This window comes from Campylobacter concisus UNSWCS, from assembly GCF_000466685.1.
Lineage (GTDB): Bacteria > Campylobacterota > Campylobacteria > Campylobacterales > Campylobacteraceae > Campylobacter_A > Campylobacter_A concisus_A.
On record NZ_ANNG01000007.1, the window covers coordinates 1 to 53,686 of the forward strand.

Below are 53,686 nucleotides of genomic sequence, written 5' to 3' on the forward strand. Positions count from 1 at the left end.
CCCTAAACTGCAACGCTCTAATAAATCCGCCAATTCCACATCGGCTACGGCGTCTATACTTATTCTCATTTTTTTATCCTTTTAAATCACGCTATATTTTCGTAAAATTTCCACGCTGGCAAGCTCAAAGTTTGCACTGCCTCTATCTTGTCGCCATCTTTTTTTGCATAGCCCCACCACTCGTCATGTTCTTTGCAATATTTGTAAAGCTCTAGTAGTTCAAGATATGCTTTGCGACCTTGCTCTATTGCTGCTGCATCAAGTTCGTAAAAACCTACAAAATAAGGGGCTTTTGTTTCAACGGCGATAAATAAGAAATAATTTACTTCTTTGCCTAGGCTCCTTAAAATATCGCTGTAAAACGCTGCTTGTATGTGGTAATTAAAACTAGCTACCGATCTAGCAAAGCCGACAGCCGAAGCGTCAGAAGTTGTTTTTAGATCAATTACTGCACCCAGTTTCTCATTATAAAAATCAGGGCGACATTTAACCGCAACGCCATTTATCTCACTAAAATAGCTTTGCTCTGCTAGTCCGTCTTTTAAAAATATAGCTGTTTCACGCATAGAATTAACCGAGTTTGCTATTTCTACGGCTGAGCCAAAAGTATCAATATCAAGCGAGGTTTTATCGCCTAAATTTTCTAAAAAATCGTTGTAGATCGCTTTGCCCTCTTTGGTGCGTTTGTCAACGTCAGGCTCCACGCAAAACTCATTTGAAAAATCTTTTGGCTCTAACACTAGCTTATGCACCGCAGAGCCTAGAAGCAAAGCTTTTGTAGGCTCACTCCTAAGCTCGTTTTTTATTTTTAGGTGCAATGGGCTACGTGCTAGTAGGTCGAGGTCGCTCTTTGATATTTCAGGGCGTGCGTGGTATTCTTTATTTGTTAGCATTGTTAAGTCCTTTTATAATTTCTAAAAACTCGCCTATTGTCATATTTGGCTTGCCGTAGAACTCAACAAGCCTCATCAGAATATAAGAGCGCATCTTTTTCAGCCTCCTCTCGTAGTTTTTTAAGCGTTTGTTTGTAGGTAGTTGTATAGCTTAAGACTGCCTCGTTACTCATTTCAGCTTCAACGCATAGCATATAGACAAGCGCTGCATAGGCGAAAAAGTCTTTTTTGCAATGCTCGATTAAAAGATCAACTATTTCACCGCTGTTTTCGCCAAGGGCGTTTTTAAAGGTGTAGCGGTGGAGGTTATATACATATTTGATGTCGGTTATTAAATAGTCAAACTTTTGATTTAAATTTATGTGTGCCACGTCGCTTTCGGCACGTGCTAGGTCGTAGTTTAAACTCATTTTTAACTCCTTTTGATATTTAGATAGGCGATATTCTTTATCTCGCCACCATTGCTGAAAAGCACCCTAAAAAACTTAATTAGCGTTTTCATTTTTGTAGCTCCTTGTATCTCTTTGGCACTTTTGGCAGATATGCAGCGCGGTATATATGTCCTAAGCCTGCACTTTGCCCTAGCTCTCTTTGCTCGTAACGCTCTTTCATCTCGCAAAGTCCAGCATCAACTAAGTCAGCGTGAAGATTGTCAGTTTTGACTTTCACATCAAACGCAGCGTCACCTAAACGCTCATTTATCCTTGCTCTTTGTGAGCGAGTGACATCTTTAAAGCTTACGTTGGCGTATTTGGTGCTTAATTTCTCGTAGTCTTTTTTAGCTTTGATAAGTGCTTTTAAGCTCTCTAAAGCTTGCTCTAGGTCGTTAATATTTTGCATGACTGCTCCTTTTTCTAATAGAAACCTTGCTCGCCACCGCCGACTGAAAGACGTTAAAAATTAAATTAGATTGCAAAAGCAACTTTTAAAGAAAATTTTTTATATGAAAAATGTTAGCAGGCTTTCGCCTGCTCCAAGCAAGCAAGGCTTTTATTAGAAAAAGTGGTGTTTTTCGTTTTATTAATAACCCTGTGAAAAACTATCCTAAATCAGGGCTGGTGCTGAGTGATAGCTTTTCGCCCTATCACTGACGCTTCAGATTGAAACGTGATTAACCTGCAACTCGCAGGAGGCTCACTCTGTCAGCTTTCGCTTGAAGCCTATCTACTTTTTGTTTCGATGAAATAATATTACCAAAGGTTATATTAAAGATAACTTAATGTTATTTAAAATATTACTTAAAGTTATGTAATTTTAAAAATAGGCTGGGGTATAAAAACGATCATTAGCTAGCACGTGCTATTTAGTAAAATTTTTTATATCGTTTATGGTATGATCATGAGTAAAATAAGATAGAAGAAGAGCTAAGGACTACCAATGCAGACATTAACCATACGAGCAGATGAAGCACTAATAAGCCAAATAGTAGCAATAAGCAAGGCTCTAGCTAATACGACTAATCAAAAGCTAATTATCGATGATGGTTACGCAGACGAGCTAAACGCACGAGCCGATGAAGCACTACAAGGCAAAGGGCTAATAGATGAAGCCAGAGCACGCAAAAACCTAGAGGTTATCAAAGCCGAGATATTATCAGACGTTGAAGCTATCAGACGCGGGGAGTTTGAAACGATAAGCCACGACGAGCTAAAAGCGCGGATTATGCAATGGTAATAGAATACAAGCCTAAATTTGAGCGCGAGCTAAAGATAATATTTGACTTCATAGCCAAAGACAGCCTAAGCAGGGCGCGAGAATTTAGAAACGAACTTATCGCAAAGATAGAACGCACAGCACAGACGCCTTTTATTTGCCGCAAGTCCATTAATTTTAACGATGAGAGTATTCGCGACTTGATTTTTAAAAGTTATGTAATACCTTACTTGATAGATGATGAGGTTATTTATGTGCTAGGCATTTACAAGGCTAACGAGTGGCAAGCATCCTAAATGGTGTTGCCGTCAGATATTTTTATGACTTTGGCTGAAAAGGCAAAGAGGGATAGCGGTAAGCATAAAATAAGTGCTAAAATTTTTGTTCTCATTGTTTTAAGTGGTTGCTATGCAAGAAAAATTATAAAACGAAAGTTTCTTTTATGGAATAATTATTAAGAAGGTCTTTTTCTATTATATTTTTTTGTTCTAAAATGTTAATACCTTCTATTATTTCTTCTTTTTTAAAAATGCTAATATCTTCTTTTGGGTATTTAAAAAACAAATCTATAATATCTTTCTCGGACAAATACTGGGCTTTTTGTAGAATATGTGTTATTGTGGCAATAATTTCTATTTTTTTATTTGCATCTTTTTTACCATAGGCTTTTACAAGATAAATATATAAATGACACGATTTTTTTAAAAATGGGGCATAAAAATAACTCTGTTCTTCTATCTTTTTACTTAACATTTTCTTATATAAAAAATTAAGAGCAGAAGATGCCTCTTCTTTATCTTCGCTGCTAAAATTGTAAAAATTCAAAAATTCATTAACTTCTCTTAAAACTATTTCTATCGGATGAGAATATGGACCGTGTTTATATTCAATAAAATTAAAAAAATTACTTTTAGCAAAAACCATAGTGAAGAATAAAGCCTTTTGAATGGCAAGTGGGTGAGCCGTCCCTAAATTTTTAATACATGCCAATACCAACAAATGAGAAATAGTTGTTTTAGGTACAGATTTTACAGGTGGTAAAAACCCTTGTGCTGGTTCATATATTAATATATCTATTTTATCCTGTATGTCTTTTAATCTATTTTCTATTATGGGTTTAACAATACTCCAACTTAAACCACCATTGCCACAACCTAAGGGTGGAATAGCTATAGAAGCAATTTTGTGCTTTTGAATAATGTCTTTTAATGATGCAAGCCCACTCTCTATGTATTCTATTTTTGTTTTTTCTCGCCATTTGTCTTTTGTAGGAAAGTTAATTATGATTTTTTCATCTTCTTTAAATGGGAAAAGTTTGCCTATGCTAATTTCCTTGTTTTTACACGCCTTAATATAGGCTTCATTGTTTTTAGGAAATTGTCTTTTGAATTGATATGCAATCCCTTTGCCCATAAAGCCATCAAGATTAACAGTATTTACAAGAGCCTCTTTATCAGAAGCTAGCAAATTACCAGTCGTGTAATTAATCATTTTAAATAAACCATTTCTCGTTTTGATTTAAATGACATTTTAGCGAAAATTGTTTAATAAGTTGGTCAATAAGGTTATAATCCTCTTTTGTTTTTACTACTATGCTGTTAAAATTTTCACTTGGGACCACCCCTTTATGCAATGCTTCGCACATACAAGCTCTTTTGCATTCTTGGTCAAGATAATCTCGTTTTGCCACAAGGTCCCAATCTATTGCATCAAAGCCATGAGAATATGGCATAGTTTCTAAAGTATGATTTGCTTCACTTAGTGGGTGTTTTGGGATTATAACCCCATTGTTGGTTTTTAAAAATTCTCTTGTTATGGTAATGTAAACAAATTTAATATCTGGGTGATCCCTAAACTGCCTGCCATCATAAGGATTTTTTACAAAAAAATGAAAAGGAACATATTCGTCTAAAGATTGCTCCTTTCTCCTAGAAAGAATTTCGCTATTAGCGGTATCTTTAAATGTTTCACTCCTCTTTGTTAATTCGCTTCTTGGCAACAGACCTTTTTCGATAATGTTTTTAATATTGTCCATTGTAGTTAAATGATACAATAATTTGCCTTCTTTTGGGTTGCTACGTGTTTCCACTATTGTCTCCTAATTATGTTATCTAAAACTATACGCCTATATAAAAACACCCTTACTTTATCCCATAATCCTCAAACGTTAGACCTTTATATACTTCGCAATGGACTTTACCGCAGACTTTACCAAGTATCTCACACTCGTAGCCCTCTTTATGTGGGTATATATCGCTATATTTTGGGTTTAGACTGATTAGCTTTATCTTATTCTGTGGCAAAAACTCAACTCTTTTTATATAAACGACATCGTCCATCCTAACGATATAAACGCCAGCTATACGCACGAAATTATCTCTGCCTGCTACCATATCAGCAATAGCCCAGTCGCCCTCGTAAAAATCAGGCTCCATGCTATCGCCTACTACTTCAAAGATACGTAAATTTTTAGTATCAAGCCCTTTTAGAAAAGCCCTATCAACTGCGATCTTTCGCTCGTCTTTTTGAAGCATTTCAAGATCATAAACGCCCTCGCTACCTGCACCTATACGCATTTCGGATTTTGGGATAAATAACATATTTTCTTGAGGTTTAGAAAAAAAGGTTTTGTTTTACAACTTCATTTACGTCTAATTTTAACACTTTAGCTACGCCTATCATATTTTTTAAGTCAGGCACAATAGGCTCTTTCATGAACCATTTTTTAACAGCCGATTCTGTGATAGGGTAGCCTGCATTTGTCATGTCTATTGCTAGATCGGCGTATCTAATCTTTTTTTCTTTCATTTTCTCTTTTAAAAAATCAGTGTTTAGCAGAAAATCCATGTTTAATCTTTAACACATACTTTATATCATATTCGCTTAGAATTTATTGCATAGCAACCAACAACACGCCCTAAAATTTCGACGTTTAACTCTTCCTCGATAATTATTGGCTCGTAGTCTTTATTGTCGCTTATTAGTGCTAGCATTGGACGTTTTTTTATTCTTTTTATAAAAATTTCGTTTTCATATTTGCAAACATAAATAGCGCCCTCTATTTGGTTTATATCATCACAAAAAACAACCAAGTCGCTTTCTTTAATAGTCGGCTCCATTGAGTTGCCAAAGCAAGGGACAATGCCTAACTTTGCGTGAGGGCTAACGTTAAACATAATTTTTAAATCGTTTGGGTTAAAAGGCAGCAATTCAGGTTCGCCAAAATCGTCATTTTCAGCGCCACGACCTGCAGAAACTACGCCATCTTTATAAAAAGGGATATACACAGTTTTGGCACTATTAGAAGAGATATTATCTGTATATTTATGAGCTTCTGTCGGTTTTTCTATGGTATCGTCTAGCCAATAAGCGATCGGATAGCCTGAAAATTTAGCTAATGGCAATAAATGTTTTTTTGTCCTCTTTTCTCCGGCTAACCACTGGCTAACTAAAGGCTGTGAAATGCCTAAAATATCGGCAAATTGTATAGTATTTATACCTTTTTCTTTTAGTAAATCTGACAATTTATCTTTAAATTCTTTCATTTTCTACCCCTTCGAAAGATATAACTTTGCGTAATATTTTATAACTAAAATCATTAAAAATCAAATAACCTTAAGTTATATTTTATATAACAGATAGTAATATAAGGTTATGAAACAGACAGAATATAGAAAAAAGATTAGAAAATGGCTTGGTAAATTTTACAAGTCGGCTGGGACTTGCAATACATACGCGTGTGGATCAAACAACAAAAACCTAATGGAGATGTGAGATACGCAGCTTTGCAAGAGTTGGGACACCCCTTTTATGCTTGGGGCGACAAGCTAAATGCATATATTTTAGAGGCAGAAAAGCAGGAGAAAAATAAAAATGGTAGCGAATAACAGCCTAGAGGCATACAAAAAACTAAAACCAGAGCTAAGCGGCAAACGTAGAGCCGTATATGAAATGTTTTGCCAGCACAAAGAGGGTGCGACAAGGCAAGAAATTTCACGCCGATATAACATAGCAATAAACAGCGTCTGCGGACGTGTCAATGAGCTAATAGCGCGTGGCTTTTTAGTTGAGATCGGATCAAAAAAAGACGTGATAAGTGGGTGCAGCACGTCAATACTAAAGCCCACCGAAAGGATAGCGTAATGAATATTCCATTATATCTTTTAGTGACTCTTTGTGTTATGGCGATACTTGACACATTTATTGAAATTTGGAAAGGGCTAAGATGAGTAAAGCGTATTATTGGCTAAAGCTAAAAAAAGATTTTTTCGACGATCCTAAAATTTTAAAAATAAGGAGCGTAGCTGGTGGAGATACTTACACCTGCATCTATCTTAAGCTTTTATTAAAAAGCCTAGATAATGACGGTGTTATATTTTTTGATGGTATAGAGCCGACGATAGAAGCCGAGATCGCACTAAAAATAAGGGAGCAAGAGATAAATGTCAAAGCCGCTATGGCCATTTTTGAGAGTTTGGGATTATTACAAAAAGGCGAAGGCGAAGATGTGAGACTTCCCGAAGCGGCAAGCCTAAGTGGCAAAGAATGCGACAGCGCAAAGAGAGTTAGGGAATTTAGAGCTAGACAAAAAGAGGTTAAAGCGTTACATTGTAACGGCGCAGTAACGAGCGGTAACGAAAACGTAACCCTAGAGTTAGAGAAAGAGTTAGAGACAGAGACAGAGACAGAAGAAGCTAACGCTTCTACGTGCGTGCGAGGGCGAGAAAAAACCAGCTAAACGTTTTCAAAAACCAACGCTAGATGAATTAATCACCTACAAGCAAAAAGCAAATTTAGCCCTAGTCGATTGTGAAGCCTTTTTTGACTTCTACGAAAGCAAAGGCTGGGTAGTTGGCAAAAATCCGATGAAAGACTGGCAAGCCGCTATGAGAAACTGGGATCGCACAGAAAGAGAACGAGGGGGCAAGTGTAAAAACACACCAGCTAATACCAGCATAGCCGTAAGAGAAACAATGGTGGCAGGCGAAATGGACGACGCATACTTTGAGAGAGTGGCGAATGAAATAATCAGCGGAGAAAGGAAAATGGCGCTATGAGTGAGAGAGAACAAATCATTTGCGAACTATATGGCGATAGCAAGGGATTTTTAACACCTGCGAGGCTAGCAAAATATTCTTTGCTTTTAAAAAACGTGGCTACGAACGAGCTAATTAATTTTTCAGTCTTTGCTGAAAAGTATCGCAAAGAATATCAAAACACAGACGCCTTACTTTTTCGTGCAACTATGGAGTGGAGCAAGATCGTGTTTTTAAAAATGCGAGAAAAGGGGCTTAGATTTTTTAACGATGTAGATACCTTGGCGGCGTTTTGCAAAGAAATTTACAGAGGCACAAGGCTTTGCAATGGTGGAACTGGTAGTGGCTTTTTAGAAAGCACAATAATTTCAGTTGATGCAAACGGCGTTTTAAGAAACGAGTGCGTATTAGAAAACGGCGTATTTCAACGCCTAACAAGCGACGAAGAAACACACTTGTTTGAATATCTACTAGAGCACCAAGAAAAAATAGGCGTAGTGCAAATCAAGACAAGAGAAAGTGAAGTAAAACAAGCCCAGCTAGCGGTGAATAACGTAAATTTGCTCCCAGCTGACCCAGATGCACCGATAGAAATGAGCGATGAGGCAAGAGCAAGGCTAAGACTTGGGTTATCTGCCCTTGCGGCAAATATGGCAAAGAGAGCGTGAGATGAAAATTTTAAACCTTTTCGCAGGACTTGGTGGTAACCGCAAGTATTGGGACGAAGTAGCAAGAGAAAAAGGCATAAACATAGAAGTAACAGCCGTTGAGTTTGACCCTGAAGTAGCGAAGGCTTATGCAAAACGCTATCCAAACGACAATGTGATAGTAGGCGACGCTTGGGACTACGCTGCTAAAAATTATTTAGATTTTGATTTTATATGGGCGTCTCCACCTTGTCAAAGTCACAGCAGGCTAAATTTTTGTAATAACTCACGCAATGAGACAACGAGAGTTTTGCCAGATTTTAGACTTTATGAGCTTATATCGTATCTTAAGACGTTTTGCAAAAAAGCTTTTGTGGTTGAAAATGTAGTGCCGTATTATGATCCACTCATAAAGCCGACCGCTGAGATAGGTAGGCATTATTTTTGGAGCAGTTTTGCGCTTGATGAGATAAATACTCCAGCTTTTAGAGTGATAAAACACGTAAAAAATGCGGATTTTAAAGATTTTAGCTTAGACGAGTTTAAGATAAAAAACAAACGCCAAGCCATAAGAAACGAAGTTGATTATGAGATAGGCAAAAAGATATTTGAGCGTTATTTGGAGAGCAGATGAAAGCCGTATATATCACGATAACCGAAAGCGGAGCGAGCATAATCGCAAAAGTAGCAGACGAGAACAAAAAGATACTTGATAGCTTTGAGATAAGCCGTAAGGACGCAAGCGGAGTGCTTGAAATAATGAGAAAGTGGAACGAGAAGCATAAGGGCGAGGAAACAAGGGCGCTGTTTTGATGATACCAAAATACGAAAACACCCTAGCGTATGCGAAAGCGACGGGGCAAGTACCGCTAGAGGATCACGAGATGATGTATTTTGCCGACTGGCTACGGGTAAATAAAATCCCCTTTACACACGTAGCAAACGAAAGAGTAGCCAGTGTGCAATACAAAAAGAAACTAAAAGCCATGGGTACAAGTGCAGGTTTCCCCGATATGCTCGTATTTTTGCCGAGCAAGATCGTATTTGTCGAGATGAAGCGCGCAAAAAAGAGCCTAAGCAGGGTATCGGACGAGCAAGAGGATTGGGTAGATACTATCAACTGCTACGGATATGCAAATGCGAAAGTTTGCTACGGCTCGGGCGAGGCGATAGATTTTATCAAGAGTGAGCTAGGGAGAACGCGCTGATTGAAATACGATACCGATAGATTTTATAAAATTTCGGCATTTTTCGATGATAACTTCTGTTTTATGTCACGTGTGATTGAGATTATAATAGGTATAGATAGGAAACGGGTGGATAAGGATTTGTCGTTTGGGCGGTATAAGCCCGAATATCTTGACGCATTAGAGGGTGTGCGTGCGGATTTTAAGGCCGATCCGATGAAACCATATAAAGAAGCTGTATTAACTACAATCCCTAAAACGGACGTTATCTTTAGCCGCGACGACTTTGCAAACATCGAAGCGTATAGCGTATTTGAGAGATCATACGATAAGACGGGCAAGGCGAAGCGAGAAAAGGTGAAAAGTAAAACTAAACGCCCGCGTAGGGTTAAAAAAGAACAACTAGAGTTTAAATTTTAAGGGGAGCAGGTGGCGTATAGTATAGAAAAGTGGGAGCGCGCTAAAGCATATTTTGAAAGCGGGCAATACACCCTATCGCAGATAAATCAAAAGACGGGCATAAGTATAAGCAAGATAAGCGAGCGAGCAAAAAAAGGAAAATGGGAAAAGGCAAGAACGCCGACTACATCGAAGCTAAAAAGACGATTGCAGAAAAAAAGGGAAAGAAAGGGAAAATATTATCTCTGTTTTAGATGAAATAGCCGACGAAAAAACAAAACACCTGCTCTATTTCCAAAACTCCGCCATTAAAAATCAGCAAAAGGCGAACGAGCTTTTAGAATTTGCCGAGGACTTATCCGACCTTGACGCCCACAGTAGAATAACGGCGCGCAATAAAGAAACCGTATTAGGCAAAGAGCCGACGGCGCAGATAACCAACACCAACGCACAACAAAACAATACGCAAATAATCATAAGCAAAGATGAGTAAACTAGAGGTCAAGCTACTACCGCATCAATACGAGCTACTAGCCGACACAAGCACGAAAATTATAGGTTTAGTGAGCGGTTACGGCGCGGGCAAAACCTACGCAGCGGTTAGAAAGGCCTTGCAGCTAGCGTTTTTAAACCCGGGTTGCGCGGGTGTGATAACCGAGCCTACGTATCCGCTCTTGCGCGATATACTATTCGGCGATCTTGAAAACGCGCTCGTCGAATGGCGCGTGCCGTATAAATTTAATAAATCAAGCGCGGTATTTACTCTGGACGTAAACGGTGCCAAAACGCCTATTTTATGCCGCAGTATGGAAAACTGGGAGCGACTTATCGGCATAAACGCCGCTTGGATAATATGCGACGAGTTTGATACGTCAAAAACCGAGATCGCACTAAAAGCTTACGAGAAGCTACTGGGGCGTTTAAGAGCCGGCAATACTAGGCAATTTATCATCACGACGACGCCTGAGGGTTTCCGCGCCACGTATCAAATTTTCATAGAAAAAGGCGGCGAGGCTAAACGGCTAATCAAAGCAAAAACCGTCGATAATAAATATCTGCCGCCCGATTTTATTGACACGTTAAAAGAGCAATACCCCGAGAATTTGCTTAAGGCGTATTTAGAGGGCGAATTCGTAAACCTAACTAGCGGCACGGTGTATAGCTATTTTAGCCGCGATACACACGCAAGCACGGAAACTATCAAAGAGGGCGAAACACTACACATAGGCGCGGATTTTAACGTAGGCGGCTGCATAAACATAGTCTGCGTAGAGCGAGCAGACAAAAAGGGCAATGTCACTACGCATGCTGTCGATGAGGTTATCAGCTACGACACCTACGCTATGGCGCAGACACTAAAAGATAGGTATAAAGGGCATAAAATCATCATTTATCCGGACGCGAGCGGGCAGAATAGAAAAACTAGCGCGAGCGAAACGGACGCGCAAATTTTAAGAGGTGCGGGGCATTTAGTATTCGTAAATCACTCAAATCCGAGTATTAAAGACCGCGTAAATTGCGTAAATAACCTATTTGACAAACGCTGCTTGCTCGTCAATGTCTCAAAATGCCCAAATTTGACAAAGGCGCTTGAACAGCAAGCGTGGGACAATAAGACGCAGTTGCCCGAAAAAAGCGACGCTCACCCTGCAAACGATGACTACAACGACGCGCTAGGGTATCTAATCGCGTATAAATACCCGATAGTTGCGCGAGATTACCAAATCAAGGTAGTCGGCATTTAGTAGTAGAATGCAAAGAAAAAAGGCTTCTTATGGCGGTAAATGCAAAACATCCCGAATATTCTAAGAATTTAACCAAATGGCAGCTAATGCGCGATGCCTTAGTGGGCGAGGTGGCAAAAGAAAAATACGTGCCTAAACTAAGTGATCAAGAAGCGGAGGAATACAGCGCCTACGTAGGGCGAGCGGAGTTTTACAATGCGACGGCTAGAACGCAGGTCGCGCTAACGGGGCTACTGTTTGCTAAGCCGCCTAAAGTGGAGTTGCCCGAAGCGTTAAAAACCATAGCCGAAAATGTGAGCTTAGATGACGATACGCTAGAAGCTCTTGCTAAAAATATCGCCGACGAGTGTTTAAGTGTTGGGCGTTGCGGCGTGCTTGTGGATCTGCCTAATGTAGAAAAGGCGGATTATTCTAAGCTTGAAGCCGAGCGGTTAAATTTAAGAGCTTACGCCACGCTTTATAAGGCCGAAAATATCATCAACTGGAAAACCACGAAAATAAACGGCTCAAACGTTACATCGCTCGTAGTGCTTACTGAAACCTACGCCGAGCCGACGCAGGACGAGTTTGTGGATAAGATAAAAACGCGCTACCGAGTGCTTGATTTACACGAGGGCTACTACCGTCAAAGAGTATTTAGCGAAACCAAGGCGGGGAATTTTGAAGTAGTGAGCGAGATTTATCCCAGCGCGAACGGGCAAAAGCTTGGATATTTGCCCTTTACGTTTTTTAATGTGAACGACTTAAAAACGTCGGTAGAAAAGCCGCCTTTGCTTGATTTGGCTAAAGTTAATATTAGTCATTTTAGAAGCGAGGTCGATTTAGAGCACGGCACGCACTTTACGGCGCTACCTACGCCTTACGTTACGGGCTATCAAGGCGAGAGCAGCGAAAAGCTAAAAATAGGCTCTACCGCCGTTTGGGTCATAAACGACCCGAGCGCAAAGGTTGGCTTTTTAGAATTTAGCGGTGCCGGCTTAAACACGCTTGAAAACCGTATCGCGGTCAAAGAAAAGCGGATGTCGATTTTAGACGCGCGGCTTTTGCTTGACGAGAAAAAGACGGCCGAGGCTACCGAAACCTTGCAAATGCGAAAGAGCGGCGAAAATGCGGTATTAACTAGCGTAGCTTCTACGATTAGTGAGGGCATAGTATCGTTTTTAAAAGATATTGCCTTTTTTGAAAATATCGTGGGCGAGAATTTAATATACGAAATCAATACCGACTATAACCTAACGATGATCGAACCGCAGCTATTAGCGCAAATCATAGCCGGCATCCAAAGCAGGGATATTCCTAACGAAGTGCTTTACGACGCGCTCTTAAAAGGCGAGCTAATGCCTAAAACTATACAAAGTTACGAGGACTATCAAGCCAAACTAGAACAAGCTGCGCCGCAGGTAACGCCGAGCGATGAAGCCGTTTAATCAACTTATAGCCGAGCTTGAAGTAGCGCGCTCTCTTTTGCACGAGCGCATAAAAAACGGGCTAAGTAAAAAAGTAGCTAAATTTTACGACGATATGATTGCGGATTTGCAAGCGCAAATTTTAAAAAAGAAAAACGTAACGAATAATTTAGCCCAAACGATAAGCGACCTCAAACAAAGCCTAAAAACGCCCGATTTGCGTAAAGATTTTTTAATGCTAGCGCAAAACGAGCAAGACCATCTACTAGACTACAACGAACTAGCGGGGTTTAATCTGTTTTCTAGCGTATTGCCAGAGAGCAGCATCGAGCGGCTAGTAGATAGCGCGCAATTAGAGGGCGCGACCGTCAAAGCGTGGAATAACGGCTTAAACGCCGATCAGAAAAAGCGATTAGAGCGCGAGCTGAAAATAGGCGTGAGCCTAGGCGAAACTACGCCGATGTTAGCCCAAAGGATAGCACAGGCTTTACAAAAAAGTAAACGCGACGCGACGTCGATAGCATTAACCGGAGCGGGCGCGATAGTAAGCGAAATTCGCCAAGCCTTTTTTGAAGCAAACGACGACGTCATAAAATGCTACAAATACCAAGCCACGCTAGATACTCGCACGTCAGAACTGTGCAGAGCCTACGATGGCCTAATGTGGGATAAAGACTACAAGCCTATCGGGCACGACTTCCCGTTTCGCAAACCGCGCGTAAATACTCATTTTAATTGCCGCAGCGTCATAATACCCGTAACTAAAAGCTGGGACGAGCTAGGCATCGAGGGTATGGATAGCGCAAGCGACCGCACGAGGTCGTCTATGAACGGCTACGTGCCGCAGGATATGACGTTTAACGACTGGCTAAAAACTCAAAGCCCCGAAACGATAGAAAAGACGCTAGGCAAGGGCAGAGCCGAGCTATTTATGCAGGGCAAGATCACTATGCGAGATTTGATAACGCAGCAGGGGCGGAGTGTAAATTTAAGCGACTTAAGCAGTTTAAGCGCTAGGACTAGAGCGAGCAATAAATTAAAAGCTATGTTTGCGGACGTAGACTTCACAAAAGCCGGGTACAGACAGCCGTTAAAAGAGCCTCTAACCCTAGCCACGCTAAGCCCGAGAACGATAAGCAAACTAAAGGCGCAAGGCATAGAAACAGACGGGAAACTCAAGGTAGCAACACAAAGAGAGCTACTGCACGGAATGAGGCTAAAAAAGATAAAGGACGGCAATGCGTTAAGCGCGGAGCAGTTTTTTGATATGCCGTTAAATTTGACCGAGGATAATTTATATTACGGCAAGGACGAAATGGGCAATGATACGATAAATTTCTTTTGGGAAAGCGATAACGAGTTGTGTTATGCGTATTTTAAGGATAAGGGGATATTGCAAACCTACGGAAAAACTAAAGTGCAGACGATAAAAAGATACAAAGCGATAAAAGGGAGTTGAACCCAATCATAACGAGGCTTACGCCTCCTCCTCTGACCCACTGAGGCATTATCGCTTTAGTATTGTCATTATACCATATTTTTTACCAAACCAACCCCATTTAAAATTTAAGTTACTATTCTATCAAAGGCCGTGCCTTAATTTAACTCTCGTGGAGGATAGGATGGATATTGAGGAGCTAAAAAAGCAAGTCGGTGATTTGCAAGCAGAAAAAGAAGCAATGAGCGCTAAAAACAAAGAGCTTTTAAGTGAGGTAAAAAAGCTAAAAGCTAAAAATAGCGACGCGGTGAAAGCTGAGAAATACGCCGAGCTTGAAGCTAAATACGACGAGCTAAAAGCAGAGAACGATAAGCTCGCTAAAAAATACGATACCGATACGAAAAAGCTAAACGCCGATCTAGCTAACGCTAACGGCTCGCTAAATAAGTATCTAATCGACGCGGGGCTGAGCGACAATCTCGCAAAAGCCGGCGTAAAAGCGGAGTTTCTGGAAGCGGCCAAAGCTCTTTTGCGCGGCAATGCTAGCTTAAAAGACGACAAGGGTGAACTAAAGGCGTATATTGCGGATAAGCCTATAAGCGAGTTTGTGAGCGAGTGGGCGCAAAAAGACGGTAAAGCTTTTATAGCGGCGCCTCAAGGTCAAGGTGGAGGAGCGAGCGGAGGCGGCGGTAACGTAAATATCGGCGCTAAATGGGGCGGCACTCGCGAGGAGCGAATAGCCGCGATAAAAGAGAAATTTAACCTAAAGGAATGAAAATATGGCACTAAGCGATATGAAGGTATTTTCCGAATACCTAGCGGGCACGACGATCGAGACGCTAAGTCAAGACATAGAGAAATTTAACGCGGCTAGCGGCGGCACGATAATTCTAAACGCACAGGGCATAGACGGCGATTTTATGCAAGAGAGCTTTTTTAGAGGCATCCACTCCGCACAGCGCAGGGTAGATAGATACGCGGCCAATGCCGCGGCTACGGCTACAACCTTAAGACAAGAGCAAGATAATGCCGTAAAAGTAGCAGGTGGATTTGGCCCGGTAGTGTTTGAGCCGGGGCAGCTAACGTGGATAAAAAAAGACCCGTCCGTAGCTCTTGAAGTGATTTCAAGAAATATGAGCGAGGCGATGATAAGCGATATGTTAAATACGGCCATCTCCGCACTCGTAGGCGCTATCGGTAATAACGCGGGCGTAGTAAATGATGTAAGCGCAAGCGGCGGCATAAACCAAGCCAACCTAAACAACGCCTACGCCAAATTCGGCGACAGAAGCGCAGCGATAGTAGCCAACATAATGAGGGGCGCGGTATTTCATAAGTTAATCGGGCAAAATTTAGCAAACGCCGCACAGCTCTTTAAGGCTGAAAACGTGCTTGTCGTTGAGATTTTAGGGCGCCGCGTAGTAGTAACAGACGCGCCGGCTCTGTATAAAGCGGGAACGCCGAATAAAGACTACGTTTTGGCGCTAACGACTGGCGCTGCGATAGTAAGCGACGCAGGCGATCTAATCACGAATATTCAGACCAATAACGGCAAAGAGCGCATAGAAACGACTTATCAGGCTGATTATACATTCGGGTTGTCGCTCAAAGGCTATTCTTGGGACACGGCAAACGGCGGCAAAAGCCCGGATAACGCAAAACTAGGCACGGGCACGAACTGGGATAAGATCGCGGCTAGCGATAAAGATACCGCAGGCGTGCTACTAATAGGCGACGCGGCTAAAAACTAGGAGGCGGTAAATGTCTAAAATTTGGTATGTAGAATTCCCGACGTTTCAGTATAACGAGGATGTTAAAGCCCTAGCCAAAGAGCGAGGGCTAACAATCATCGACGCTAAATTCGACGATGGCGACGGAGTGGAAGACCCGCCCGAGCTGACGCTAAAGGGTGCGACGCAAGAAGTCGATTACGACGAGCTGATTTCAAGGCTCGATACGTTAAAAGCGGGCGAATTGAAGTTGCTAGCGGCTCATTTGGGCGTTGAATATACTAACGCGGACGGCACGAAAGCCGCGATAAAAGAGAAGCTAGGGCAATGATACCCGAGAAGGGCACCGGGCTAGCTAATGCCGACGCTTACGTTTCGGTCGAGTTTGCCGATGAGTACTTTTCGGCACGCGGCAACCAAACGTGGGCAGGGCTGGGTAGCGCGGATAAAGAGGCGGCCATTATCAAGGCGACGGATTATTTAGAGGCGGTATATTTTGATAAATGGCAAGGCGAGAGATTAAAAGCCGATCAAGCTTTGAGTTTCCCGCGCTCGCCGTTTGGGATGCCTACTAAATTTAAATCCGCCGTGTGCGAGCTAGCTATAAGGGCAAACGCGGGCGAGCTGATGAGCGACATTGAGCGGCTAACTACAAAAGAAAAAGTAGGCAGTATCGAGGTGGAATACGCGCAAAACGCCGACCCCTCCACCAAATACGCTTACGTGGCTAGCCTTTTAAAGCCGTTTTTAAAGCCCTCAAACGCAATGGTAATGAGGCTAGAGCGATGCTAAATGAAAAAGCTAAAAATACGGCGTTTAAATTGCTCGATAAATTCGGCAAAGTAGGCACGTATAAGCGCAAAGGCGGTCAAATTTACGACCCAGAAACGGGCGGAATGACCGAACAGATAAGCGAATACAAAGTAAAGGCGTATATCGATAGCGCGAAAAGCTACTCAAATTTAATAGAAAAAAGATTATTAAACGAGGGTGATAACGTGATCTTGGTAGCCGCTAAATCTTTGCCTTTTATGCCGCAAAACAACGACGTAATAGAGTTTCCTCACTGCTCCTATACTATCAAATACAACGACGCGGTATGGGGCGGCGAGGACGTGGCGTTACATCAGCTAATAGGAGTTGCAAAATGATTGATAGGCAGATAGATAACTTTAGCGCAAAGGCTCAAGAAAAAGTGCTGAAAATCTTTAAAAAATCAGTCATTGATCTAACTTCAGACATCATCAGCGACACACCGGTAGATACGGGTAGGCTAAAAAATAATTGGTTTCCTAGCGTCGGTGCGGCTAGCGAGCAGACAACAGAAGCGACCGCAAACGAGGCAGGAGATAGGTCCAATAATCTCGTAAACAATCAGCTAGCGCTAGATAAAACCTTTTATTTTACAAACAATTTGCCTTATGCTTTTTGCATAGAGTTTGAGGGTTGGAGTAAGGTAAAGGCCCCGCAAGGTATGGTAAGGCGCAATGCTATCCGTTGGAAACAAATCGTAAAAAGGGCGGCTAATGCTACAAATTAGGCAGGCTTTAGAAAAAGCGGTTTTAGCGGTTACGCCGGCTATCGATACGGCGTTTGAAAATACGACGTTTAGCCCAAAAGCCGGTAAGCCTTATCAGCAACTTTATTTTTTGCCCGCCAAACCAAGCGCTGCTGTAATTGATGATAGTATTGCGGAAATTGACGGCGTGCTTCAGATAACCTTACGCTACCCCGCGGGTAAAGGCGTCAAAGACGTTTTAGAGCGCGCGAAGCTTTACGAAAAAGCTTTTAAAGTAGGTGTAAAGCTAGAAAATGAGGTTTTTATTACCGCTCCGACGAGCGTTAATATTTTAGGCATTGACGGCGATCGCTACGGCGTGGCCGTTTCTATTTATTTTAAATCTTATAAGGAGTGAAAATGGCGGAGCAGCTAAAAGTAACAGATAGTCAGCTTACTAAATTTTATATTTGCGACACTAGCGTCGATTTGGGCGATGCGGCTAAAATAAAAACGGCGCTAACATCGGCAAAACGTATAGCGTATTTAGAGGATTTGGGCGACTTTACCAAAACCCGTAAAACCAACGAATACGAGTGCATAGACGAGGACGCTACGGCAGTATCCCAGGGAGCTATAAGCTATAGCGAGACGGAATTAAAGCTATTTTATGCGGCGGGGCAAAATAACGGCGTAAAAGAGCTTACCGAAATGTTTAACAAGAAACTACGAAAGCAATTTATCATCGTGGGTAGCGACGAGCCTGCGACGGGAGCAAATAAAAACCCGACCTACATCACGGGAGAGTTTATAAACACCAAAACTGGCGTATCTATCGCAAAAGACGACGTCGTGCGCGTACCGATAACCATCAAAATAACACGCCTAGACGACATCATAGAGGCTAAGGGGGCGTAAGTTATGGATTTAAAGAATTTTGATATAAGCAACGGTGAAACGGGTGTCGAGCTAACCATCCTCGATCTTGACAACAAACCGACCGACATCAAAATCAAAGTGCTAAGTTTTCACGGCAAAAAAGGACGCGAGGTATTTATGAACGCCGTAAAAGAAAATAAAGGCGCTGAACAAAGCACGCTAGAGGTTATGGTGGGGCTTACGGTAGGTTGGAGCGGCATTAGCGAAAACGGCAAAGAACTAAAATTCAGCCACAATGAAGCTAAAAGAATTTACGAAACCTATCCGCTAATTGCTAATCAAGTCGAGCGTTTCGCGGAGAATGCGAGAAATTTTTTAAAAAAGTAAGCGACGAGCTCGCGCTATACGTTAGGCAGCTAGCCTACTACGCAAAAACCGACGTTAAAGAGCGCGAGTTCCCTCCGGTAACCCAAGAACGACATCTACTATACGCGCTTGACGAGCTAGGATATTGCAAAAATAGCGGCTTTGGCGCGGTAGCCTTGGATTTTAACGATATTAAAAATTATACCGAGCTAACAGGCGGCAAATTTAACTGGTGGGAAATATCTATTTTACGTAACTTAAGCCGTATCTACGCCGCCGAAATAAATAGCGACGACAAACAAGCCTACGCGCCGTATCAAGGCGAATTTAGCCCTAAATCTTTTTCATCTATCAAAGCAAAATTTGCGAAGTAGTCTTTTTTTAGGCTACTTTTTAGCGTTGCGTTAGTAATGTTGGCATTGCCAAAGTAGTATCGTTAAGCGCTTTGCCCGCCTTTTTAAAAATATTTGTAGTTTTTTCAAATATTGCGCCCACAATCAACATTATAATAGTAAACAATATAGCTGCAATTGCAAAAAGTATATACCAATGCGGCGCAGCAAGCATATTTATTTTGAGTGCAATAGAAAAACCTTTTTTATATGTTTCAAGTTCTTTTTGGCTCTTTTTTATTCTTACCACAACAGCGTCTCTTTTCTCATAAAAACCTTTTTTATCCGTTAGTAGTATTTTAATCGTAAACCATAAGGCCGAAGGAAATAAATTTTTATCGACGGAGTCTGTAAACATTGCGTAAAGCAGTTGCTTAAAATCTTCGCTGTAATCCTCGTCGGCTTCAACTTCTTTTATTAAGTTAACTAATTCCCATCTTTTTTCAAGAGAGAGTTTAGTCGTCGTTTGATGGTATCTGACTAAAAGCAATGTTATTCCGACGCATAAAACTAATGCCACAATTAAAGAACTAGTCATTTCTTCTTCCTCCCTTTTGAAAGTTCTTGGAATTGTCTTATTCTTGTTTCTTCGAGCTTCTTTGCGTGTTTATAGTTTAATTTAATAACAAGATAAGCAAAGGCGCAAGCAATAATAAAAATAAGAACATTGGATAAAAAGCACGGCTGATCTTTGAATAGTTCGGCTATTCTATCAAAAATATCTAAAGTTGATTGAGTATTCATACCGCCATACTTAATTTAATTTATTTAAGCTACTAAATATATCATAAAAATACAAAAAAGATACTAAAAAACTAAATCTTTAGTTTACCAAACCAACGCCCCCTTAAATTTCATATACAATGTGCCCTAGATTAAAAGAGGGGCAAATAATGACTGAAGTTGCTAGCTTGATCATCAGTGCTAAAGTTGAGGGGGCGGACAAGCTAAAAAGCGATTTAAATAGCATAGAAAACGAAGCAAAAAAGGCCGAGGACGCGGCGCACAGGCTGGCTAACTCGTTTACGGGATTAAAAGTAGCCGTAGCCGCCGTGGCAAGCTCTGTAATACTGCGCGAGTTCGTAAGGGTAGCCGACGATATGAGCTTAGTAAATTCTCGCCTAAAAATGGCCACTAGCTCGGCCGCCGAATACGCAAAACAACAAAAAGCCCTACACGCCATTGCTAGAGATACGCACGCCGACATCAAAGAAACTATAAATTTATACACAAAATTAGCCCCAGCCCTTAAAAATATCGGCAAAAGCACCGAAGATACTAATAACATGGTGTCAAACTTTACTAAAGCCTTACAACTGGGCGGAGCGAGCGCAGAGGAGGCCGCGGCCGCGATAAAGCAATTTGGTCAAGCCATGGGTAGCGGCGCGCTAAGGGGCGACGAGTTTAACTCTATCGCCGAGGCTAGCCCGACGTTACTACGGTATATGGCCGAGGGCTTGGGCGTAAACGTCGGCAAGTTGCGCGAATTAGGCAGCGAGGGCAAATTAACCGCCGAAGCCTTAAGTAACGCGTTTGAGAAGGTCAAGAGTAGGATAGATAGCGATTTTGCGCAAATGCCCGTAACCGTCGGCAAAGCATTTACCGATCTAAGAACCGAAATAAGTCTAATCGTAGGCGATATAAACGAGGCAACGGGCGCGACGCAAACGATAAGCGGTGCGATAACCGGCTTTGCAAACGCGTTGAAAGAAAACAAAGATACTATCGTAGGCGTAGTAAGCGGTATTGGCACGCTAATTAAGCATCTGGGTATATTGGGTGGCACGTATTTAGCCATTAAAGGCTCTATGGCAGCGTATGCGGCTATGACGACAACAGTAACGGCACAAACCGCGGCGGGCGTTATACAGCTTGGCTTTATGGACAGAGCGCTAATGAAAATCGGCGTCACCGCAGGCTCATTAAAGGCCGTATTTATGGGCTTTTTACCTACTTTAGCTATTTTTGCTGCGGTAGAGGCATTTTTTGCGCTCAAAGATAGTATGGACAAGGCAAAACCTAGCGCAGATAAGCTCAATGATGCGTTAAGCAAGACTAATGAGGAACTCCAAAAACTCACGCAAAATCAGCGCGACGCTATAAATCTTGATCTAAAAGCTAGTTTGGACGCAAATTTTAGAAAAATAGACGAAATAAATAGAAAATTAGAGGAACATAATAAATTCGGTGGTATCGTCGGAGCGTATAGACTAGAGGCTGACGAAATTGTAAAGCTAAAAGCCGAAAGAGACGATTATATCGCACAAAACAGCAAAATCATAGGGCAAAGAAAAGAAATTGCTAACATAAACTCGGAGATAGGAGCCGTCGAAACTCAGCAACAAAAAGACGCCGCATATATAAATTCTTTAGACAAAAAAGTCAAAGATTTGCACGTAACTACGCTGTCTAACCTCAAAAAAGAGGCATCTAAGCTCAAAAAAGAGATAGACGAGATTTTGAGTAAGCCCTCCGACAATATTAGAGTGTAAATAGCGCAAGAGGAAGCTGTCGAGGCCTTAAGATTAAAACTAGAAAAAACTAACGACCAGATAGCGAACTTCGGCAAAAAACATGGCGGCTCAAATAAATCTGACAACGTCGAATTAGAACATCAATTAAGAGCAAAAAGCGAAATTTATAAAGAGTATTATGAAAAAATAGGCGACCACGCCAATTTATGGCTCATAAAACAAAGTGAGATAAGCAAAAAATTAAAAGATGCCGGCATAAACGGCGGCGAATTTGAAAAGATAATGGCGCAGTATAAACAGGGCTTCGATAGCGACCTAGAAAAGAAACGCGCCGCAGAAGCCGAAGCCGCGCACAACGAAAATATCAAAAATATCAACGAGAAGCTAAAGCTGCAAGACCGTATATACAACCTACAAAAACGCCGCACGGAGCTAATAACCGACGAAATGGCTAGGCGTATCGAGCTTATAGAAATAGAGCGCGCGCACGCTTTAGAACAATACGACGCTATGCTAAAAAAAGGCGAGATAAATAAAGAATACTACCATAAGGCCGTAGCTTTAGAAAACGCCCTACATCAAAAACAAATATTCGACGCCTCGACGTGGGGGCAGATTATGCATAGTGGCTTAAATAGCTTAGAAAACGCGATGGGTAATTTTTTCGATTATTCTTCCGATCGCTTTATGAAATTCGGCGATTTGGCGCAGGATATTTTAGGGCAAATTTATAGGCAAATAGTAAAGATGATGATAATCCAGCCGTTAATCAATTCGGTTACGAGTATGTTACCAGGAATGTCTGGAGGGGCTACTCCAGCTCCTGCTGCTTTGCCAGCTGGAGGATTTGCAAGCGTATTAAATGCTACCCCAGCGGCACAAGGCGGTGTATTTAATAGCCCCGATCTGCATAGCTACGCAAACTCAATCGTAAGCAAGCCGACTTTCTTTAAATTCGCTAAAGGCGGCATTCCCGACATCGGCGTAATGGGCGAGAAAAACGGCGGTAGTCCAGAGGCTATTATGCCTTTAACAAGGACTTCTAACGGCGACTTAGGCGTAAAAGCGCAGGTCGGAGCGTCTTTAAATAACGTAAAAGTAGAAGTAATAAATCAAACCAGAGAGGACGTAAAGGTATCTAACGCCGCGGTAAGGCGAAACGACGGCGAATGGGTCATATCTTTAGTTTTAAACGGCGTGAGTAAAAACGTCTTAGGCTCGCGCGAAACTTTAAGGGGGTTATTAGCGTGAATACTTATCCTAGCTATCCGCCGATCGTCGTAGGTTCGTCGAGGACCTTACGCAATCCTACGCATAGAAGCTCAAGCGACGGCGGCTATACGATAACGCGTAAAAAATGGACTAAGCCTAAAAGCTCGTATAGTTTAAATTACCCAGCCCTAAACGCGGAGCAGTTCAAAATTTTAAGAGATTTTTTCGTAGAAAATCAAGGGCAGGCTTTTAAATTTCGTTATCCGCTGGAGGACGAAACTAAAATTTGCGTATTTTCTATGGACGATTTAAAAGCCGACGACAATATGCAAAACCACTGCGCGGTAAAAGTGGAGATAGTAGAGATATGAAGCTAACTACGATAAAGGATTTAAACGCCGCGGCTTCAGATAGCGCGCTTTTAGTAGGGCTTGAAATTTTTATCCCCAAAACGCCTACGGTACGCATAATAAACAATAGCGAGAATATAACCTTTAGAGGGGAAGAGTTCGTGGCGTTTCCTTTTAGTATAGGAGAAATCCAAACGGCTAAGGGCGAAATACCGCAATTTAATCTAAGTATCGATAACACTAGCCGAGCTATGCAAAATTATATAAACTCTTACGATAACTACGTAAAAACGCACGGCGCGGAAAACTCTACTATTAAAGCCAAAATTTACGTGATTAATACAAAAGATTTAAGCGAACCGGTGCTTGAGGAGTTTTTCGAGCTTACCGACTTTAGCTCCGATAGTAAGGCCGTAACCTTTAATTTGGGCGCGGGCAATCTCTTTAATATGAGCTATCCGCCGCGCAAGATGTATAAGGATTATTGCGTATTTAAATTTAAAGGCGAAGAGTGCGGTTATAACTGACCAGAAACTAGTTGCAACAAAACCTTGGCTAGCTGCAGGGCTAAAAATAATTCGGTGCGCTTTGGCGGGTTCTTGGGAATTGCGGGCGGGTATAAAAAATGACGATAAGGGATTTAATAGGCGCTCCGTTTGAGGAAATGGACTGCTTTGCTTTGGTGAGAAAGTGCTACGAGATAGAGCGCGGCGTAATCATACCGCCGGCGCGCGCTCCGCACGATAGAGCTAAACTCGTATTTAGCGAATTTCTAGACGAAATTTCGAAAAACTGGCATAGAGTAGAAAAGCGCAAAGGCGTCTGCGTAGCTTTGCGTTACGACATAAATCACCCTAAAATAGTAACGCATTTCGGATATTTAATCGACGAAGAGCATATTTTACATACCACGTCGCAAACGGGCGCTATCGTAGAACGGCTAGCTAATTACGAAAAGTTGATAGAGGGCTATTATGACCGAAAATAAAATAATAACCTACAATAACGTTTTAAATCCCTTAGATAGAACGATACTAGCTAGCGGAGAGTATAAAAATATCGACGAAATTCTAAAGGAATTAAAATACGATAACGAAATTTACGATCTCGTAATTTCTAAAAATAGCGTTATACAAAGCGGCTTTTTCGAGCTTGAAAACGGCGACGTAGTAAATATCGCTATCGTGCCTAAAGGCAGAGGCGGAGGTGGTAAAAAGATTCTAGGCATCGTGGCTTCTATCGCTATCGCTATCGCTATCGCTATCGCTATCGCTATCGCTGCACCTTATGCGGCTGCGGGCATGTTATGAACCGTCATAGGCGGAACGGGAGCTATGGCCGCTGGGCTTGGAACGTACGCGCTAGCCGCTGGTATCGCTGTGGCTGGCAATTTGCTATTAAGTGCTATTATGCCTAAACCATCTATGCCTGGCTTTGATAGAATGGATTTTAAAAATTCCAATACCTACGGCTGGAATAAGCCTACCAACCAAGCTATGCAGGCTCAAGTAGTGCCTAAGGTTTTTGGGACACATAAAATAACTCCGCCGTTAATCGCTTCGCATATAATTAGCGATGGCGATAAGCAATATTTTAATGGTCTTTATGCGTTAAACGACGGTGAGATTAAAGATATACGAGAGATTAAGATAAATGATGAGCCGATAGAGAATTTTAAAGGCGTAACTTATGAGATTAGAAACGGGCTTAATAACCAAAATATAATCTCTAATTTTAACGATACTAGCTACGATAAGAATATAGGCAAAAAGCTAAACCCCGATTTATCTTACTCTTTAGCGCAAACGGACGGTAATTTCGTAACGAGCCTATCCGTAACTCTAGTTTTCCCTCGCGGGCTTTATTACGCTAACGATAACGGCGGGCTTGACGGATACTCGGTAAACGTGAGGGTAGAATACTCCGCCGACGGCAAAAACTGGACGCCGATAACGGGGCAAACCATTTCAGCTGCGCAGACTTCTACTTTTAGGCGAGTCTTTAGGGTGGGTAACTTACCGCCCAATAAATATAACATTAGGGCTAAATTTGAAACCGCGCCCAATACCGGCAGCCGTTACGCAAGCGATTGTTATTTGGAATATGTAACCGAAACCGTAAGCGACGATTTTATTTATCCTAAAACCGCGCTTCTAGCTATTAGGGCGTTAGCGACCGATCAGTTAAACGGCGGAGCACCTAGGATTAGCGCGGTCGTAACGGCTAATAGCGATAATCCCTCTCATATCTGCCGTAAAATTTTAGAAGATAGCGGCGTGGAGAGTTTGCGCATAATGCCTAGTTTTAACGAATGGGCTAATTTTTGCGAAGAAAAGAGCTTAAAATGTAATATCGTATTCGATAGCGAATTAAGCGTTAGAAAGGCCTTAGATACGGTTAGCTTGCTAGGTCGCGCGTCCGTGCTTCAAGCGGGTTCTAAATTCGACGTAATAATAGAAAAAGCGGGGCTAATTCCCGCTCAAAGCTTTTTGTTCGGTATGGGGAATATCTTAAGCGATACGTTTAAGCAAAATTTCCTCCCTTTGGTAGATAGGGCGAATTTTATCGAGATAACTTATTACGATAAAAATAAAGATTACGAGCCTTCCGTCGTTTCGGCCGGACAAATAGCCGCCGATAATTCGCGCGTAAGCAATAAAAGCTCCGTTACGCTGGTAGGCTGCACGGACGAGGCGCAGGCTAGAGCTTACGGACGCTTTACTTTAAATTGCAACCGCTATTTAACCGAGATGATAGAATTTGAAGCCGACAAAGATAGTTTAGTTTGCAGATACGGCGATATTATCAAAGTTAGCCACGATACGCCTCAATACGGCTTTAGCGGTAGGTTGTTAGAAGATAGCGGCGCGGATTTCGTTATTTTAGATAGAGATTTAGATACCGTAGGCGGCGTAAAATACGCTATTCAAATCAAAAACGACGTAAACGAGATCAAAGAGTTTGAGATTTTAGAAATCCTAGCTCCGAATAAACTAAGGCTGAATTTAAACGGAATCGTCTTTAGAAAATACGACAACTACGCATTCGGCGAGATTAATAAGGCTTCTAAATTATACCGAATTTTAAAGATAGCTACTTCGGGCGAATTTACGTGCCATATTACGGCGATAGAATACAACGAGGATATTTACGACGATAGAGAAAATATAAGCGTTACGGACTATTCGTCGCTGGGCGTGCGGAATCTAAGAATAAGCGAATATTTAAAATACGATACGGCCAAAAATATAAAAACTATGCTAGCTCTAGCTTGGAGCGGCAATTCGCTGTTTTATTTCGTAACTTACAAAAGCGCTAGCGAAGAACGAACAATAAATGTCTTTAATAGCGCATTCGAGTTTGAAGCCAAAGAGGGCGAAACCTACGAAATAACGGTAAAAGACGGCGCGGGCAATAGCGCGGGTAAGATTTATAACGTTTTAGGCAAGCTTTACCCGCCGGGACCGGTAGAGAATCTAAAAGCGGCCGAGCTAAGGGACGTTTGGGCTTTAAGCTGGGATTATTTACCGCCGCTAGATTTTAAGGAATTCGAAATTTACGAAGACGGCGCGCCGGTAGCAAAAACGGCTTTAAATAGATTCGATATGCCTAAGACTAAATTAAACTCTAAATTAAGCGTGATCGCGGTCGATACTAGCGGCATAAGAAGCGATGCGGCAAATTTAGATTTAAACGTTACGCCGTTAGCGGACGTAGAGGGTTTTAATAGTATCTACGAAGATAATAAGAATTTGGCTTTTTGGCGCGATACGGGCGAAAATTACGAAATACGAAAAGGTTTAAAAGCGGTCACTACTCAAACATCAATGCAAATTTTGAAAACCTAAGCTCTCAAGCAAATGCAAGTGCAGAGGCTTTTACAAATGTAAGCGGTGGCGCAAGCGAGGAGGGCTTTAGTCTTGATACACTTGCGGCTGCGATAGATAATGCATATAACAATATATTGCCGCAGCCACTAGAAGTATCTGTTACGGCAGTGGATGATAACGTAGTGACTGGAAATACAGACGAATCAGTAAGTCGCCATATCGATGTTGGAGATAATATCTTAGAACACAATGTTTCTGAAAGAACAGGTCTGCATATCACAAACGATAACACTCCAACTTTAATAGGTAAAGCTACTGCAAACTCTACTATAAGCATATTTGATGGCGAAGGTGAAAATGCACCACTGCTTGGCACGACAACTACTGATAATGATGGCAACTGGTCATACACACCAACTTCACCTTTAGCTGATGGCGATCATAAATTTACAATTGAAGCCAGCAAAGTAGCTGCAAATGGCGAAGAGCTAAAAGCTACTAGCACACAAGAGATAACTGTTGATACAGTAAATAATCAACTAAGTATTGATAGCATCAAGGTTGATCACTTTGATGATTTAAGAGATTTTCACATGTTTAGATATCCTGATAGTATAACTAGTCATATAGATGATAGCACTCTTATCAATAGCCCAAATGATCTTGATTGGACGCCAACTATAACTGGTAAGGCTGAAGCCTTTGCTGACGTTAATCTTGAAATCTGGATGAAGCCAGCTCTTTGGGAACCACTTAATGCTCCAGACAAATTCCTTACATCAATATCAGTTAAAGCTGATGAAAATGGCAACTGGAAAGCTGAGAATATAGATTTTAAAGATAAGGCATATTTCGATCAAGGTTATGAAATAAAAGTTGCTTCTAGCGTTGATGAAGCAGGAAATGTTGCTGATTTAAGCACACCTACCACATTTTATTTTCCAGTTCCTACACCTCCAGAAGATCACCTATAATCATAAATTTAATGTGGAGAGCCTCTCTCCACACACTTAGCCTATTTCAAATACAATTTAATCCATTTAATAATCCATGCTAACATTTCAAAAATTTATTTAAGGAGAGTAGATGAAAAAAATTTTACTTTTAGGAGCCGTTTGTTGCATGTTGTCAGCTGATGTTAAAACTGTTAATATAAGTCCAGATGAGATCAAAAAATATGATCAGATCGTTGATATTAGAACTCCATCTGAATGGCAAGAGACTGGCATCATAGCTGGTGCGAAGACCATCACTTTTGATCCAAGTAACAAGAGTGCATTTTTAGATGAGCTTTCAAAAGCGGTTGATATCAAAAAGCCTATCGCTCTTGTTTGTAGAAGTGGCAGAAGAAGCACAGCAGCAGCTACAGCGATAGATAGCACAGATCTTAAGATTATAAATTTAGATGGTGGCATGAGTAGTTTGATCGAGCAAGGCTACAAAACTACACCTTATAAAAAATAGACAAATCTCTAAATTCTACATTTGGCTACAAGATAAATTTATTTTGTAGCCAAAATTTATACTAAATAATAAAATTTATTATTTGATTAACCAGTGATTAACTCTAAGTCAATATAATTTCATCACATTTAAACAATAAAGAAGGAGACAAAATGTCAAAAGTTATTTTACAGTTAAACACAATTCAGGCTGATGCAAATGCACTTTATATCAAATTTCACGATCTTCACTGGAATGTAAAAGGTATTCAATTTTTTAGCGTCCACGAGTATACTGAAAAAGCTTATGAGGATATGAGTGAGATTTTTGATGATGCAGCTGAGAGAGCTCTTATGCTTGGCGGCAGACCTATCGTCAAGGCTGAGGAGCTAGCAAAAGTCGCTCACATCAAACACGAGCCAAAAGAGAGCTACACACCAACTGAAGTTTTAGAGATCGTTTTGGCTGATTACAAGCACCTTTTGGGCGAGTTTAAAAAGCTTGATGAGCTTGCAGAGGGTGACACAACAACTCAGATGTACGCACAAGATCAAATAGCTAAATTTGAAAAAGCCATCTGGATGCTAAACGCAACACTTGGTAAATAATCATAGCGGGAGCTCTCCCGCTTTACCCTAAATAAATTCCACCTTTTGGCGATATAGTTTTTATAAACTTATAGGAGCCAAATATGCAAATCAGTCAAATCGTAAGCTCATACAACACTTCAAGCGTAAAAGAAAATGTAAAATCAGAAATTTCACTTCACAAAGATGAAAAAGAGGTTTCTAAAAAGCAGCCTGAGGTTTCAAATTTAAGCGCGAAAGAGATCTCAAATAGCTACTTTTTGCAGTATCAAAAAGATATTACTCAAAAAGCTAGTTCAAATTTACTAGCTCAAGGTGGTCTAAGCTTTAGTGTGCCTGAAAATTTATCAGACATTTTAGCTGGACTTGATCTAGCAGGTATCGGCTATAACGGCAAAGCTCTAGGAGAGCTAAGTAGTGATGAGGCGAGCGAGCTAGTTAGTGAAAATGGCTTTTTTGGCATCGCAAATACAGCTGATAGGATAGCTGGTTTTGTGCTAAATGGCGCAGGTGATGATGTAGAGAAGCTAAAAGCCGGTAGAGATGGCGTGGCAAAGGGTTTTGAGGATGCAAAGAAAATTTGGGGTGGTGAGCTTCCTGAAATTTCACAAAAAACTATCGAAAAGACGCTTGAGACGCTCGATAAAAAGATCGCCGAGCTTGGCGGTAATGTTTTAAACGTATCAGCCTAATTTTCTTGGGGTCTCTCCCAAGAAATTTATACATTAATGTAAGCATAAAACTCAAATTTTAAAAACTCGCAAATTTTATTTAATCTTAAAAGCTATACTTTGCTCTTTATATTAAGGAGAAAAGATGAAAGCTAAAATTTTACTTCCTCTAGCAGTAGCCACTATGTTTTTGGGATGTTCATTTTTTGATGACAATCCGCCAGTCCGCAAGCAACCAAGACAAGCTACTAAAACTATGCCTGCAAAAAGCTCCATTAAAGGCTTCATAAAAGATGTTAGCTATAAAGATTCGAAATACTGCTACGAGATAGTAGCCAGCGATACGAAAAATAATAAGCTAAATAAAGCAAATTTTTGTGCAAATAGATACTACTACGACAAGGGCGATCTTGTTTACGCGACTTTTTACGCAGATAAGCTCATAGACATGCTTCTTATAAAAGAAGGCGGCACTAGAGGCGCATATAATGGCATAAGAAAACCGCAAAATGAAGTAGTCGTTAAAAGAAAAAATATAAAAACAAATATCGAAGTACCAAAAGAGGAGAAAATTTCTTTTTAGATTACCGTTGATTTACTGCTAGCGTATATAATTTCATCAGCAATCAAAACTAGAACTCCTTTTAAGGGGCAAAGCAACGGCCCCTTTTTCTTTTTACCCCCTTTTTAAAAGTCTCATTTGTAAAAGTTAAATTATCAAAATATGCCTCTTTTTGGTTAAAATCGGTAAACGATCGGTAATAAAAATGCAAAATTTTATGATTTTTTAAGCTTCATCTTAAAATTTATTGATTATAATCGTCGACACAAAAACCTTAAAAGGAGAAAAAATGAAACTAACAAAAATTAGTTTAGCCGCTTTGGTTGCTTTAGGCGCATTCTCAAGTGTAGCAAGTGCTACTCCACTTGAAGAAGCTATAAAAAATGTAGATCTTTCAGGATTTGCAAGATATAGATATACAAATACTAGAGATAAGAGTGCTGATGCTTCAGCAACACCAGCAGAAGACAGAAATGAAGCAGGTCATGGATTTAGAATGATCACTGACTTTAAAGCTGCGATCGATGATAATTTTTATGGCGTTATTGGCTTAAGATACAATAAAGCTGATGGTTCAGGCGATAATGCAGGCAAAGGTACAGATAAAACAGATACAACAACAGCCTTTAATGTTTATCAATTCTATCTTGGTTATAAGATTGGTGGCACTACTGTAACAGCTGGCAAACAAGTTATAGGTTCATACTTTACCGATGATGCTGTTGCTACTGGTCTTAAAGTTGTAAATCAAGACATTGAAGGTCTTACTTTAGCAGCAGCAGCTTTTGATGCTATCGAAGACAACGAAGATGAGAGCAATGGCACTTTATACGAAATAACAAAAGGCGTAAGATCGCTTAAAGCTTATGATGTTGGCAATCTATATGCTGCAGCTGTTATTGGCTCATACGATCCTATTAACTTCCAACTATGGTATGGTAGTCTAACAAACCTAGCTGATCTTCTTGCTGCTGATGTTTCTGCAAATTTTGCCATCAGTGACGATGTTAGCTTAGGTGGTAGAATCAACTATGTAAATAGCAATGCAGATATAGATGCAAAATCATTTGCGCCTTTATCTAAAAGCATAGATGCATCTAATGGCGTTGCAAACTACAATGATGGTAACTTCTATGCTGGTGAACTTACAGCTTCACTATTTGGTCTTGACGCAAGATTAGGTTATATGGGCTGGAAAGTCCAAGATAAAGGCGTAACATCATTCAGCTTTGAAGACCAAGGTGGTCTAATAAATGTTGGTGAACTTACACTTGATCACACTTGGGCTGATGGTAAAGCTAACTTAATATATGCTACAGCTGGATATACATTCGATAAATTTACAGTTGGTGCAGACTACATAAAAGGTCATATTAAACATGCTGCAGCTGTTGGCAAAAATGGTAAAGAAAAAGTTGAAGAGATCACTCCAAGATTTGCTTATCAATATAGCAAAAAGCTAGAATTTAGTTCATACTATGCGTTCAAGACTTCAAAATTTGCTGATCAAGACAAAAAGAAAGAAGATCAGTTCAGATTTGAAGCTAAATACTCATTCTAATTCATAGCTCGTTAATCAACTTATGATATAATCCCGGGTCGGAGCAATCTGATCCGGGATTTTTAAATTTAGAGCAAAATTTCAAGGAAACTCATGAAAAATATCAAAATTTCTTTTTTGGCGTGTTTTTTGGTGGCAAATGCCTTTGCAGCTTCTCAGGTTTATTATATAGAGGCTCGTGGTGAGTTTGGTAAAGAGCTTGCCGAGATGGCAAAAAAGCAGGCTAATGACAGAAATGAAAAAGTAAATGTCTATGTCGATGAAGATCCAAGACGCTATAAAGACAATAGAATTTTAAAATTTGGCGTTGATAGAAAAGGTAGATATAGTGTCTCTTTAGGAAAAGAGCTTTATGAGAAACAATGTGCTAGCTGCCATGGCGAAAGCGCAGACAAAAGACCATTTGGTTCAACACCACTTAAAAATATGGATGCTAAAGATATAGAAGATAGCATCATCTCTTATAGAAGCGACTCAAGCTTTGGTGGTAGCGGTAAAAACGTGATGCAAAACCAAGCTAAGATCGTCTCAAACAATGATCTAGGTGCAATACTTGCTTATCTAAAAGGTAAAGATGCACTTGCAGATCAAGATACAAACGAAAATAAACCAGTTTCAACCGAAACAAAGCAGGGCAGTTATTTAAGATAAATTTCACTTCGGTAGCTTTGCCACAATATAAATAAAAGGAAGCAGATGTTAAATCCAAAAACATTATTTTTAAGTATGGGCTCAGCTATCGTTTTGATGATAATCTTTGCTATAGCTAGTGGAGCCGCCACAATAATAGAGAGCAAAACCAGCACTGAAGCAGCTTGGTACTATGTTTATGGTGCTAGCTGGTTTGCGCTTATCCAACTACTGCTTGGTATAAATTTAGCTTTCAATATCTTTAGATACAACCTAATCGATCCTAAAAAACTCCCATCTCTTATCTTTCACTTAGGCTTTATCGTCATCTTAATCGGTGCTGGCATCACAAGATACCTCGGCTTTGAAGCTGATATGCATATACGTGAAAACACCGCTTCAAACGTCGTTAATACAAAGGTTTCGTATATAAATTTAACAGCGCTTAACGACAAAGGCGAAGAGATCAGCTCGGCTATGCCTTTGGGACTTGCTGATGTGAAGAAGGGCTTTGATCTAAAGCTAAAAACAGCAGATGGCGAGGCTAGTTTAAAATTTAAAGAATTTGTGCCAAATGCAAGCTATAAATTTGTAAATGATGATAGCGGGAAGCCTGTTGTAGAATTTGTAGTTTCAAACGAGAGCGAAAGCGAAGAGATATTTTTACTTGAAGAAGAAGAGGCGAGGGTTGGAGATATCAGCTTTATCTTTAATGCCAAACCAGATGAAAATAAAAAATACGTTCTTTTTAGACTAAATGATGGAAATTTCACAGTTACTTCAAATGCCGATCTTTCAAAATTTACTATGGCAGATAGCTCAAAAACTGAGCTAAAAGCTGGTAGCGTGAATGAATTTGGCACAGGTAGCTTATATACTATCTCAAATATAAATTTCGCCCCAAGGCTAGTCTCAGCGCACGCTTCAAGAAAGCTAGTTAGCTCAAAGGATAGTGAGTTTAATGCATTGATAGCTGAGCTAAACTATAAAGGTGAGAGTAAAGAGATGCATGTATTTTACAACCTAATGGAGCCATCACGTATCGCCGTGGCTGGACAGAAATTTAACGCTTCATGGGGGGCTCAGCAGATAAAACTCCCATTTAGCCTCTATCTAAAAGACTTTGAGTTAAAAAGATATCCTGGCTCAAATTCGCCTATGAGCTACTCAAGTGAGGTTGTGGTAAAAGACGGCACGAATGATCCGGGGTTTGATTATAGAATTTATATGAACCACGTGCTTGATTATGATGGATATAGATTTTTCCAAAGCTCATACGATACTGACGAGAAAGGCACGATCCTCTCTGTCAATAAAGACCCAGGCAAGATCCCAACATATATCGGCTACTTTTTGCTAGGTCTTGGCTTCTTGCTAAATGTCATAAATCCTAACAGCCGCTTTAGAAAGCTCGCAAAACTAATAGATAATGAATCAACAAAAAGCGGTAAAAAAGTGGCTGCGCTCATAGCTGTCTTACTTTTAGGCTTAAATTTTAGCTCGCTAAAGGCTGAGGACTTCTTACCGCACATCAGCAAAGAGCATGCAGACAAGCTTGCTAGGCTTATAGTGCAAAGTCCAGATGGCAGGATGAAGCCATTTGATACGCTTAGCAAAGAGGTTTTAAACAAAATTCACAGAGGCGAGAGCATAGGTAGCCTAAATTCAAACCAAGCGATGCTTTCTATAATGGTAACGCCTGATTTTTGGCGAAATGAGAAGATCATCGCACTTGGCCAAAGCAAGGAGCTAAAAAAAGAGCTAGGCGTCGATGAAAATGCAAGATACGCAAGCTTTGATGAATTTTTTAAAGCGACAAAAGATGGCGGAAGCGAGTATAAACTAACAAAATTTGCCGAGATAGCAAACCGCAAACACCCAGGCTCACGCAATACTTTTGACAAAGATGTGATAAAGATCGACGAGAGACTAAATGTATTTTATATGATATTTATCGGTGAAATTTTCAAAATTTTCCCAAAACAAGATGATCCGTCAAATTCATGGTATTCGCCAGCTAGTGCGATGATGTACTTCTCGCCAAAAGAGGCTGAGCTAGTCGTTGGTATGATGAGAGAGTATTTCTCAGCTGTTGATGCAGCCTCAAAGGATAATGACTGGAGTAAGGCGGATGCGGCGCTTGAGAAAATTTCAGCCTATCAGCACAAATACGGCTCTGCCGTCATGCCAAGTGAGAAAAAAATAGACATAGAAATTTTATTTAATAAATTTCAAGTATTTGACCGCTTGACGCCGATATATCTTTTGGCTGGACTTGCACTTTTACTATTTGTTTTTGTCAAGATGCTTGCACCAAAAGTGCAGATAAATGGCATAGTTAAAGCTGTATATATTATAAATTTACTAGCTTTTCTTGCGCACACAGCTGGACTTGGTCTTCGCTGGTACATCGCTGAGCACGCCCCTTGGAGTAACGCCTACGAGTCGATGGTCTATATCGCTTGGGCGCTTGGTCTATCTGGCATCATCTTTGCAAAACGTAGTCCGATCGCACTTGCGCTTACATCTATATTGGCTGGCGTTACGCTATTTGTCGCACACCTTAGCTGGATGGATCCGCAGATCACGACACTTGTGCCTGTGCTTCAGAGCTACTGGCTAACTATCCACGTCTCTATCATAACTGCAAGTTATGGATTTTTGGGTCTTTGCTCACTGCTTGGTGGCTTTACTTTGCTGCTTATCATCTTGCAAAACAAGAAAAAGCCAAATGCTGAGATCGCGCGTAATATCACTGAAGCAACGCGTATAAATGAGATGGCGATGATACTAGGTCTTAGCTTGCTCACGCTTGGAAACTTTTTAGGTGGCGTTTGGGCGAATGAGAGCTGGGGTAGATACTGGGGCTGGGATAGCAAGGAGACTTGGGCGCTAGTTTCGATCCTTGTCTATGCGGCAGTGCTTCACATGAGATTTATACCAAAGCTTAATAATCAATACGCATTTGCTGTTGCATCATTTTTTGCCTATTGGTCGATCATAATGACCTATTTTGGGGTAAATTTCTATCTAGCTGGCATGCACTCATACGCAGCTGGAGATCCGCTTCCAGTGCCTGATTTTGTCTGGATAAGCATCGCCATTATGATAGCGATGAGCGTTCTTGCATTTACGAAACGCTCTCTTTGCACAAGGTTATAGATGCTTCTTAAAGGCTTGATAGTCTTTTTTGTTTTTTTGCTTATAGTTGCCATTTGCGCGCTAGTCTATCTTTTGCTAAAAAACAAAGACCATCAAGTCTTGGCAAGAGGGCTAGAGCCCGAGAGTGAAGAAGAGATCACGATCGAAAAGCTTGAAGAGCTTGCTGGTGATAAAACTCTAAGCAAAAACGAGCTTTTCGAGCTTATACAAATTTTTGGAGAGAAATTTATAATACCAGCGAAAAAAAATCAGGTCGCTCCAAAAGAAGCTAGCAACTACATAAATTTTATAATCCTCATCTGCTCTCACCAAAATGCCGATGCAAAGCTTATTAGCTTTTTAGACAAAGAGGCTAAAAAGAAAAATCCAAGCTATGTTGCAGAGATCGAAGATAGCGAGAGGATAGGCATAGAAAATCGCAAAAATCGTAGGTAAATTTAGCTCGGTTTGAAAATTTAAGCATACAAAGTATCGTCAATAAACTCAAATTTATCAAATAAAATAGGAGCGCAACTTGGATATCAATGATCTCTATGTTAGTTTGGTATTTGCGCCGATAGTGCTAGCTATTTTGTTGATGATCTTTGCTGGTAGGCGAAATATAAAAGTCTATATGAGTAAATTTGATCTAGTTGGACTGCATCTCATTTTTCCGCTCGTGATATTTCCCATCTTTGTAGCTATCTTTTGTGCAGTATGTGAGTATTTTGGCGTTTCAAACGACGATGGATTAACTTATATTTTTTACACTATGCTTTTTATAATAGCCATTTACGCCGCCTTTGGTTTTTACGTTTGCATTAAATACAATCACGGCTTTTTAAACTGCTTTTGGGCGCTTCTTTTAAGATTTAATTTCATGACTCCGCTTGTTTATTTGCTGTTTTTAGGTGGCAAAGGACGTGACAAAAATGGCAATGAGATAACCCATGAAAATGCAAAAAATTTAAGTCTTTTTGGAAAGCTTAGATTTTCACTTTATAATATGATCGTCTTTAGAAAAATTTATGACAAAGATAAAATTGCAGGCAGGGATGAGAAGAATTATATCGATAAAGTTCTAGTATCAAAAGAAGAGTGGGATGAGTTTTTAAAATGGAAAAATAGTAGGGAGAGTTAAATTTAAAAAGAGCCAGCAAGATGCTAGCTCAGCTTACGGCAAAACTACGCCAAATTTCATAGCCACGCCATATATCATCGCGCTAATAATGCCAGCGAAAAATCCAGCAACCATATCATCGCCCATGACGCCAAGTCCGCCCTTTACGTTGCGGTCGATCCTACCAATGATCGATGGTTTTTTGATGTCAAGCACTCTAAAAAGCACGAGTGAGAGAACTAGCTGTGAGATCGTCACTCCGCTAATGGCGATAGCGAGCCAAACGCCAGCAACTTCGTCGATCACGATAAAGCTCTCGTCGTGTGAATTTACCTTTTTTTCAAAATCATCAATGACGCTGATGCTCACCAAAAATAGCAAAATGCTAGCCAGTAAAAGCGTGGTGGCCGAGAAAAAATATAGCACAAAATAAGCTGCCACAGCTCCAGCCACCGAGCCCCAAGTGCCAGGCGCCTTTGGTAAAAGTCCAAATCCAAAAAATGTCAAAAATAGCTTTTGCATAAATTTCCTTAAGTGAGTGATGATGTCTGGTAGAGCTTCATAAGCTCCTCGTAAAAGTCGCGGTCGGTCTTGTTTTCAAGCAGTCCAGAATTTACAAAAAGATCGTCGCAGAGCTTTTGTATATCTTTAAAGCGATTTACATAGAGCTTGCTTAGCACGAGCGCTGAAATTTCAGGCCTTACTAGTATGGCTGGTGGCATGATGCCGTTAAATAGCAGCTCTTTGATCACGTCTGGGTGGTATTTGATCTGGTGGTGCTGTCCGTGTGGGCAGCTTTTGGTGCTAACTAGCGTCTTGCACTTGTTGCAATAAACTAGCTCTGGCAGGACGATCACGTCTAAATTTAGATCGTTTTTGTAGATGTCAAGTATCGTATGAACTTCGTTGTGGTCAAAAAACATGCCAATGCCTGAGTGGTTTTGTCCGATGACTAGCTTATTTGCGCCAAGTCTTGAAGCTGCGATGCACTCAAGCGTAGGGTTGGCGTGCGAGCTAAAAAGGGTCGTGTTTTTTAGCGCAAAGACAAAGACCTTTTTTGTTGGCAGATAGTTTTGGTTAAAAAAGTCAAGCACCTGCTTTCTGATCTCGTAGTCGATGTGCCTCTCTTCGCGCGTTCTTATTAGAAAAACGACCACGAGATCGGCCTTGTCGATAGTCATCCTAACTAGGCGTTCATGCGCGCGGTTAAAAGGGTCAGCCGTTAAAAAAACAGCCGTTATTTTCTTGGCGCCACTCTCTTTTATCAGCTCATTTAGCGCATCTTTGCTTATTTGGAGGCTCTCATCATATAGCTCAAACTCGCCGCTTATGCCGTATTTGCCTAAATTTAGCGACATTTCGCTGTTTGATTCATTTGCTAAAAATATATTTTTAGCTCGCATGCTCTCGTCAAATTTAAAGACCTTTGCCACGTCGATGTGCCCAACGATCTTGCCGTCCATATTTAAATTTACTCTTTGCCCAGCATGCAGCTTGCTAGCGATATTTTGATTGACCTCGCCAAATGGGGCAAAGCCAAAAGAATAGGGCATCGGCTCGCCGTTAAAGTAGCCCTTTTTTGCCACCTCTTTGATCTGCTCGTCGTCCATCAGGGCGCTAAAATTTGAGAGAATTTTGTTTTTGATAAGCTCTAAGGCGCCATAAACTTCGGTGTTTATAGAAATTTCACTATTTTTTCTTGCTGACGTCATATTTCTTTCTCTTTTCCCAAAGTGATTTTCTAGAAATTCCAAGCTTTTTGCTTAGCTCGGTGTCGGGGAATTTATCTTGATAATTAACGATGATATATTTTATGTATTCATCGATCGTGACGATCTCGCCGATGTCAAAGTTTTTATCTCTGATGGAGAGTTCAAGCTCCTCAAATGGCGCACTTTGCGCAAAATCGCTAGTTTGGATAGCCACTTTTTTCTTCTTGCAAAGCTCTAAAATTTTCTCTTTTTCATCCTCTTTTAACTCTTCGAGATTTGTGATGTAGATGAGCTCGTCGCCACTTTGAGCAAGTGCTTTTTCAAGCTCGCTAAAACAGGCTTTGCCTAAAAACAAAAATGGCGTTTTGTTTGCCTTTACATAGTTAAAGATAAATTTATCGCTGTAGCCATTTTTGCTTGATTTTAAAAGAAGTGGAAATTTGATCTTTTTAGCTTCAAAACAAGGTATCTCGTAGTCTTTTAGGGCGAAATTTATATAGTTTTCGTAGTTTTTGATCTCGTTTTTAAAGCCTCTAAACTCTTCAAAATGTCTTATCTTTCTAACAAGCTCTTCTATCATAAATGGCTTTTGTATGTAATCCACAGCACCCGCTTGTATCGGCTTTAGCACGGTGTCGCTGTTGATGTAGGCGATGAGCAAGATGATGATAGAGCTTTTAAATTTCTCTATTACAGGGTAGAAGTCCTGCCCAGGGAGTGTGGTAGAAAGTAACACTACGTCAAAATTTTCAAATTTCAAAGCCTCTTTGACGCTCTTTGCGATCTCGCAGTCATAGCCAAAGTCAGCTAGTTTGCTAGCCATCGAGCCAGCTAGGTAAATTTCGTTTTCTACTATTAAAATTTTCATATTTGTGTCCAGTTGTAAAATTTAAGGCTAGCGCTTGCCATGACAGCGATCCCTTCGCATCTGCCCACAAAGCCAAGCCCCTCAGTCGTCGTCGCCTTTACATTTATGCGGCTGCGGCTTAAATTTAGAGCCTGCGCGATGTTTGCCTCCATTTTTGATTTTAGCTTTGAGAGTTTTGGCTTTTGAGCCATTATCGTGATATCAGCGTTTGTTAGCACAAAGCCCACGCTTTGCACCCTTTTATAAGCTTCTTGCAGCAGATAAATGGAGCTAATATCTTTAAATTTAGCGTCCGTATCAGGAAAAAGTTCGCCTATATCGCCAAGCCCAGCAGCTCCTAGAATGGCGTCTGTTAGCGCATGAAGTGCCACATCGCCGTCGCTGTGAGCCTTTAGTCCAAACTCGTAGTCGATCTTCTCGCCACAAAGCACAAGCGGACGACCCTTTTCAAACTCATGCACGTCAAAGCCGTTACCAACAAAGAGCTCATTTTCTGGTGCTTTTAGGGCTGAAATTTTGGCAAGATCCTCTTTAAAAGTGATCTTTCTAGCCATCTCATCGCCCAAAATGTGCCAAACGCTTGCGCCAATGGCCCTCATAGCCGAGCTATCATCTGTGTAAATTTCGCCGTTACTAAGAGCCTTTTTAAGAAGTGCTGTGCGCGAGAGCTGCGGTGTTTGGATAAGTTTTACCTTTTCTCTGTCTATTGCGTTTTCGCCAAGATAGGCAGTGTCAGCGATCTTTAGCGCAGGCACCACGCAGTCAGCCTGTGCGGCCGCCTCGATGATCTTGTGAAAGAGCTCACTTGATATACAAGGGCGCGCGATGTCGCTAACTAAGACAAATTCGCTATTTACTAGCTCAAGTGCGTTTTTTAGGCTATCTTGCCTTGTCTCGCCGCCATCAACAAATTTATAATTTGGAGCAAATTTAGACATATATTTGCACTCTTTACTAACGACGATGATCTCTTTAAATGTGTAAAAGTTACTCAAATTTTTAGTGGCAAATAGCCAAAGTGGGTCGCTGCCGATGCGAAGCCATTGCTTCTTTACAGGTAGCTCAAAACGACTGGAATTTCCTGCTCCTAGCATTATAAGTGAGATATCAAGCAAGGTAGCTCCTTTGAAGATTGTTACGGAATTATACACCTAAAAGCTAAATATTTCTTTTTATAGAAATAAATTTAAGTCTAGCATTTAGTTAGATCAAAACAAAAAAGGACTAAAATGAGCCTTTAAATTTTAAAAAAAGGCTGGTCATGACAAAGACGCAGATGTACTATGCTAGGCGTGGTGAGCTCACAAAGGAGATGAGCTATGTGGCAAAGGTCGAGGGAGTGAGCGAAAATTTAGTGATGGATGAGGTGGCAAACGGCAGGATCATCATCCCAGCAAATGTAAATCACATAAATTTAAAGCCAATGGGTATAGGCAGAAAGCTAAAGACAAAGGTCAATGCAAATATCGGCAACTCAAGCCTAAGCAGCGACATTTGCGCTGAGCTTAGAAAGCTTGAAATTTGCCTAGAATTTGGCGCTGATACGGTTATGGACCTAAGCACGGACGGCGATTTAGACGCCATTAGAAGCGCTATCATTGAGCATTCAAGCGTGCCAGTTGGAACGGTGCCTATGTATGAAATTTTAAAAGAGGCAAAAGAGGTTACAAATATCACAAATGAGCTGATTTTAAGCGTGCTAGAGAAGCAAGCAAGGCAAGGGGTGAGTTACTTTACGATACATGCTGGCTTTTTGCGTGAGTTTTTGCCGCTTGTTAAAAAGCGTAAAATGGGCATAGTTAGCAGGGGTGGCAGCCTAAGCGCAAGCTACATGTCAAAGCTAAATAGGCAAAATCCATTTTATGAAATTTTTGATCAAATTTTAGAAATTTGTGCTAAATATGACGTTTCGCTCTCGCTTGGCGACGGACTTCGCCCAGGTTGCCTTTATGACGCGACAGACGAGGCACAGCTTAGCGAGCTAAAGGTGCTTGGAGAGCTAACACTTCGTGCGTGGCAAAAAGATGTGCAAGTGATGATAGAGGGTCCTGGTCATGTGCCATTAAGTCAAATTGAGTATAATATGAAAATCGAACAAGAGCTCTGCCATGACGCCCCATTTTACGTGCTTGGGCCGCTTGTTAGCGATATCGGCGCGGGGTATGATCATATCACTTCAGCGATAGGTGGTACGATGGCAGCATATCACGGCGCTAGCATGCTTTGCTACGTAACGCAAAAAGAGCACCTTGGCTTGCCAAATGAAAATGACGTAAGAGAGGGCATCGTAGCTCACAAGATAGCAGCTCATGCCGCAGACATCGCACTTGGCAAGGCTGGAGCTATCGAAAAAGACCATGCTATGAGTGACGCGAGGTATGCGTTTGACTGGAACAAGCAGTTTGAGCTTAGCTTTGATCCAAAAAAGGCTAGAGAGCTTCACGATGAGAGCTTGCCAGAAGATGCGTTTAAGAGCGCTCATTTTTGTTCGATGTGCGGACCAAAATTTTGTGCATATAAAATTTCAAAAGATCTAGAAAAAGGAGAAAAATGTTAAATAAAGAAGAGGTCTTAAATAGACTAAAAGGCGTCATATATCCGGGATTTGAAAAGGATATAGTTAGCTTTGGCTTTGTAAAAAACGTAGAAATCGGCGATAAAATTGCAATAGAAGTCGAGATCGTTAGCTCAAATCCTGATGTGGCAAACGAGCTAAAAACGGACATCAAACGTGTCATGGGCTCAAATGAGTACGTTCTAAATTTGATCCAGCCAAAGATACCTGAGGAGAAAAGTAACACTCAAAGCGGTAAAAATATCGCGCCACAAGTTAAAAATTTCGTAATGGTAAGCTCTGGAAAAGGCGGCGTTGGTAAATCAACCACAACGCTAAATTTAGCCATCTCAATGGCAAAACTAGGCAAAAAAGTGGGTGTTTTAGACGCTGATATCTACGGACCAAATATCCCAAGAATGCTAGGCGAAGTAAATACCCAGCCACAAGTGATTGGCAACAAACTAAAGCCTATCCTTAGCCACGGCGTCGAGATGATGAGTATGGGCGTTTTGATGGAAGAGGGCATGAGCCTTATCTGGCGCGGCTCGATGATCATGAAAGCGATCGAGCAGCTGCTAAGAGACGTGCTTTGGAGCGAGCTTGACGTGCTATTTCTTGACATGCCTCCAGGAACGGGCGATGCGCAGCTTACCCTTGCTCAAAGCGTGCCAGTAACGGCAGGTGTATGCGTCACAACGCCTCAAGTTGTAGCACTTGATGATAGCAAGCGTGCGCTTGATATGTTTGAGAAGCTTCACATCCCAATCGCTGGCGTCATAGAGAACATGAGTGGCTTCATCTGCCCAGATAACGGCAAAGAGTACGACATCTTTGGCAAAGGCACGACTGAAGAGGTAGCAAAGGCTTACAACACTCAAATTTTAGCCGAAATTCCTATCGAGCCAGCGGTTCGTGTGGGCGGCGATAGCGGCAAGCCAGTTAGCTTTTATGAGCCAAACTCAGTCACTGCAAAACGCTATGAGAGCGCAGCTGCAAGGCTTTGGGAGATAATAGAAAATATAAATAACGGCGGTGGGGCTGATAACTCAGCGATCCAGCCAGTAAATGACGGCAAGAGTGCTTGCTCGAAGTAGTCTCTAAAATAGGGGATTTGACCTATAAATTTGCACGTTTGAAATTTAAAAAAACGTGCAAATTTAGCTTTTAAAAGAAATTTAACAGGAGAAAAGATGAAAGCGATCGTAACCGTAGTCGGAAAAGATAGAGTTGGCATCGTTGCTGGCGTCTCAGCAAAGCTTAGCGAGCTAGGGCTAAATATAGATGATATAAGCCAGACTATTTTGAGCGACTTTTTCACGATGATGGCGGTGGTTTCAAGCGATGAAAATAAGGACTTTACAGCCTTAAGAGCGGAGCTAGATAAGCTTGGAGAGAGCCTAAAAGTAAAGATAAACATCCAAAGCTCAGCCATTTTTGATGCGATGCACAAAATTTAAGGACAAAAGATGGATATCAAAAATGTAACCGAAACGATCTCGATGATCGAGGAGCAAAATTTTGACATCAGAACGATCACGATGGGCATTAGTTTGCTTGATTGCATCGACCCTGACATGGGCAAAGCCTGCGACAAAATTTACGCAAAAATCACCACTAAAGCCAAAGACCTAGTTAGGGTGGGCAACGAAATTTCTGCCGAGCTAGGCATACCAATCGTCAATAAAAGAGTGAGCGTGACGCCTATCTCGATAATCGGCGCCGCAACAGATGCAAAAGACTACGTGATGATCGCAAAGACGCTTGATAGGGCGGCTATTGAAGTTGGTATTGATTTTATAGGTGGTTTTTCGGCCTTAGTTCAAAAGGGCTATCAAAAGGGCGATGAAATTTTGATAAATTCTATCCCGCAAGCACTCGCACAAACTGCAAAAGTATGCTCAAGTGTCAATGTCGGCTCAACAAAAAGTGGCATAAATATGAGCGCAGTGCGTGATATGGGACGCATCATAAAAGAGACGGCAGCAGCTTCAGAGATGGGCTGTGCGAAGCTTGTTGTTTTTGCAAACGCAGTCGAGGACAATCCTTTCATGGCTGGTGCATTTCACGGCGTGGGCGAGGCTGACGTGGTGATAAATGTCGGCGTTTCAGGCCCAGGCGTCGTAAAAAGAGCGCTTGAAAAGGTGCGTGGCGAGAGCTTTGACGTGGTGGCTGAGACTGTGAAAAAGACGGCGTTTAAGATCACTCGTATCGGTCAGCTCGTTGGTCAAATGGCGAGCGAGCGCCTTGGGGTTAAATTTGGTATCGTCGATCTCTCTCTTGCTCCAACGCCAGCCGTGGGCGACTCGGTGGCTCGCGTGCTTGAGGAGATGGGGCTTGAGGCTGTCGGTACGCACGGCACGACTGCGGCACTAGCTCTCTTAAACGACGCAGTCAAAAAAGGTGGCGTTATGGCGTGCAATCAAGTGGGCGGCTTAAGCGGCGCTTTTATCCCAGTTTCAGAAGATGAAGGCATGATAGCTGCGGTGCGCGCGGGATCATTAAATTTAGAAAAGCTTGAAGCGATGACTGCGATATGCTCAGTTGGACTTGATATGATCGCCATACCTGCGGACACGCCAAGCGAGAGTATAGCTGCGATGATCGCTGATGAGGCGGCTATCGGCGTGATAAATCAAAAAACAACGGCCGTTCGTATCATACCTCTTGGACGTGAGGGCGATATGATCGAGTTTGGCGGCCTTTTAGGAAGAGCGCCTGTGATGAAGATAAATAAAGCTTCAAGTGCCGACTTCATCGCTCGTGGCGGACAAATTCCAGCACCTATCCATAGTTTTAAAAACTAATCTTCAAAGTCCGCTTTAAATTTGCGGACTTTCTTTCAAATTTACTCCAACCTTTCAACTGCTTTTAGTTAAAATAATAAAAATTTTAAACCAAGGAGCTAAAATGAAAATTTTATCACTGCTTACGGCGCTACTTTTTACAGCAGTATGTGGCTTTGCAAATGACGGCAAAGTAAGAAGTATCGACATCTATGTCACGCCTTACTACTCAGCAAATGCTGGCAAGGTGGAGTACGTCAAGGTCTATGACAAGATAGATGAGCTTTTAAAAAGTGGCAAAGAAGAGGACTTTAAAAAGGCTGAAAAGATCGTGCAAGACGCCCCGCAAATGGTCTCTCCGATAACTCTTTTTGTTCTCTCGGCTCGCGCATACGATCTTGGACTTCGCGATGATGCGGTATTTTGGTTTTATGCGGCAAAAAACCGCGCGATCTTGTTAAGAGGCGTTATAGACATGGAGGGCGAGAAATTTACTGACGTGGTGGCTGCGATAGGGGCGTTTATGAAGCTTGTTGGCGACGTGGTCAATCCTTATGCATTTTGCGATATCAAAAAGCAACAAGAGATCGCTGACAAAGCACTTGAATGGACCAAGAAAAATGCCTATGAAGCGATGTTTTCGCCAGAATTTAGCTCGCCTCACGAAGATAGAAAAGCAGCCCTTGCAAAAGGCATAGAAAAGCTAGAAGCGCGCAATAAAAAAGAGAAAGATTACTTTTTAGACAAAGACAATCTTGCTAACTTCAAAGCTATGCGCAAGCAAAATGGCACTGATGAGAAATTTTGCTTTTAAGTAGCGAGAAAAACTGAAAATTTGCTTGTAAATTTAGCTTTTGCTTTATTCTAAAAGGGCAAATTTACAAGCTATCTCTATTTTATGTCACGACAAATTTACTTAAATTTGGCTCTTTTTCGTAAGGGTAGCAAAACCACAAAAACGAGAATAAAAAATGACTTTGAAATTTGGCGAACTTGAAAAAGTTGCGACAGATGATGGTTTTATCTGGTATGCGGAGACTGGGCAAAAAAGTGAAATTTTTGGGCAGGTGCTATTTTGCCTCGTTAGCACAGATAGGGCGGACGTAGATGATGAGACTACTTTGCTAGCAGATCGCATCGCCAGCGATATCGACCAGCATATAAAAGAGGCGCTTATCTTTTTAAAAGATGAGCTTAGGCGAGGGTGCTTTTTAAGCAAGGACGAGCTTAGCTTGCTTGACGCGCCAGTTTGCGACCTGCCCTTTAGCTCACCACAATGCACCTTTTATGCGCATGATAAGCAGTGGCTGATGAGATTTGCAGAGGGCGCGCTTGATATCTGCGAGCCTTACGGTATAGGGGTGATTTTTGAGGATGAAAAGCCACTTTGTTTAGAAAATTTAGAGCTTAGCGAGGAGTGCTAAACGATTAAGCTTTTAAATTTATGCATTAAGAGCTAGTTAAGATTTTCAAGCCTTGCAAAAAATGATGAAATTTTGTTTTTAGTTATTGGCTGCGATCAAGAGGCGCTAGAGTTTTTTAAATGATTAAATTTTGCTGTCTTAGGTTTTGCGCCCAAAACAGCAAATTTATAAGCTATGCGTTGCAGCAGTCGCTTGGGTCTTTTTCTTTTGTGATCCTAGCTCTTAGGTCGTGGCGGATGATCTCTATCGACCAAAACCAGACCATGTGACCTACAAACTCAGAGACATACTCATACCAAGGAAGTGTCCAAAGTGGCGGAGTGAGGCCAAGAAGCGGCAGTGAGATGCCGTGAACTGCGATAGTTACTAAGATACCAACCATCACGCCTTGCCACATCGTGATCTTTGGAAATTTCTCAGCCACGACGCAGTAGCCAACGGCAAAGACGACTGAAAATATGATGTGCGTTAGCATCACGTAGTTAAATGCATGTCCTGCAAACTCGTAGATAGCGGCGTTTGGATCGGCGATACCGACATAATCTCTCAAAAACACATAAGGCGGATTTAAGAAATTTCTCGAGCAGTCGATCGCATCAGCCGCTCTGATGGCACTTTCTGGTCCGCAAGCTGCGTTAAACATATCCATAGGGCTTCTTGGTGGAAGCGGCACTTCTGCACCCCATTTGACAAAGGCTGAAACTACGCCAGCGATTAAACCGATCAGTGCAGCTAGGGCAAATTTTGGTTTGGTAGCTAAATTTGACATTTGTCTCCTTGTAAAATTTGAGGCATTTTATTTTCTATTTTCTTTATGATAAGATTAATCATTATTATAATTTATAAATTTATCAAAACCAAAATGCTTTAAAATCATAAAATTTTTAGCCATTTTTGGCTAGACTAAGAAAAAATTTAAAGGAGAATAGATGTCTAAAGAGTTTAAAGACGCAAACGAATTTAAGGAATTTTTTGAAGAATTTAGAAAAAAAGATGGTTACAAAGATCCAGTTGCTTTTGGCATCGCAAGAGTCGATCGCGGACAAAAAAATAGCGACAAAATTTTGCAAGCAAGTTACGCCGTTGTAAATTATAAAGAGAGCTTTTTAAGCGCAGCTGCTTTTATCTACGCCTTGCAAAAGTGTGATGTTGAGGTTGATTTTAGCGCATCCGAGTTCGTGACTGATCTCACGCCAAAGGTAGCAAAAAAGGCTAGCAAGCTCTTTAGCGTCTTTGAAAAAGATATAAAATCACACAAAAACGTGGGGAATTTACACGCTGTGAAGATGGCATTTGATGACGATCTTGAGCTAAACGAGAATAAATTTAAGCTTGTATTTTTATTTGATGACGCAAAGCCACTTAGCGTAGAAGCCGTCTATCTCAAGCTTTACTTGATCTCACTTGGCAAGGTCGCACCTAGGACGATCGTGCTTGATGGAGCCTTTGGAGTGCTGCCAAATGTCGCATGGACTAGCCAAAACATCCCGATCGAGCTTGAGTGGCTAAGAGAAAATGAAATTTCTCTAAAGATGTTTGGCGAGTATCCAGCGATCGTGAGCGTGGATAAATTCCCAAGATTTTTAAGTCACATCATCCCAGCTGATAACACGAGAATTTTAGACGCTGCCAAGGTTCGCATGGGCGCAGCTGTGCATCCTGGCACAGTCGTCATGCCAGGAGCTGCTTATATCAACTTTAATGCAGGCACGACTGGTGGCGTGATGGTAGAGGGTAGGGTCAGCAGCTCTGTCGTCGTGGGCGAGGGTAGTGACGTAGGTGGTGGAGCTAGCATACTTGGCGTGCTAAGCGGCACGAACGGCAACCCTGTAAGCATCGGCAAACACTGCTTGCTTGGCGCAAACTCAGTTACTGGCGTGCCACTTGGTGATAACTGCATCGTGGATGCTGGCATAGCGGTGCTCGAGGGCACAAAGGTCTATATCTCGGCAAGCGAGCGCGAAAAGCTAGCTAAGATAAATCCAGGGTTTAAATTTGAGGCTGAAATTTACAAAGCGCTCGAGCTTGGCGGGCTAAATGGGCTTCATTTTAGACAAAATAGTCAAACAGGTCAGATCACCGCGAGTGCGAGCAAAAGGGCGATCAAGCTAAATGAGGCACTTCATTAAAAGGAGCTAACATGAAAGTTGGCATTTTGATGTTTGACAAGATAAATTTGTTAAGCTTTGCCAAAATTTATGATTTTTTGCATAAATTTGAAGGTTTTAACATCAAAACCTACGCCCTAAAGCCTGAGATAGTCGATGAATTTGGCGTCAGGCTTCATCCTGAAATTTACGCTGAGAGCCTTTACGGCGTGGATATCTTGGTCGTGCCAGATGGCGTTGGAGCGCTTGGGTTAAGGTATGATGAGATATTTTTAAGCTGGATAAAAAGCTCAGCGAGCGCGAAATTTAAGATCGGCTTTGACCTTGGCGTGCTTATCCTTGGTGGGGCTGGATTTTTAGAAGACAGAGAGGCTTGCATAAGGGGCGGATATAAAAACGCGCTGAGTGGCTACTGCGAGGTAAATGACGCTAAGATGTGCGAGAGTAGGGGCGTGATAAGTGTTAGCGAATTTGATGATGAGATCAAAGAGCAGCTCGCAAAGATCCTAAGTAAAGATAAAATTTAAGGGCTTTGGCTCTTAAATTTGATAGAAATTTTATCTTTTTAATGAACTTATAGCTTGTTTTATGGCGCTATTTACCGCTTCTAAATGCCACTTTATCCACGCTGTGAAGTCAAAGTTTAAATTATTTTCAAGCTTTGTCGTCTGCTTTAAAATTTCATAATAATCTTTTTTATTTGCATAAATAATGCTGGTGATAGAAAATAGCTTAATGCTGTTAGCTGCCAAGCAGTAGTGCGCCAAAGCCCTTGCCATGCATCCGTTGCCGTCATCATAAGGATGGATGATCACAAACCAAAGGTGCGCTAAGGCACTTTTTACATATGTGTTTTCGTGATTTTTATTGATAAAATTTAAAAAATTTCTCATCCTCTACGCGCTCTGCTGACAAGGCTTCGTAGTGGATTTGCATATTTTTTTAAGGACCTTAGACTACACTCATCTCATCATCTCTAAATTTAGCTCTTTTTATCTTGTAAATTTTGCTATGGCTATATTCAAACAAGGCATTGTGTCAGCCATGTAGCCGCTCAAAGTTCAAAGGAGCTTTGTTTAAATTTGCTTCAAGCATTAGCGAGACTAGATTATCACTGTGTCTAGTCGCATGAGTGTCGGCTAGCCAGTCAAAATTTTCATCTAGTCTCTTTTTTACCGATGAGCGAATGCTTGATCTTTTTAGCCTCTCGCCCTCTATGAGAGATGAGTAAAAGATCTCATCTTCTAGGGCGCTAATTTGCGCCTTTAAAAGATCGTTTCTGCTGGTCTTGCTTGTTATCTCTTTTAAAATTTCGTGATTTTGCTCTAGCCTATTTGCAAGGGTGTCTATTGTACTTTTATCGAAAGAAAAATTTGGGTAGTTGGGATGTTGCCATATCCACAGGTTTTATATTTTTTGCTTAATGTCTCGAATTTGTTTATAGCAGTAAAATTTTATATATGCATTGCTTTTGATTTGTTATTTGTAAAAATCTTTTTTATTAGAAAAGAGCCAGCTAAAGTTAAGGCTAGATAAGATTATCTACCTAACCTATAATCTCTTCTGGCATCCTTATAACCACGTCTATAACCACGATCAAAACCATCATCGTAGTCGTCATCGTTATAGTAGCCGTCGCGGTAACCACGCTGGAATCTATCATATCCATTTTGATAGTATGGGCGGTAGTTAGGCGGATATGGTGCATAGTTTGGATCAACAGGATAGTAGCCATTTGTTCGACAACTATCCTCGTCAAATTTTTCTATTCCGTTGCGAAATTTGTAGCTTTCTATTTTTTTATCAAAGCTATCAATACTTCTTATGTCACCATAAATTTTAGCCATTTCTCTTTGATTTATAAGACCACAAAGCCTAGCTTCAACTTTTTTTTCATAACTCATAGAAAACAAAAAAGTTAATGAACAAAATAAAATGGCTATAAATTTCATATTAATCTCCTACTTTTAGGCTTCCACCTTTGCCAAGACCACCTTTTACGGTTTGTGCTTTGTAGTCTTTTAGGGCGATAACCAATTGATTCATCGAATCAAGGAAAGCATTTACAAGTGTTTTTCCCTCAGGTGTTCTTGAATATGCTCCAAGTCCAGCACCAAGAGAAGCGCCAGCACCGCCACCCATGCCAAAGAAGTCAGTGCTAGAAGCTGAACCAATAGCCGCTGCTAATTGAACGCCTGAACGATTTTCTATAAGAACTAAAGTGGTTTGCGTCTCTTTTGTTGAAAAACCTCCAGCTACAGCACCTGCTACACTACCAAAAAGTGCTCCAACAACACCGCCTACGCCACCAGTATCTTCGTTACTAAAGAAAATTTCAGGGCGAATAGTATAATCAGCTGCCACCATTTTGCCTTTGCCAAAGCCAGAACCGCTTCTTAGTTCGCCTGATCTATCAAGTGCACGCTCTTGCATCATATTATCCATCATAGCACCACGCTCAACTATAACAAAGCAGCCAGTTTGTTGTGCAAGAAGACGCAAAACTGGAATAGTTGATGTGAGCTTGTAGTTGTGTGTTAAATATGAATACCAGTCTGAATTTTGGTCTTCATAAAATGCAAGTGTTCCAAGAGTGCTACTACATTTTTCTATTTTTGTGTTAGCATTTTTGTTGTTGCTACCAGCAGCACTGCCAGTTACGCCATTGCTATTGCCAGTTGCACAACCACTTAAAAGTAAAACTCCAAGACCTACGCTTAGTAAAGATGAACTTAACTTCATTTTTATCCTTAATGTTTAAGTTAGTTTTAGAATTATATATGAGTAAATATTATAAAAATATTAATATAAAATTTATGTTTAATAACATAATACAAAACTATTTTTTACAAAAATTTAAGCGGCCAGCAAGATGCCAGCCACATAAATTATTCGACAGTTACGCTTTTTGCGAGGTTTCTTGGCATATCGACGTTGTTGCCAAGTCTAACGGAAATTTCAAGTGCAAGTAGCTGAAGCACTAGCATCATCTCGAAAAATTCGCTCATATAGTGATCTTGAACGCTTGTTTTTACGTAGTCATCGCTTAGTTCAAACTCAAGCGGACTTATTGCTAGGATGTAAGCATCTCTTGCAGCGAGCTCTTCGACATTGCTTTTTGTCTTTTCATATAGTAAGTTTTGAGGCATTAAAGCGATCGTAAATAGCTTCTCATCTGCAAGCGCGATAGGGCCGTGCTTCATCTCGCCTGATGGATAGCCCTCGGCATGAAGATATGAAATCTCTTTAAGTTTTAACGCACCTTCAAGTGCTAGCGGATAGAAGATATCTCTACCGATGAAGAAGAAGCCATGGCCGTGCAAATAGTGCTTGCTTAGGCGGTGTAGCTTCTCTTGCAAGGTGTTATCTATATTTAAAATTTGTGGGATGTGAAGAAGCGTTTTGATCTCGTGATCAAGCTCTTTTTTGCTTATAGATCCCTTTGCTGATGCCATTTGAAGCACAAGCATCCAAAGCACGATGATCTGCGTTGCAAAAGCCTTTGTACTTGCCACACCTTTTTCGATGCCAGCGCGAGTTAGAAGCGTATTATCAGCTAGTCTAACAATAGAAGAGTTATCGACGTTGCAAATCGCAAGTGTCTTTAGCCCAGCCTCTTTTGCGATCCTAAGTGCCTCAAGAGTATCAGCTGTCTCGCCACTTTGTGAGATGACGATAAAAAGCGAGTTTTTGTTTAGATAAGGCTTTCTATATCTAAATTCGCTCGCCACTTCGACCTTTGTTCTAACTTTAGCAAGCCTTTCAAAAAGATAGCTTGCAGTTAGCGCTGCATGATAGCTAGTGCCGCACGCACAAAGCACGATATCATCGATACCTTTTAGGTATTCATCGTCTAAATTTTCAAGGGTGACTTTGTGGTTTTTAACTCTGCCCATGATGGTTTCAGATACGACTGCGCCTTGCTCGTAAATTTCTTTCTCCATAAAAAATGTATAACCCTCTTTTTGGGCATAGCTCTTATCTTTTGGCAGTGCATTAAAGGTTATGCTAGCTTTTTTGCCGTGTTTAAAAACAGCTATCTCGTCTAAGCTCACGTAGCCGTAGTTGTTATCATCTAAGTAGGCTACTTCTGTTGCGTTGCCAATTAGCGGCGCATCTGATGAGGCAAAATATACCTCTTTTTTATCGCTTTTGCCTATCGCCATAGGAGCGGCATCTTTTGCGAAAAATATCTTATCAGGCGCAGTTTTGGTTATAAGTAGCGTCGCGTATGCGCCTCTTAGCTTTGCGATAGTCGCCTCATAAGCCTTAAATGGGTCTTTTTTCTCTTTTAAAATTTCTTCAAAAAGATGCACGATCACTTCAGTGTCGGTTTGGCTCATAAATTTCACGCCCTTTGCCTCAAGCTCATCTTTAAGCTCTTTGTAGTTTTCGATGATGCCGTTGTGAACGACAAATGAGTGCTCGCCAAGGTGTGGGTGAGCGTTTATCTCGGTTGGTTTGCCGTGCGTAGCCCAGCGTGTGTGACCTATCGCCACGCCAAAACCTTCTGATGTAAAGTCCTTTGTCTTTAGGACTAAATTTTCAAGCTTGCCGACCGCTTTGAAAAAGTCGATCTTATCGTTACTCATCACAGCCATGCCAGCGCTGTCGTATCCGCGATACTCAAGCTCTTTTAGCCCGCTTAAAATGACCTCTTTTTTCTCTTTATCTCCGATGTATCCTACGATTCCACACATGTTTTACTCGCTTATTAATAAATTTAATATCTCTTCGCCTTTACTCTCAAGTCGCTCGTTTTTCTCGATCAAAAAGAGATTTCTCGTTCTATTTTTAACCGTCTGAATTCTCGCACTCGTGACTTGAAAATGAAGCCTGTCAAAAACACTCATCACATAAGCCATTAGCCCGCGCTGATCTTTTGCGTTGATGCTAAGCTTGGCGTAATCTTTTGAGTGATTTAGCTCGAAGTTTATCTCATCTTTGTTAATATTTGGTTTCAATGGCTCTCTTAAAACCTCGCTATTTAGGGATTTTAGGGCTAAAATTTTAGTATTTTCAAGCTCATGATTTTTTACATTTTGGTTAAAGTCAAGCCTGATATAAAATTTCTTCTCAAAAAGCTCAAATATCTCCATATACGCAAGGTCAAATTTGGCAAATTCATAGAGCAGGGCGCTTAAATTTAGGCTTTTATTTGTATAAATTTGAATGCTTAAATTTTTACTATTGTTTATGAAAATTTCGGTTTCGTTTAAGCTATCAGCCACTTTGCTTAAATTTATGATCTCGCTCGCGCTATATTTTGTAAAGACCAAATTTGATGTGATCTTAAAAATTTTCTCTTGCAGCTTTGGCTCAAGTGCCAAAAACTCGCTATTTCGTTTTATAGACTGCTCTTTTTTTACCCGCCTTGTCGCTTC

At 41.1% G+C, this 53,686-nt stretch carries 71 protein-coding genes (1 of these 71 cut by a window edge); 51 read left to right on the plus strand and 20 right to left on the minus strand.

Annotation, left to right across the window (positions count from 1 at the left end):
• Window positions 1–86: 86 nt before the first annotated feature.
• From UNSWCS_RS02215 to UNSWCS_RS02225, 3 genes are all read right to left on the minus strand, one after another.
• Entirely contained in the window at window positions 87–893 is an 807-nt protein-coding gene (locus UNSWCS_RS02215) for a PD-(D/E)XK nuclease-like domain-containing protein (RefSeq protein ID WP_021087148.1), read from the minus strand.
• Window positions 894–955: 62 nt separating this feature from the next.
• Window positions 956–1,303 carry a hypothetical protein gene (locus tag UNSWCS_RS02220; RefSeq protein WP_021087154.1) on the minus strand — a complete coding sequence of 116 codons (348 nt, stop codon included), beginning with the start codon at window positions 1,301–1,303 and terminating at the stop codon, window positions 956–958.
• Window positions 1,304–1,391: 88 nt separating this feature from the next.
• A complete protein-coding gene (locus tag UNSWCS_RS02225; RefSeq protein WP_021087144.1) occupies window positions 1,392–1,733 on the minus strand; it encodes a hypothetical protein in 342 nt (113 codons plus the stop codon).
• Between the two features lie 110 nt (window positions 1,734–1,843).
• Between UNSWCS_RS02225 and UNSWCS_RS11930 the strand changes: the two genes are divergently transcribed.
• From UNSWCS_RS11930 to UNSWCS_RS02235, 3 genes are all read left to right on the plus strand, one after another.
• Entirely contained in the window at window positions 1,844–1,984 is a 141-nt protein-coding gene (locus UNSWCS_RS11930; RefSeq protein WP_162142140.1) for a hypothetical protein, read from the plus strand.
• A 286-nt stretch (window positions 1,985–2,270) separates the two neighbouring features.
• Window positions 2,271–2,567, plus strand: a complete 297-nt coding sequence (locus UNSWCS_RS02230) for a hypothetical protein (protein WP_021087186.1) — start codon at window positions 2,271–2,273, stop codon at window positions 2,565–2,567.
• Complete coding sequence (locus UNSWCS_RS02235; RefSeq protein ID WP_021087149.1) at window positions 2,561–2,842, plus strand: type II toxin-antitoxin system RelE/ParE family toxin; 282 nt, start codon at window positions 2,561–2,563, stop codon at window positions 2,840–2,842. The genes UNSWCS_RS02230 and UNSWCS_RS02235 overlap by 7 nt, the downstream gene beginning before the upstream one ends.
• A gap of 124 nt (window positions 2,843–2,966) precedes the next feature.
• On the opposite strand, the gene UNSWCS_RS02240 is transcribed toward UNSWCS_RS02235, so the two are convergent.
• From UNSWCS_RS02240 to UNSWCS_RS02260, 5 genes are read right to left on the minus strand one after another with little or no spacing between them, the layout of a single operon-like run.
• Window positions 2,967–4,037 (minus strand): macro domain-containing protein, encoded by a 1,071-nt coding sequence (locus UNSWCS_RS02240; RefSeq protein ID WP_021087156.1) that lies wholly within the window; start codon window positions 4,035–4,037, stop codon window positions 2,967–2,969.
• Window position 4,038: 1 nt separating this feature from the next.
• Window positions 4,039–4,635, minus strand: a complete 597-nt coding sequence (locus tag UNSWCS_RS02245) for a DarT ssDNA thymidine ADP-ribosyltransferase family protein (protein WP_021087192.1) — start codon at window positions 4,633–4,635, stop codon at window positions 4,039–4,041.
• Between the two features lie 52 nt (window positions 4,636–4,687).
• Window positions 4,688–5,122 (minus strand): helix-turn-helix transcriptional regulator, encoded by a 435-nt coding sequence (locus UNSWCS_RS11460; protein WP_021087188.1) that lies wholly within the window; start codon window positions 5,120–5,122, stop codon window positions 4,688–4,690.
• Window positions 5,123–5,159: 37 nt separating this feature from the next.
• A complete protein-coding gene (locus UNSWCS_RS02255) occupies window positions 5,160–5,393 on the minus strand; it encodes an XRE family transcriptional regulator (protein ID WP_021087166.1) in 234 nt (77 codons plus the stop codon).
• A gap of 26 nt (window positions 5,394–5,419) precedes the next feature.
• Complete coding sequence (locus tag UNSWCS_RS02260; protein ID WP_021087187.1) at window positions 5,420–6,091, minus strand: XRE family transcriptional regulator; 672 nt, start codon at window positions 6,089–6,091, stop codon at window positions 5,420–5,422.
• A gap of 177 nt (window positions 6,092–6,268) precedes the next feature.
• On the opposite strand from UNSWCS_RS02260, the gene UNSWCS_RS11770 reads away from it, so the two are divergent.
• The 22 genes from UNSWCS_RS11770 to UNSWCS_RS02370 all read left to right on the plus strand — a co-directional run bounded on the left by UNSWCS_RS11770 (window position 6,269) and on the right by UNSWCS_RS02370 (window position 19,251).
• Window positions 6,269–6,433, plus strand: a complete 165-nt coding sequence (locus UNSWCS_RS11770) for a hypothetical protein (protein WP_155242288.1) — start codon at window positions 6,269–6,271, stop codon at window positions 6,431–6,433.
• Window positions 6,420–6,689 (plus strand): hypothetical protein, encoded by a 270-nt coding sequence (locus tag UNSWCS_RS02265; RefSeq protein WP_021087191.1) that lies wholly within the window; start codon window positions 6,420–6,422, stop codon window positions 6,687–6,689. The genes UNSWCS_RS11770 and UNSWCS_RS02265 overlap by 14 nt, the downstream gene beginning before the upstream one ends.
• Window positions 6,690–6,771: 82 nt before the next feature.
• Window positions 6,772–7,284 (plus strand): phage replisome organizer N-terminal domain-containing protein, encoded by a 513-nt coding sequence (locus UNSWCS_RS02270; protein WP_021087142.1) that lies wholly within the window; start codon window positions 6,772–6,774, stop codon window positions 7,282–7,284.
• 315 nt (window positions 7,285–7,599) lie between these two features.
• Window positions 7,600–8,250 (plus strand): hypothetical protein, encoded by a 651-nt coding sequence (locus UNSWCS_RS02280; protein WP_021087163.1) that lies wholly within the window; start codon window positions 7,600–7,602, stop codon window positions 8,248–8,250.
• A 1-nt stretch (window position 8,251) separates the two neighbouring features.
• Window positions 8,252–8,863: a DNA cytosine methyltransferase gene (locus tag UNSWCS_RS02285; protein WP_021087181.1), complete on the plus strand. Its 612-nt coding sequence runs from the start codon at window positions 8,252–8,254 to the stop codon at window positions 8,861–8,863.
• A complete protein-coding gene (locus UNSWCS_RS02290) occupies window positions 8,860–9,042 on the plus strand; it encodes a hypothetical protein (RefSeq protein ID WP_021087155.1) in 183 nt (60 codons plus the stop codon). Before UNSWCS_RS02285 ends, UNSWCS_RS02290 begins: the two co-directional genes overlap by 4 nt.
• Entirely contained in the window at window positions 9,042–9,437 is a 396-nt protein-coding gene (locus UNSWCS_RS11465; protein WP_021087147.1) for a VRR-NUC domain-containing protein, read from the plus strand. Before UNSWCS_RS02290 ends, UNSWCS_RS11465 begins: the two co-directional genes overlap by 1 nt.
• The gene (locus tag UNSWCS_RS02300) at window positions 9,438–9,836 is read left to right on the plus strand and encodes a hypothetical protein (protein WP_051267819.1); all 399 of its coding nucleotides are present in this window, start codon (window positions 9,438–9,440) and stop codon (window positions 9,834–9,836) included.
• Between the two features lie 9 nt (window positions 9,837–9,845).
• A complete protein-coding gene (locus UNSWCS_RS11935) occupies window positions 9,846–10,073 on the plus strand; it encodes a hypothetical protein (RefSeq protein WP_035143360.1) in 228 nt (75 codons plus the stop codon).
• A 227-nt stretch (window positions 10,074–10,300) separates the two neighbouring features.
• Window positions 10,301–11,560: a phage terminase large subunit gene (locus UNSWCS_RS02310; protein WP_051267820.1), complete on the plus strand. Its 1,260-nt coding sequence runs from the start codon at window positions 10,301–10,303 to the stop codon at window positions 11,558–11,560.
• 29 nt (window positions 11,561–11,589) lie between these two features.
• Entirely contained in the window at window positions 11,590–12,987 is a 1,398-nt protein-coding gene (locus UNSWCS_RS02315) for a DUF4055 domain-containing protein (protein WP_021087159.1), read from the plus strand.
• A complete protein-coding gene (locus tag UNSWCS_RS02320; RefSeq protein WP_021087141.1) occupies window positions 12,974–14,425 on the plus strand; it encodes a minor capsid protein in 1,452 nt (483 codons plus the stop codon). Before UNSWCS_RS02315 ends, UNSWCS_RS02320 begins: the two co-directional genes overlap by 14 nt.
• 163 nt (window positions 14,426–14,588) lie before the next feature.
• Window positions 14,589–15,179 carry a hypothetical protein gene (locus UNSWCS_RS02325; RefSeq protein ID WP_021087145.1) on the plus strand — a complete coding sequence of 197 codons (591 nt, stop codon included), beginning with the start codon at window positions 14,589–14,591 and terminating at the stop codon, window positions 15,177–15,179.
• A gap of 4 nt (window positions 15,180–15,183) precedes the next feature.
• Complete coding sequence (locus UNSWCS_RS02330; RefSeq protein WP_021087169.1) at window positions 15,184–16,155, plus strand: major capsid protein; 972 nt, start codon at window positions 15,184–15,186, stop codon at window positions 16,153–16,155.
• A gap of 10 nt (window positions 16,156–16,165) precedes the next feature.
• The gene (locus UNSWCS_RS02335) at window positions 16,166–16,465 is read left to right on the plus strand and encodes a hypothetical protein (RefSeq protein WP_021087131.1); all 300 of its coding nucleotides are present in this window, start codon (window positions 16,166–16,168) and stop codon (window positions 16,463–16,465) included.
• On the plus strand, window positions 16,462–16,926 hold the full coding sequence (locus tag UNSWCS_RS02340) for a DnaT-like ssDNA-binding protein (protein ID WP_021087150.1): 465 nt from the start codon (window positions 16,462–16,464) through the stop codon (window positions 16,924–16,926). The genes UNSWCS_RS02335 and UNSWCS_RS02340 overlap by 4 nt, the downstream gene beginning before the upstream one ends.
• Window positions 16,920–17,285: a hypothetical protein gene (locus UNSWCS_RS02345; RefSeq protein ID WP_021087168.1), complete on the plus strand. Its 366-nt coding sequence runs from the start codon at window positions 16,920–16,922 to the stop codon at window positions 17,283–17,285. The genes UNSWCS_RS02340 and UNSWCS_RS02345 overlap by 7 nt, the downstream gene beginning before the upstream one ends.
• A complete protein-coding gene (locus UNSWCS_RS02350; RefSeq protein WP_021087164.1) occupies window positions 17,282–17,674 on the plus strand; it encodes an HK97 gp10 family phage protein in 393 nt (130 codons plus the stop codon). Before UNSWCS_RS02345 ends, UNSWCS_RS02350 begins: the two co-directional genes overlap by 4 nt.
• A complete protein-coding gene (locus UNSWCS_RS02355) occupies window positions 17,661–18,050 on the plus strand; it encodes a phage tail terminator-like protein (RefSeq protein ID WP_021087178.1) in 390 nt (129 codons plus the stop codon). The genes UNSWCS_RS02350 and UNSWCS_RS02355 overlap by 14 nt, the downstream gene beginning before the upstream one ends.
• A 2-nt stretch (window positions 18,051–18,052) precedes the next feature.
• Window positions 18,053–18,550 carry a hypothetical protein gene (locus UNSWCS_RS02360; protein WP_021087196.1) on the plus strand — a complete coding sequence of 166 codons (498 nt, stop codon included), beginning with the start codon at window positions 18,053–18,055 and terminating at the stop codon, window positions 18,548–18,550.
• A 3-nt stretch (window positions 18,551–18,553) separates the two neighbouring features.
• Complete coding sequence (locus UNSWCS_RS02365) at window positions 18,554–18,898, plus strand: hypothetical protein (RefSeq protein ID WP_021087139.1); 345 nt, start codon at window positions 18,554–18,556, stop codon at window positions 18,896–18,898.
• Between the two features lie 155 nt (window positions 18,899–19,053).
• Entirely contained in the window at window positions 19,054–19,251 is a 198-nt protein-coding gene (locus tag UNSWCS_RS02370) for a hypothetical protein (protein ID WP_021087194.1), read from the plus strand.
• Between the two features lie 19 nt (window positions 19,252–19,270).
• On the opposite strand, the gene UNSWCS_RS02375 is transcribed toward UNSWCS_RS02370, so the two are convergent.
• A complete protein-coding gene (locus UNSWCS_RS02375) occupies window positions 19,271–19,807 on the minus strand; it encodes a hypothetical protein (RefSeq protein ID WP_021087171.1) in 537 nt (178 codons plus the stop codon).
• Window positions 19,808–20,162: 355 nt separating this feature from the next.
• Here UNSWCS_RS02375 and UNSWCS_RS02385 point away from each other — a divergent pair, with 355 nt between their 5' ends.
• The 17 genes from UNSWCS_RS02385 (at window position 20,163) to UNSWCS_RS02465 (ending at window position 36,871) form a co-directional block, all read left to right on the plus strand.
• Window positions 20,163–21,761, plus strand: coding sequence for a tape measure protein (locus tag UNSWCS_RS02385; RefSeq protein WP_021087143.1), 1,599 nt, complete (start codon window positions 20,163–20,165; stop codon window positions 21,759–21,761).
• 264 nt (window positions 21,762–22,025) lie between these two features.
• Entirely contained in the window at window positions 22,026–22,994 is a 969-nt protein-coding gene (locus UNSWCS_RS02390; RefSeq protein WP_021087133.1) for a phage tail tape measure protein, read from the plus strand.
• The gene (locus tag UNSWCS_RS02395) at window positions 22,991–23,326 is read left to right on the plus strand and encodes a DUF2460 domain-containing protein (protein ID WP_021087167.1); all 336 of its coding nucleotides are present in this window, start codon (window positions 22,991–22,993) and stop codon (window positions 23,324–23,326) included. Before UNSWCS_RS02390 ends, UNSWCS_RS02395 begins: the two co-directional genes overlap by 4 nt.
• Window positions 23,323–23,832: a DUF1833 family protein gene (locus UNSWCS_RS02400; RefSeq protein WP_021087172.1), complete on the plus strand. Its 510-nt coding sequence runs from the start codon at window positions 23,323–23,325 to the stop codon at window positions 23,830–23,832. The genes UNSWCS_RS02395 and UNSWCS_RS02400 overlap by 4 nt, the downstream gene beginning before the upstream one ends.
• A 98-nt stretch (window positions 23,833–23,930) precedes the next feature.
• Entirely contained in the window at window positions 23,931–24,293 is a 363-nt protein-coding gene (locus tag UNSWCS_RS02405) for a hypothetical protein (RefSeq protein ID WP_021087189.1), read from the plus strand.
• A complete protein-coding gene (locus UNSWCS_RS02410; protein ID WP_021087170.1) occupies window positions 24,280–24,615 on the plus strand; it encodes a hypothetical protein in 336 nt (111 codons plus the stop codon). Before UNSWCS_RS02405 ends, UNSWCS_RS02410 begins: the two co-directional genes overlap by 14 nt.
• 24 nt (window positions 24,616–24,639) lie before the next feature.
• The gene (locus tag UNSWCS_RS02415) at window positions 24,640–27,153 is read left to right on the plus strand and encodes a phage tail protein (protein ID WP_021087158.1); all 2,514 of its coding nucleotides are present in this window, start codon (window positions 24,640–24,642) and stop codon (window positions 27,151–27,153) included.
• On the plus strand, window positions 27,066–28,109 hold the full coding sequence (locus UNSWCS_RS02420; RefSeq protein ID WP_035143365.1) for an Ig-like domain-containing protein: 1,044 nt from the start codon (window positions 27,066–27,068) through the stop codon (window positions 28,107–28,109). The genes UNSWCS_RS02415 and UNSWCS_RS02420 overlap by 88 nt, the downstream gene beginning before the upstream one ends.
• 112 nt (window positions 28,110–28,221) lie before the next feature.
• Window positions 28,222–28,599: a rhodanese-like domain-containing protein gene (locus UNSWCS_RS02425; RefSeq protein WP_021085600.1), complete on the plus strand. Its 378-nt coding sequence runs from the start codon at window positions 28,222–28,224 to the stop codon at window positions 28,597–28,599.
• A gap of 152 nt (window positions 28,600–28,751) precedes the next feature.
• Window positions 28,752–29,186: a Dps family protein gene (locus UNSWCS_RS02430; RefSeq protein WP_009294499.1), complete on the plus strand. Its 435-nt coding sequence runs from the start codon at window positions 28,752–28,754 to the stop codon at window positions 29,184–29,186.
• An 83-nt stretch (window positions 29,187–29,269) separates the two neighbouring features.
• Complete coding sequence (locus UNSWCS_RS02435; RefSeq protein WP_021087195.1) at window positions 29,270–29,857, plus strand: hypothetical protein; 588 nt, start codon at window positions 29,270–29,272, stop codon at window positions 29,855–29,857.
• Between the two features lie 124 nt (window positions 29,858–29,981).
• Complete coding sequence (locus tag UNSWCS_RS02440) at window positions 29,982–30,419, plus strand: hypothetical protein (RefSeq protein WP_021087137.1); 438 nt, start codon at window positions 29,982–29,984, stop codon at window positions 30,417–30,419.
• A 268-nt stretch (window positions 30,420–30,687) separates the two neighbouring features.
• Complete coding sequence (locus tag UNSWCS_RS02445) at window positions 30,688–31,959, plus strand: OprD family outer membrane porin (RefSeq protein ID WP_021087161.1); 1,272 nt, start codon at window positions 30,688–30,690, stop codon at window positions 31,957–31,959.
• Window positions 31,960–32,052: 93 nt separating this feature from the next.
• Window positions 32,053–32,610: a c-type cytochrome gene (locus tag UNSWCS_RS02450; RefSeq protein ID WP_002941036.1), complete on the plus strand. Its 558-nt coding sequence runs from the start codon at window positions 32,053–32,055 to the stop codon at window positions 32,608–32,610.
• A gap of 45 nt (window positions 32,611–32,655) precedes the next feature.
• Window positions 32,656–35,751, plus strand: a complete 3,096-nt coding sequence (ccsA, locus tag UNSWCS_RS02455) for a cytochrome c biogenesis protein CcsA (protein WP_021087160.1) — start codon at window positions 32,656–32,658, stop codon at window positions 35,749–35,751.
• Window positions 35,752–36,186 carry a hypothetical protein gene (locus UNSWCS_RS02460; RefSeq protein ID WP_021087193.1) on the plus strand — a complete coding sequence of 145 codons (435 nt, stop codon included), beginning with the start codon at window positions 35,752–35,754 and terminating at the stop codon, window positions 36,184–36,186. It begins immediately after the preceding gene.
• A 79-nt stretch (window positions 36,187–36,265) separates the two neighbouring features.
• A complete protein-coding gene (locus UNSWCS_RS02465) occupies window positions 36,266–36,871 on the plus strand; it encodes a hypothetical protein (RefSeq protein ID WP_021087179.1) in 606 nt (201 codons plus the stop codon).
• Window positions 36,872–36,904: 33 nt separating this feature from the next.
• Here the strand turns inward: UNSWCS_RS02465 and UNSWCS_RS02470 are convergent, their stop codons facing one another.
• From UNSWCS_RS02470 to UNSWCS_RS02485, 4 genes are read right to left on the minus strand one after another with little or no spacing between them, the layout of a single operon-like run.
• The gene (locus UNSWCS_RS02470) at window positions 36,905–37,372 is read right to left on the minus strand and encodes a phosphatidylglycerophosphatase A (protein ID WP_021087136.1); all 468 of its coding nucleotides are present in this window, start codon (window positions 37,370–37,372) and stop codon (window positions 36,905–36,907) included.
• 8 nt (window positions 37,373–37,380) lie between these two features.
• Window positions 37,381–38,562, minus strand: coding sequence for a sulfate adenylyltransferase (locus tag UNSWCS_RS02475; RefSeq protein ID WP_021087132.1), 1,182 nt, complete (start codon window positions 38,560–38,562; stop codon window positions 37,381–37,383).
• Window positions 38,540–39,430, minus strand: coding sequence for a response regulator (locus UNSWCS_RS02480; protein ID WP_021085856.1), 891 nt, complete (start codon window positions 39,428–39,430; stop codon window positions 38,540–38,542). The genes UNSWCS_RS02475 and UNSWCS_RS02480 overlap by 23 nt, the downstream gene beginning before the upstream one ends.
• Window positions 39,427–40,545, minus strand: a complete 1,119-nt coding sequence (locus UNSWCS_RS02485; RefSeq protein ID WP_021087138.1) for a bifunctional 2-C-methyl-D-erythritol 4-phosphate cytidylyltransferase/2-C-methyl-D-erythritol 2,4-cyclodiphosphate synthase — start codon at window positions 40,543–40,545, stop codon at window positions 39,427–39,429. The genes UNSWCS_RS02480 and UNSWCS_RS02485 overlap by 4 nt, the downstream gene beginning before the upstream one ends.
• 146 nt (window positions 40,546–40,691) lie before the next feature.
• Between UNSWCS_RS02485 and thiC the strand changes: the two genes are divergently transcribed.
• The 6 genes from thiC to UNSWCS_RS02515 all read left to right on the plus strand — a co-directional run bounded on the left by thiC (window position 40,692) and on the right by UNSWCS_RS02515 (window position 46,194).
• Window positions 40,692–41,987 (plus strand): phosphomethylpyrimidine synthase ThiC, encoded by a 1,296-nt coding sequence (gene thiC / locus UNSWCS_RS02490; RefSeq protein WP_021087165.1) that lies wholly within the window; start codon window positions 40,692–40,694, stop codon window positions 41,985–41,987.
• Window positions 41,981–43,081 (plus strand): Mrp/NBP35 family ATP-binding protein, encoded by a 1,101-nt coding sequence (locus UNSWCS_RS02495; RefSeq protein ID WP_021087177.1) that lies wholly within the window; start codon window positions 41,981–41,983, stop codon window positions 43,079–43,081. The genes thiC and UNSWCS_RS02495 overlap by 7 nt, the downstream gene beginning before the upstream one ends.
• Window positions 43,082–43,177: 96 nt before the next feature.
• Window positions 43,178–43,444 carry an ACT domain-containing protein gene (locus UNSWCS_RS02500; protein WP_002939508.1) on the plus strand — a complete coding sequence of 89 codons (267 nt, stop codon included), beginning with the start codon at window positions 43,178–43,180 and terminating at the stop codon, window positions 43,442–43,444.
• Between the two features lie 9 nt (window positions 43,445–43,453).
• The gene (locus UNSWCS_RS02505) at window positions 43,454–44,791 is read left to right on the plus strand and encodes a PFL family protein (protein WP_021087135.1); all 1,338 of its coding nucleotides are present in this window, start codon (window positions 43,454–43,456) and stop codon (window positions 44,789–44,791) included.
• A gap of 103 nt (window positions 44,792–44,894) precedes the next feature.
• A complete protein-coding gene (locus UNSWCS_RS02510; RefSeq protein ID WP_021087140.1) occupies window positions 44,895–45,584 on the plus strand; it encodes a hypothetical protein in 690 nt (229 codons plus the stop codon).
• Between the two features lie 157 nt (window positions 45,585–45,741).
• Window positions 45,742–46,194, plus strand: coding sequence for a hypothetical protein (locus tag UNSWCS_RS02515; protein WP_021087134.1), 453 nt, complete (start codon window positions 45,742–45,744; stop codon window positions 46,192–46,194).
• 172 nt (window positions 46,195–46,366) lie between these two features.
• Here the strand turns inward: UNSWCS_RS02515 and UNSWCS_RS02520 are convergent, their stop codons facing one another.
• Complete coding sequence (locus UNSWCS_RS02520; RefSeq protein WP_021087151.1) at window positions 46,367–46,963, minus strand: YagU family protein; 597 nt, start codon at window positions 46,961–46,963, stop codon at window positions 46,367–46,369.
• A gap of 160 nt (window positions 46,964–47,123) precedes the next feature.
• Between UNSWCS_RS02520 and UNSWCS_RS02525 the strand changes: the two genes are divergently transcribed.
• Both UNSWCS_RS02525 and UNSWCS_RS02530 read left to right on the plus strand, forming a co-directional pair.
• Window positions 47,124–48,323 carry a tetrahydrodipicolinate N-succinyltransferase N-terminal domain-containing protein gene (locus UNSWCS_RS02525; protein ID WP_021087146.1) on the plus strand — a complete coding sequence of 400 codons (1,200 nt, stop codon included), beginning with the start codon at window positions 47,124–47,126 and terminating at the stop codon, window positions 48,321–48,323.
• An 11-nt stretch (window positions 48,324–48,334) separates the two neighbouring features.
• Entirely contained in the window at window positions 48,335–48,829 is a 495-nt protein-coding gene (locus tag UNSWCS_RS02530) for a hypothetical protein (RefSeq protein ID WP_002939504.1), read from the plus strand.
• 30 nt (window positions 48,830–48,859) lie between these two features.
• On the opposite strand, the gene UNSWCS_RS02535 is transcribed toward UNSWCS_RS02530, so the two are convergent.
• Entirely contained in the window at window positions 48,860–49,195 is a 336-nt protein-coding gene (locus UNSWCS_RS02535) for a Fic family protein (protein WP_021087152.1), read from the minus strand.
• Window positions 49,196–49,226: 31 nt separating this feature from the next.
• On the opposite strand from UNSWCS_RS02535, the gene UNSWCS_RS12615 reads away from it, so the two are divergent.
• Complete coding sequence (locus tag UNSWCS_RS12615; protein ID WP_021087180.1) at window positions 49,227–49,352, plus strand: hypothetical protein; 126 nt, start codon at window positions 49,227–49,229, stop codon at window positions 49,350–49,352.
• Here UNSWCS_RS12615 and UNSWCS_RS12725 read toward each other — a convergent pair.
• The 5 genes from UNSWCS_RS12725 to UNSWCS_RS02555 all read right to left on the minus strand — a co-directional run.
• Window positions 49,341–49,706 carry a DUF4172 domain-containing protein gene (locus UNSWCS_RS12725; protein ID WP_080655739.1) on the minus strand — a complete coding sequence of 122 codons (366 nt, stop codon included), beginning with the start codon at window positions 49,704–49,706 and terminating at the stop codon, window positions 49,341–49,343. The genes UNSWCS_RS12615 and UNSWCS_RS12725 overlap by 12 nt on opposite strands.
• 134 nt (window positions 49,707–49,840) lie before the next feature.
• Window positions 49,841–50,206, minus strand: coding sequence for a gamma-glutamyl phosphate reductase (locus UNSWCS_RS02540; RefSeq protein ID WP_235044380.1), 366 nt, complete (start codon window positions 50,204–50,206; stop codon window positions 49,841–49,843).
• 49 nt (window positions 50,207–50,255) lie between these two features.
• Window positions 50,256–51,044 carry a hypothetical protein gene (locus tag UNSWCS_RS02545; protein WP_021087175.1) on the minus strand — a complete coding sequence of 263 codons (789 nt, stop codon included), beginning with the start codon at window positions 51,042–51,044 and terminating at the stop codon, window positions 50,256–50,258.
• A gap of 146 nt (window positions 51,045–51,190) precedes the next feature.
• Complete coding sequence (gene glmS / locus UNSWCS_RS02550; protein WP_021087153.1) at window positions 51,191–53,002, minus strand: glutamine--fructose-6-phosphate transaminase (isomerizing); 1,812 nt, start codon at window positions 53,000–53,002, stop codon at window positions 51,191–51,193.
• Window positions 53,003–53,005: 3 nt separating this feature from the next.
• Window positions 53,006–53,686, minus strand: the final stretch of a protein-coding gene (locus UNSWCS_RS02555; protein ID WP_021087185.1) for an HD domain-containing protein. Its footprint extends 1,818 nt past the window's final position; 681 of the gene's 2,499 nt are visible here — the last part of the coding sequence; the start codon falls outside the window, past its right edge; the stop codon is at window positions 53,006–53,008.

Excerpts from the sequence above, each read along its gene's own strand:
- UNSWCS_RS02215 (WP_021087148.1), bottom strand. The coding sequence starts at position 893 with ATGCTAACAAATAAAGAATACCACGCACGCCCTGAAATATCAAAGAGC.
- UNSWCS_RS02220 (WP_021087154.1), bottom strand. The coding sequence starts at position 1,303 with ATGAGTTTAAACTACGACCTAGCACGTGCCGAAAGCGACGTGGCACAC.
- UNSWCS_RS02225 (WP_021087144.1), bottom strand. The coding sequence starts at position 1,733 with ATGCAAAATATTAACGACCTAGAGCAAGCTTTAGAGAGCTTAAAAGCA.
- UNSWCS_RS11930 (WP_162142140.1), top strand. The coding sequence starts at position 1,844 with ATGTTAGCAGGCTTTCGCCTGCTCCAAGCAAGCAAGGCTTTTATTAGA.
- UNSWCS_RS02230 (WP_021087186.1), top strand. The coding sequence starts at position 2,271 with ATGCAGACATTAACCATACGAGCAGATGAAGCACTAATAAGCCAAATA.
- UNSWCS_RS02235 (WP_021087149.1), top strand. The coding sequence starts at position 2,561 with ATGGTAATAGAATACAAGCCTAAATTTGAGCGCGAGCTAAAGATAATA.
- UNSWCS_RS02240 (WP_021087156.1), bottom strand. The coding sequence starts at position 4,037 with ATGATTAATTACACGACTGGTAATTTGCTAGCTTCTGATAAAGAGGCT.
- UNSWCS_RS11460 (WP_021087188.1), bottom strand. The coding sequence starts at position 5,122 with ATGCGTATAGGTGCAGGTAGCGAGGGCGTTTATGATCTTGAAATGCTT.
- UNSWCS_RS02255 (WP_021087166.1), bottom strand. The coding sequence starts at position 5,393 with ATGGATTTTCTGCTAAACACTGATTTTTTAAAAGAGAAAATGAAAGAA.
- UNSWCS_RS02260 (WP_021087187.1), bottom strand. The coding sequence starts at position 6,091 with ATGAAAGAATTTAAAGATAAATTGTCAGATTTACTAAAAGAAAAAGGT.
- UNSWCS_RS02265 (WP_021087191.1), top strand. The coding sequence starts at position 6,420 with ATGGTAGCGAATAACAGCCTAGAGGCATACAAAAAACTAAAACCAGAG.
- UNSWCS_RS02270 (WP_021087142.1), top strand. The coding sequence starts at position 6,772 with ATGAGTAAAGCGTATTATTGGCTAAAGCTAAAAAAAGATTTTTTCGAC.
- UNSWCS_RS02280 (WP_021087163.1), top strand. The coding sequence starts at position 7,600 with ATGAGTGAGAGAGAACAAATCATTTGCGAACTATATGGCGATAGCAAG.
- UNSWCS_RS02285 (WP_021087181.1), top strand. The coding sequence starts at position 8,252 with ATGAAAATTTTAAACCTTTTCGCAGGACTTGGTGGTAACCGCAAGTAT.
- UNSWCS_RS02290 (WP_021087155.1), top strand. The coding sequence starts at position 8,860 with ATGAAAGCCGTATATATCACGATAACCGAAAGCGGAGCGAGCATAATC.
- UNSWCS_RS11465 (WP_021087147.1), top strand. The coding sequence starts at position 9,042 with ATGATACCAAAATACGAAAACACCCTAGCGTATGCGAAAGCGACGGGG.
- UNSWCS_RS02310 (WP_051267820.1), top strand. The coding sequence starts at position 10,301 with ATGAGTAAACTAGAGGTCAAGCTACTACCGCATCAATACGAGCTACTA.
- UNSWCS_RS02315 (WP_021087159.1), top strand. The coding sequence starts at position 11,590 with ATGGCGGTAAATGCAAAACATCCCGAATATTCTAAGAATTTAACCAAA.
- UNSWCS_RS02320 (WP_021087141.1), top strand. The coding sequence starts at position 12,974 with ATGAAGCCGTTTAATCAACTTATAGCCGAGCTTGAAGTAGCGCGCTCT.
- UNSWCS_RS02325 (WP_021087145.1), top strand. The coding sequence starts at position 14,589 with ATGGATATTGAGGAGCTAAAAAAGCAAGTCGGTGATTTGCAAGCAGAA.
- UNSWCS_RS02330 (WP_021087169.1), top strand. The coding sequence starts at position 15,184 with ATGGCACTAAGCGATATGAAGGTATTTTCCGAATACCTAGCGGGCACG.
- UNSWCS_RS02335 (WP_021087131.1), top strand. The coding sequence starts at position 16,166 with ATGTCTAAAATTTGGTATGTAGAATTCCCGACGTTTCAGTATAACGAG.
- UNSWCS_RS02340 (WP_021087150.1), top strand. The coding sequence starts at position 16,462 with ATGATACCCGAGAAGGGCACCGGGCTAGCTAATGCCGACGCTTACGTT.
- UNSWCS_RS02345 (WP_021087168.1), top strand. The coding sequence starts at position 16,920 with ATGCTAAATGAAAAAGCTAAAAATACGGCGTTTAAATTGCTCGATAAA.
- UNSWCS_RS02350 (WP_021087164.1), top strand. The coding sequence starts at position 17,282 with ATGATTGATAGGCAGATAGATAACTTTAGCGCAAAGGCTCAAGAAAAA.
- UNSWCS_RS02355 (WP_021087178.1), top strand. The coding sequence starts at position 17,661 with ATGCTACAAATTAGGCAGGCTTTAGAAAAAGCGGTTTTAGCGGTTACG.
- UNSWCS_RS02360 (WP_021087196.1), top strand. The coding sequence starts at position 18,053 with ATGGCGGAGCAGCTAAAAGTAACAGATAGTCAGCTTACTAAATTTTAT.
- UNSWCS_RS02365 (WP_021087139.1), top strand. The coding sequence starts at position 18,554 with ATGGATTTAAAGAATTTTGATATAAGCAACGGTGAAACGGGTGTCGAG.
- UNSWCS_RS02375 (WP_021087171.1), bottom strand. The coding sequence starts at position 19,807 with ATGACTAGTTCTTTAATTGTGGCATTAGTTTTATGCGTCGGAATAACA.
- UNSWCS_RS02385 (WP_021087143.1), top strand. The coding sequence starts at position 20,163 with ATGACTGAAGTTGCTAGCTTGATCATCAGTGCTAAAGTTGAGGGGGCG.
- UNSWCS_RS02390 (WP_021087133.1), top strand. The coding sequence starts at position 22,026 with ATGGCGCAGTATAAACAGGGCTTCGATAGCGACCTAGAAAAGAAACGC.
- UNSWCS_RS02400 (WP_021087172.1), top strand. The coding sequence starts at position 23,323 with ATGAAGCTAACTACGATAAAGGATTTAAACGCCGCGGCTTCAGATAGC.
- UNSWCS_RS02405 (WP_021087189.1), top strand. The coding sequence starts at position 23,931 with ATGACGATAAGGGATTTAATAGGCGCTCCGTTTGAGGAAATGGACTGC.
- UNSWCS_RS02410 (WP_021087170.1), top strand. The coding sequence starts at position 24,280 with ATGACCGAAAATAAAATAATAACCTACAATAACGTTTTAAATCCCTTA.
- UNSWCS_RS02415 (WP_021087158.1), top strand. The coding sequence starts at position 24,640 with ATGGCCGCTGGGCTTGGAACGTACGCGCTAGCCGCTGGTATCGCTGTG.
- UNSWCS_RS02425 (WP_021085600.1), top strand. The coding sequence starts at position 28,222 with ATGAAAAAAATTTTACTTTTAGGAGCCGTTTGTTGCATGTTGTCAGCT.
- UNSWCS_RS02430 (WP_009294499.1), top strand. The coding sequence starts at position 28,752 with ATGTCAAAAGTTATTTTACAGTTAAACACAATTCAGGCTGATGCAAAT.
- UNSWCS_RS02435 (WP_021087195.1), top strand. The coding sequence starts at position 29,270 with ATGCAAATCAGTCAAATCGTAAGCTCATACAACACTTCAAGCGTAAAA.
- UNSWCS_RS02440 (WP_021087137.1), top strand. The coding sequence starts at position 29,982 with ATGAAAGCTAAAATTTTACTTCCTCTAGCAGTAGCCACTATGTTTTTG.
- UNSWCS_RS02445 (WP_021087161.1), top strand. The coding sequence starts at position 30,688 with ATGAAACTAACAAAAATTAGTTTAGCCGCTTTGGTTGCTTTAGGCGCA.
- UNSWCS_RS02450 (WP_002941036.1), top strand. The coding sequence starts at position 32,053 with ATGAAAAATATCAAAATTTCTTTTTTGGCGTGTTTTTTGGTGGCAAAT.
- ccsA (WP_021087160.1), top strand. The coding sequence starts at position 32,656 with ATGTTAAATCCAAAAACATTATTTTTAAGTATGGGCTCAGCTATCGTT.
- UNSWCS_RS02460 (WP_021087193.1), top strand. The coding sequence starts at position 35,752 with ATGCTTCTTAAAGGCTTGATAGTCTTTTTTGTTTTTTTGCTTATAGTT.
- UNSWCS_RS02470 (WP_021087136.1), bottom strand. The coding sequence starts at position 37,372 with ATGCAAAAGCTATTTTTGACATTTTTTGGATTTGGACTTTTACCAAAG.
- UNSWCS_RS02475 (WP_021087132.1), bottom strand. The coding sequence starts at position 38,562 with ATGACGTCAGCAAGAAAAAATAGTGAAATTTCTATAAACACCGAAGTT.
- UNSWCS_RS02480 (WP_021085856.1), bottom strand. The coding sequence starts at position 39,430 with ATGAAAATTTTAATAGTAGAAAACGAAATTTACCTAGCTGGCTCGATG.
- thiC (WP_021087165.1), top strand. The coding sequence starts at position 40,692 with ATGACAAAGACGCAGATGTACTATGCTAGGCGTGGTGAGCTCACAAAG.
- UNSWCS_RS02495 (WP_021087177.1), top strand. The coding sequence starts at position 41,981 with ATGTTAAATAAAGAAGAGGTCTTAAATAGACTAAAAGGCGTCATATAT.
- UNSWCS_RS02500 (WP_002939508.1), top strand. The coding sequence starts at position 43,178 with ATGAAAGCGATCGTAACCGTAGTCGGAAAAGATAGAGTTGGCATCGTT.
- UNSWCS_RS02505 (WP_021087135.1), top strand. The coding sequence starts at position 43,454 with ATGGATATCAAAAATGTAACCGAAACGATCTCGATGATCGAGGAGCAA.
- UNSWCS_RS02510 (WP_021087140.1), top strand. The coding sequence starts at position 44,895 with ATGAAAATTTTATCACTGCTTACGGCGCTACTTTTTACAGCAGTATGT.
- UNSWCS_RS02515 (WP_021087134.1), top strand. The coding sequence starts at position 45,742 with ATGACTTTGAAATTTGGCGAACTTGAAAAAGTTGCGACAGATGATGGT.
- UNSWCS_RS02520 (WP_021087151.1), bottom strand. The coding sequence starts at position 46,963 with ATGTCAAATTTAGCTACCAAACCAAAATTTGCCCTAGCTGCACTGATC.
- UNSWCS_RS02525 (WP_021087146.1), top strand. The coding sequence starts at position 47,124 with ATGTCTAAAGAGTTTAAAGACGCAAACGAATTTAAGGAATTTTTTGAA.
- UNSWCS_RS02530 (WP_002939504.1), top strand. The coding sequence starts at position 48,335 with ATGAAAGTTGGCATTTTGATGTTTGACAAGATAAATTTGTTAAGCTTT.
- UNSWCS_RS02535 (WP_021087152.1), bottom strand. The coding sequence starts at position 49,195 with ATGAGAAATTTTTTAAATTTTATCAATAAAAATCACGAAAACACATAT.
- UNSWCS_RS02540 (WP_235044380.1), bottom strand. The coding sequence starts at position 50,206 with ATGAGTTATGAAAAAAAAGTTGAAGCTAGGCTTTGTGGTCTTATAAAT.
- UNSWCS_RS02545 (WP_021087175.1), bottom strand. The coding sequence starts at position 51,044 with ATGAAGTTAAGTTCATCTTTACTAAGCGTAGGTCTTGGAGTTTTACTT.
- glmS (WP_021087153.1), bottom strand. The coding sequence starts at position 53,002 with ATGTGTGGAATCGTAGGATACATCGGAGATAAAGAGAAAAAAGAGGTC.